General features: G+C 71.7%; 57 protein-coding genes and 3 tRNA genes (2 of these 60 running past the window's edge). 27 read left to right on the top strand and 33 right to left on the bottom strand.

Features of this window, described 5'->3' with window-relative positions:
• Both SRB5_RS19980 and SRB5_RS19975 read right to left on the bottom strand, forming a co-directional pair.
• On the bottom strand, window positions 1–1,271 hold the 5' portion of the coding sequence (locus tag SRB5_RS19980) for an FtsX-like permease family protein (RefSeq protein WP_153453899.1). It extends 37 nt beyond the left edge of the window; the window shows 1,271 of its 1,308 coding nt (coding positions 1–1,271); it begins with the start codon at window positions 1,269–1,271; its stop codon lies beyond the left edge, outside the window.
• Window positions 1,272–1,274: 3 nt separating this feature from the next.
• Complete coding sequence (locus tag SRB5_RS19975) at window positions 1,275–2,120, bottom strand: ABC transporter ATP-binding protein (protein ID WP_407703943.1); 846 nt, start codon at window positions 2,118–2,120, stop codon at window positions 1,275–1,277.
• A 171-nt stretch (window positions 2,121–2,291) separates the two neighbouring features.
• Between SRB5_RS19975 and SRB5_RS19970 the strand changes: the two genes are divergently transcribed.
• Entirely contained in the window at window positions 2,292–3,482 is a 1,191-nt protein-coding gene (locus tag SRB5_RS19970) for a calcium:proton antiporter (RefSeq protein WP_153453895.1), read from the top strand.
• On the opposite strand, the gene SRB5_RS19965 is transcribed toward SRB5_RS19970, so the two are convergent.
• Window positions 3,472–6,477, bottom strand: a complete 3,006-nt coding sequence (locus SRB5_RS19965) for an ATP-binding protein (RefSeq protein WP_153453893.1) — start codon at window positions 6,475–6,477, stop codon at window positions 3,472–3,474. The genes SRB5_RS19970 and SRB5_RS19965 overlap by 11 nt on opposite strands.
• Before the next feature lie 277 nt (window positions 6,478–6,754).
• Here SRB5_RS19965 and SRB5_RS19960 point away from each other — a divergent pair, with 277 nt between their 5' ends.
• On the top strand, window positions 6,755–8,059 hold the full coding sequence (locus tag SRB5_RS19960; RefSeq protein ID WP_194292969.1) for an MFS transporter: 1,305 nt from the start codon (window positions 6,755–6,757) through the stop codon (window positions 8,057–8,059).
• On the opposite strand, the gene SRB5_RS19955 is transcribed toward SRB5_RS19960, so the two are convergent.
• Both SRB5_RS19955 and SRB5_RS19950 read right to left on the bottom strand, forming a co-directional pair.
• Window positions 8,049–9,584, bottom strand: a complete 1,536-nt coding sequence (locus tag SRB5_RS19955; protein WP_153453888.1) for an aminopeptidase P family protein — start codon at window positions 9,582–9,584, stop codon at window positions 8,049–8,051. The two genes, SRB5_RS19960 and SRB5_RS19955, sit on opposite strands and share 11 nt — an antisense overlap.
• Before the next feature lie 45 nt (window positions 9,585–9,629).
• Complete coding sequence (locus tag SRB5_RS19950) at window positions 9,630–11,000, bottom strand: PP2C family protein-serine/threonine phosphatase (RefSeq protein WP_323378173.1); 1,371 nt, start codon at window positions 10,998–11,000, stop codon at window positions 9,630–9,632.
• Between the two features lie 553 nt (window positions 11,001–11,553).
• On the opposite strand from SRB5_RS19950, the gene SRB5_RS19945 reads away from it, so the two are divergent.
• On the top strand, window positions 11,554–12,282 hold the full coding sequence (locus SRB5_RS19945) for a bifunctional DNA primase/polymerase (RefSeq protein WP_153453884.1): 729 nt from the start codon (window positions 11,554–11,556) through the stop codon (window positions 12,280–12,282).
• Between the two features lie 178 nt (window positions 12,283–12,460).
• Here the strand turns inward: SRB5_RS19945 and SRB5_RS19940 are convergent, their stop codons facing one another.
• The 3 genes from SRB5_RS19940 to SRB5_RS19930 all read right to left on the bottom strand — a co-directional run bounded on the left by SRB5_RS19940 (window position 12,461) and on the right by SRB5_RS19930 (window position 15,006).
• Entirely contained in the window at window positions 12,461–13,435 is a 975-nt protein-coding gene (locus SRB5_RS19940; RefSeq protein ID WP_153453882.1) for a DUF5926 family protein, read from the bottom strand.
• 78 nt (window positions 13,436–13,513) lie between these two features.
• The gene (locus tag SRB5_RS19935) at window positions 13,514–14,065 is read right to left on the bottom strand and encodes an ATP-binding protein (protein ID WP_407703944.1); all 552 of its coding nucleotides are present in this window, start codon (window positions 14,063–14,065) and stop codon (window positions 13,514–13,516) included.
• Window positions 14,066–14,187: 122 nt separating this feature from the next.
• Window positions 14,188–15,006, bottom strand: a complete 819-nt coding sequence (locus SRB5_RS19930) for a glycerophosphodiester phosphodiesterase (RefSeq protein ID WP_153453880.1) — start codon at window positions 15,004–15,006, stop codon at window positions 14,188–14,190.
• Between the two features lie 213 nt (window positions 15,007–15,219).
• Between SRB5_RS19930 and SRB5_RS19925 the strand changes: the two genes are divergently transcribed.
• A complete protein-coding gene (locus SRB5_RS19925) occupies window positions 15,220–16,632 on the top strand; it encodes a S1C family serine protease (protein WP_323378171.1) in 1,413 nt (470 codons plus the stop codon).
• Window positions 16,633–16,691: 59 nt separating this feature from the next.
• The gene (locus SRB5_RS19920) at window positions 16,692–17,198 is read left to right on the top strand and encodes a pyridoxamine 5'-phosphate oxidase family protein (RefSeq protein ID WP_153453876.1); all 507 of its coding nucleotides are present in this window, start codon (window positions 16,692–16,694) and stop codon (window positions 17,196–17,198) included.
• 301 nt (window positions 17,199–17,499) lie between these two features.
• Here the strand turns inward: SRB5_RS19920 and SRB5_RS19915 are convergent, their stop codons facing one another.
• Window positions 17,500–17,748: a hypothetical protein gene (locus tag SRB5_RS19915; RefSeq protein WP_153453874.1), complete on the bottom strand. Its 249-nt coding sequence runs from the start codon at window positions 17,746–17,748 to the stop codon at window positions 17,500–17,502.
• A 217-nt stretch (window positions 17,749–17,965) separates the two neighbouring features.
• The gene (locus tag SRB5_RS19910) at window positions 17,966–18,703 is read right to left on the bottom strand and encodes a GntR family transcriptional regulator (protein WP_153453958.1); all 738 of its coding nucleotides are present in this window, start codon (window positions 18,701–18,703) and stop codon (window positions 17,966–17,968) included.
• A gap of 59 nt (window positions 18,704–18,762) precedes the next feature.
• On the opposite strand from SRB5_RS19910, the gene SRB5_RS19905 reads away from it, so the two are divergent.
• Window positions 18,763–19,230, top strand: coding sequence for an NUDIX hydrolase (locus SRB5_RS19905; RefSeq protein ID WP_153453872.1), 468 nt, complete (start codon window positions 18,763–18,765; stop codon window positions 19,228–19,230).
• A gap of 71 nt (window positions 19,231–19,301) precedes the next feature.
• On the opposite strand, the gene SRB5_RS19900 is transcribed toward SRB5_RS19905, so the two are convergent.
• Window positions 19,302–19,652: a hypothetical protein gene (locus SRB5_RS19900; RefSeq protein WP_153453870.1), complete on the bottom strand. Its 351-nt coding sequence runs from the start codon at window positions 19,650–19,652 to the stop codon at window positions 19,302–19,304.
• A gap of 367 nt (window positions 19,653–20,019) precedes the next feature.
• On the opposite strand from SRB5_RS19900, the gene SRB5_RS19895 reads away from it, so the two are divergent.
• The 3 genes from SRB5_RS19895 (at window position 20,020) to SRB5_RS36595 (ending at window position 20,780) form a co-directional block, all read left to right on the top strand.
• Window positions 20,020–20,106: transfer RNA gene (locus SRB5_RS19895), tRNA-Ser, on the top strand.
• 111 nt (window positions 20,107–20,217) lie between these two features.
• Window positions 20,218–20,574 carry a DUF4240 domain-containing protein gene (locus SRB5_RS36600; protein WP_228390223.1) on the top strand — a complete coding sequence of 119 codons (357 nt, stop codon included), beginning with the start codon at window positions 20,218–20,220 and terminating at the stop codon, window positions 20,572–20,574.
• Entirely contained in the window at window positions 20,571–20,780 is a 210-nt protein-coding gene (locus tag SRB5_RS36595; protein WP_228390221.1) for a hypothetical protein, read from the top strand. The genes SRB5_RS36600 and SRB5_RS36595 overlap by 4 nt, the downstream gene beginning before the upstream one ends.
• Here the strand turns inward: SRB5_RS36595 and SRB5_RS19885 are convergent.
• The 3 genes from SRB5_RS19885 to SRB5_RS19875 all read right to left on the bottom strand — a co-directional run bounded on the left by SRB5_RS19885 (window position 20,771) and on the right by SRB5_RS19875 (window position 22,371).
• On the bottom strand, window positions 20,771–21,076 hold the full coding sequence (locus SRB5_RS19885; RefSeq protein ID WP_153453868.1) for a hypothetical protein: 306 nt from the start codon (window positions 21,074–21,076) through the stop codon (window positions 20,771–20,773). The genes SRB5_RS36595 and SRB5_RS19885 overlap by 10 nt on opposite strands.
• A gap of 62 nt (window positions 21,077–21,138) precedes the next feature.
• The gene (locus SRB5_RS19880) at window positions 21,139–21,933 is read right to left on the bottom strand and encodes a hypothetical protein (protein ID WP_194292968.1); all 795 of its coding nucleotides are present in this window, start codon (window positions 21,931–21,933) and stop codon (window positions 21,139–21,141) included.
• Window positions 21,934–21,978: 45 nt separating this feature from the next.
• Window positions 21,979–22,371: a VOC family protein gene (locus tag SRB5_RS19875; RefSeq protein WP_323378170.1), complete on the bottom strand. Its 393-nt coding sequence runs from the start codon at window positions 22,369–22,371 to the stop codon at window positions 21,979–21,981.
• A gap of 93 nt (window positions 22,372–22,464) precedes the next feature.
• On the opposite strand from SRB5_RS19875, the gene SRB5_RS19870 reads away from it, so the two are divergent.
• Window positions 22,465–23,580, top strand: coding sequence for a PP2C family protein-serine/threonine phosphatase (locus tag SRB5_RS19870; protein WP_323378169.1), 1,116 nt, complete (start codon window positions 22,465–22,467; stop codon window positions 23,578–23,580).
• Window positions 23,581–23,629: 49 nt separating this feature from the next.
• On the opposite strand, the gene SRB5_RS19865 is transcribed toward SRB5_RS19870, so the two are convergent.
• Together SRB5_RS19865 and SRB5_RS19860 are read right to left on the bottom strand one after the other, a co-directional pair.
• Complete coding sequence (locus SRB5_RS19865; RefSeq protein WP_323378168.1) at window positions 23,630–24,439, bottom strand: SAM-dependent methyltransferase; 810 nt, start codon at window positions 24,437–24,439, stop codon at window positions 23,630–23,632.
• Window positions 24,440–24,525: 86 nt separating this feature from the next.
• Entirely contained in the window at window positions 24,526–25,386 is an 861-nt protein-coding gene (locus SRB5_RS19860; protein WP_153453862.1) for a bifunctional DNA primase/polymerase, read from the bottom strand.
• A 217-nt stretch (window positions 25,387–25,603) separates the two neighbouring features.
• Between SRB5_RS19860 and SRB5_RS19855 the strand changes: the two genes are divergently transcribed.
• The 3 genes from SRB5_RS19855 to SRB5_RS19845 all read left to right on the top strand — a co-directional run bounded on the left by SRB5_RS19855 (window position 25,604) and on the right by SRB5_RS19845 (window position 28,423).
• Window positions 25,604–25,897 (top strand): hypothetical protein, encoded by a 294-nt coding sequence (locus SRB5_RS19855; RefSeq protein WP_153453860.1) that lies wholly within the window; start codon window positions 25,604–25,606, stop codon window positions 25,895–25,897.
• Between the two features lie 211 nt (window positions 25,898–26,108).
• Window positions 26,109–26,651 (top strand): SigE family RNA polymerase sigma factor, encoded by a 543-nt coding sequence (locus SRB5_RS19850; RefSeq protein WP_153453858.1) that lies wholly within the window; start codon window positions 26,109–26,111, stop codon window positions 26,649–26,651.
• Window positions 26,652–26,773: 122 nt separating this feature from the next.
• Window positions 26,774–28,423, top strand: coding sequence for a long-chain fatty acid--CoA ligase (locus tag SRB5_RS19845; protein WP_323378167.1), 1,650 nt, complete (start codon window positions 26,774–26,776; stop codon window positions 28,421–28,423).
• Between the two features lie 7 nt (window positions 28,424–28,430).
• On the opposite strand, the gene SRB5_RS19840 is transcribed toward SRB5_RS19845, so the two are convergent.
• Complete coding sequence (locus SRB5_RS19840; protein ID WP_228390220.1) at window positions 28,431–29,405, bottom strand: GNAT family N-acetyltransferase; 975 nt, start codon at window positions 29,403–29,405, stop codon at window positions 28,431–28,433.
• A gap of 101 nt (window positions 29,406–29,506) precedes the next feature.
• On the opposite strand from SRB5_RS19840, the gene SRB5_RS19835 reads away from it, so the two are divergent.
• The gene (locus SRB5_RS19835) at window positions 29,507–30,442 is read left to right on the top strand and encodes a LysR family transcriptional regulator (protein WP_323378166.1); all 936 of its coding nucleotides are present in this window, start codon (window positions 29,507–29,509) and stop codon (window positions 30,440–30,442) included.
• Window positions 30,443–30,461: 19 nt separating this feature from the next.
• Here SRB5_RS19835 and SRB5_RS19830 read toward each other — a convergent pair whose 3' ends face one another.
• On the bottom strand, window positions 30,462–30,710 hold the full coding sequence (locus SRB5_RS19830) for a hypothetical protein (protein ID WP_153453856.1): 249 nt from the start codon (window positions 30,708–30,710) through the stop codon (window positions 30,462–30,464).
• A gap of 398 nt (window positions 30,711–31,108) precedes the next feature.
• Between SRB5_RS19830 and SRB5_RS35905 the strand changes: the two genes are divergently transcribed.
• The 3 genes from SRB5_RS35905 (at window position 31,109) to SRB5_RS19820 (ending at window position 33,361) form a co-directional block, all read left to right on the top strand.
• Window positions 31,109–31,270 (top strand): hypothetical protein, encoded by a 162-nt coding sequence (locus SRB5_RS35905; protein WP_194292967.1) that lies wholly within the window; start codon window positions 31,109–31,111, stop codon window positions 31,268–31,270.
• A 195-nt stretch (window positions 31,271–31,465) separates the two neighbouring features.
• Window positions 31,466–32,293 carry an RNA polymerase sigma factor SigF gene (locus tag SRB5_RS19825; RefSeq protein ID WP_323378165.1) on the top strand — a complete coding sequence of 276 codons (828 nt, stop codon included), beginning with the start codon at window positions 31,466–31,468 and terminating at the stop codon, window positions 32,291–32,293.
• 213 nt (window positions 32,294–32,506) lie between these two features.
• Window positions 32,507–33,361 carry an RNA polymerase sigma factor SigF gene (locus tag SRB5_RS19820; RefSeq protein ID WP_153453852.1) on the top strand — a complete coding sequence of 285 codons (855 nt, stop codon included), beginning with the start codon at window positions 32,507–32,509 and terminating at the stop codon, window positions 33,359–33,361.
• 57 nt (window positions 33,362–33,418) lie between these two features.
• Here the strand turns inward: SRB5_RS19820 and SRB5_RS19815 are convergent, their stop codons facing one another.
• Window positions 33,419–33,637 carry a hypothetical protein gene (locus SRB5_RS19815; protein WP_153453850.1) on the bottom strand — a complete coding sequence of 73 codons (219 nt, stop codon included), beginning with the start codon at window positions 33,635–33,637 and terminating at the stop codon, window positions 33,419–33,421.
• Between the two features lie 105 nt (window positions 33,638–33,742).
• On the opposite strand from SRB5_RS19815, the gene SRB5_RS19810 reads away from it, so the two are divergent.
• Complete coding sequence (locus SRB5_RS19810) at window positions 33,743–35,287, top strand: MDR family MFS transporter (RefSeq protein ID WP_153453848.1); 1,545 nt, start codon at window positions 33,743–33,745, stop codon at window positions 35,285–35,287.
• Between the two features lie 50 nt (window positions 35,288–35,337).
• Window positions 35,338–35,994: a response regulator transcription factor gene (locus SRB5_RS19805; protein WP_323378164.1), complete on the top strand. Its 657-nt coding sequence runs from the start codon at window positions 35,338–35,340 to the stop codon at window positions 35,992–35,994.
• On the opposite strand, the gene SRB5_RS19800 is transcribed toward SRB5_RS19805, so the two are convergent.
• Genes SRB5_RS19800 through SRB5_RS19790 form a run of 3 tightly spaced genes read right to left on the bottom strand, consistent with a single transcriptional unit; the run spans window position 35,977 to window position 38,923 of the window.
• Window positions 35,977–37,239, bottom strand: coding sequence for an LCP family protein (locus SRB5_RS19800; RefSeq protein ID WP_153453846.1), 1,263 nt, complete (start codon window positions 37,237–37,239; stop codon window positions 35,977–35,979). The genes SRB5_RS19805 and SRB5_RS19800 overlap by 18 nt on opposite strands.
• Before the next feature lie 56 nt (window positions 37,240–37,295).
• Window positions 37,296–38,042, bottom strand: a complete 747-nt coding sequence (locus SRB5_RS19795; protein ID WP_153453844.1) for an ABC transporter permease — start codon at window positions 38,040–38,042, stop codon at window positions 37,296–37,298.
• Window positions 38,039–38,923, bottom strand: a complete 885-nt coding sequence (locus SRB5_RS19790) for an ABC transporter ATP-binding protein (RefSeq protein WP_153453841.1) — start codon at window positions 38,921–38,923, stop codon at window positions 38,039–38,041. The genes SRB5_RS19795 and SRB5_RS19790 overlap by 4 nt, the downstream gene beginning before the upstream one ends.
• A 111-nt stretch (window positions 38,924–39,034) precedes the next feature.
• On the opposite strand from SRB5_RS19790, the gene SRB5_RS19785 reads away from it, so the two are divergent.
• Window positions 39,035–40,612, top strand: a complete 1,578-nt coding sequence (locus SRB5_RS19785) for a histidine kinase (RefSeq protein ID WP_153453839.1) — start codon at window positions 39,035–39,037, stop codon at window positions 40,610–40,612.
• On the opposite strand, the gene SRB5_RS19780 is transcribed toward SRB5_RS19785, so the two are convergent.
• Window positions 40,587–41,330, bottom strand: coding sequence for a TetR/AcrR family transcriptional regulator (locus tag SRB5_RS19780; protein WP_153453838.1), 744 nt, complete (start codon window positions 41,328–41,330; stop codon window positions 40,587–40,589). The two genes, SRB5_RS19785 and SRB5_RS19780, sit on opposite strands and share 26 nt — an antisense overlap.
• Window positions 41,331–41,552: 222 nt before the next feature.
• Here SRB5_RS19780 and SRB5_RS19775 point away from each other — a divergent pair, with 222 nt between their 5' ends.
• The gene (locus SRB5_RS19775) at window positions 41,553–42,440 is read left to right on the top strand and encodes an LLM class F420-dependent oxidoreductase (protein ID WP_153453836.1); all 888 of its coding nucleotides are present in this window, start codon (window positions 41,553–41,555) and stop codon (window positions 42,438–42,440) included.
• Window positions 42,441–42,560: 120 nt separating this feature from the next.
• Window positions 42,561–42,654, top strand: a tRNA-Ser gene (locus SRB5_RS19770).
• A gap of 90 nt (window positions 42,655–42,744) precedes the next feature.
• Here SRB5_RS19770 and SRB5_RS19765 read toward each other — a convergent pair.
• Window positions 42,745–43,323 carry a TetR/AcrR family transcriptional regulator gene (locus tag SRB5_RS19765; protein ID WP_153453833.1) on the bottom strand — a complete coding sequence of 193 codons (579 nt, stop codon included), beginning with the start codon at window positions 43,321–43,323 and terminating at the stop codon, window positions 42,745–42,747.
• 97 nt (window positions 43,324–43,420) lie between these two features.
• Between SRB5_RS19765 and SRB5_RS19760 the strand changes: the two genes are divergently transcribed.
• A complete protein-coding gene (locus SRB5_RS19760) occupies window positions 43,421–43,861 on the top strand; it encodes an anthrone oxygenase family protein (protein ID WP_153453831.1) in 441 nt (146 codons plus the stop codon).
• Here the strand turns inward: SRB5_RS19760 and SRB5_RS19755 are convergent.
• The 4 genes from SRB5_RS19755 to SRB5_RS19740 are packed head-to-tail and all read right to left on the bottom strand — an operon-like array spanning window position 43,824 to window position 46,613.
• A complete protein-coding gene (locus SRB5_RS19755; protein WP_153453829.1) occupies window positions 43,824–44,960 on the bottom strand; it encodes a methyltransferase domain-containing protein in 1,137 nt (378 codons plus the stop codon). The two genes, SRB5_RS19760 and SRB5_RS19755, sit on opposite strands and share 38 nt — an antisense overlap.
• Before the next feature lie 2 nt (window positions 44,961–44,962).
• Entirely contained in the window at window positions 44,963–45,934 is a 972-nt protein-coding gene (gene tgmB, locus SRB5_RS19750) for an ATP-grasp ribosomal peptide maturase (RefSeq protein ID WP_153453827.1), read from the bottom strand.
• On the bottom strand, window positions 45,931–46,158 hold the full coding sequence (tgmA, locus tag SRB5_RS19745; protein WP_153453825.1) for a putative ATP-grasp-modified RiPP: 228 nt from the start codon (window positions 46,156–46,158) through the stop codon (window positions 45,931–45,933). Before tgmA ends, tgmB begins: the two co-directional genes overlap by 4 nt.
• 41 nt (window positions 46,159–46,199) lie before the next feature.
• The gene (locus tag SRB5_RS19740) at window positions 46,200–46,613 is read right to left on the bottom strand and encodes an ATP-binding protein (protein WP_228390218.1); all 414 of its coding nucleotides are present in this window, start codon (window positions 46,611–46,613) and stop codon (window positions 46,200–46,202) included.
• A 160-nt stretch (window positions 46,614–46,773) separates the two neighbouring features.
• Between SRB5_RS19740 and SRB5_RS19735 the strand changes: the two genes are divergently transcribed.
• Window positions 46,774–48,072 (top strand): Tat pathway signal protein, encoded by a 1,299-nt coding sequence (locus SRB5_RS19735; protein ID WP_194292966.1) that lies wholly within the window; start codon window positions 46,774–46,776, stop codon window positions 48,070–48,072.
• Window positions 48,069–48,620, top strand: a complete 552-nt coding sequence (locus SRB5_RS19730; RefSeq protein WP_194292965.1) for an N-acetyltransferase — start codon at window positions 48,069–48,071, stop codon at window positions 48,618–48,620. The genes SRB5_RS19735 and SRB5_RS19730 overlap by 4 nt, the downstream gene beginning before the upstream one ends.
• Window positions 48,621–48,725: 105 nt before the next feature.
• Here the strand turns inward: SRB5_RS19730 and SRB5_RS19725 are convergent, their stop codons facing one another.
• From SRB5_RS19725 to SRB5_RS19715, 3 genes are all read right to left on the bottom strand, one after another.
• Window positions 48,726–48,863 (bottom strand): hypothetical protein, encoded by a 138-nt coding sequence (locus tag SRB5_RS19725; RefSeq protein WP_153453823.1) that lies wholly within the window; start codon window positions 48,861–48,863, stop codon window positions 48,726–48,728.
• Between the two features lie 183 nt (window positions 48,864–49,046).
• Complete coding sequence (locus tag SRB5_RS19720; protein WP_153453822.1) at window positions 49,047–50,162, bottom strand: hypothetical protein; 1,116 nt, start codon at window positions 50,160–50,162, stop codon at window positions 49,047–49,049.
• 13 nt (window positions 50,163–50,175) lie between these two features.
• Entirely contained in the window at window positions 50,176–50,454 is a 279-nt protein-coding gene (locus SRB5_RS19715; protein ID WP_153453821.1) for a hypothetical protein, read from the bottom strand.
• A gap of 730 nt (window positions 50,455–51,184) precedes the next feature.
• On the opposite strand from SRB5_RS19715, the gene SRB5_RS19710 reads away from it, so the two are divergent.
• Window positions 51,185–51,260: transfer RNA gene (locus SRB5_RS19710), tRNA-Arg, on the top strand.
• Window positions 51,261–51,379: 119 nt separating this feature from the next.
• On the opposite strand, the gene SRB5_RS19705 is transcribed toward SRB5_RS19710, so the two are convergent.
• Together SRB5_RS19705 and SRB5_RS19700 are read right to left on the bottom strand one after the other, a co-directional pair.
• Window positions 51,380–52,600: a site-specific integrase gene (locus SRB5_RS19705; RefSeq protein WP_153453820.1), complete on the bottom strand. Its 1,221-nt coding sequence runs from the start codon at window positions 52,598–52,600 to the stop codon at window positions 51,380–51,382.
• 19 nt (window positions 52,601–52,619) lie between these two features.
• Complete coding sequence (locus tag SRB5_RS19700; protein ID WP_153453819.1) at window positions 52,620–53,171, bottom strand: helix-turn-helix domain-containing protein; 552 nt, start codon at window positions 53,169–53,171, stop codon at window positions 52,620–52,622.
• Window positions 53,172–53,414: 243 nt separating this feature from the next.
• Between SRB5_RS19700 and SRB5_RS37535 the strand changes: the two genes are divergently transcribed.
• A protein-coding gene (locus tag SRB5_RS37535) for a helix-turn-helix transcriptional regulator (RefSeq protein ID WP_323378163.1) crosses the window boundary here: on the top strand, window positions 53,415–53,685 show its 5' portion. It continues 23 nt past the right edge of the window; the window shows 271 of its 294 coding nt (coding positions 1–271); it begins with the start codon at window positions 53,415–53,417; its stop codon lies off the right edge, out of view.

The raw sequence follows: 53,685 nt of genomic DNA, 5'->3' as shown, positions 1-53,685 counted from the left end.
CGCCGCGCCGTCCCGAGGGACGTCCCCAGCGTGGCCGCCGCCGCGACGCCGCACACCGCCAGCCAGACGCCGGGCCCCAGCGGCGGCAGCACGCCGTCACCGCGGGCGACGGTGAACGGTATGACCCCCGCCAGCGCGGCGAGCGACCCGAACAGCACCCCGGTGACCGTCAGCAGCGCCGACTCCAGCCCCACCGTCCGCAGCACCTGCCCCGGCGTCGCCCCCGCGAGCCGCTGTCCGCCGAACTCCCGCGCACGGTACGAGGTGGCCGCGTACAGGGTGTTGACCAGCATCACGCAGGCGAACACGGCGATGATCCCGACGACCACGAAGTTCAGCGTCTCCAGGTTCTTGTCGTCCACCGTCCGGGTGACCCCCGTCCGGTCGTTCTCCACCGCCTGCATGTACAGCGTGGCCGTCGAGATCCCCACGAACAGCACCAGCGGCATCAGCACCCCCGTCAGCTCACCCGCCCGCCGCCGCAGCCCCTGCACCGTCAGCCAGCCCGAGCCGGAGCCCGCCAGCGGCCGTTCGAGCACCCCCAGCACCCACCGCAGCAGCGCCGGTGAGAAGACGGCGAACCCCACGGACAGCAGGATCGCCCCGTACGCGGGCGGCGCCATCGCCTCCGGCCCGGCGTCCCCCATCGCGAACGTCGCGGCCGCCAGCACCGTCCCGAGCACGAGCGCCGCCCGCCCGCCCCACGTACGCCACCGCCGCCGGCCCCCGCCGCCCGGCGCGCGACCCGCCCGCCGTACCGCGAGCAGCGCGGCGCCCACGGAGGCCACCAGCGTGATGCAGACGCCCGTCGTCAGGGCGATCTCCCCGAACGCGTACTCCACGGACCCGGCGACCTGACCGCTGTCCTGGAACAGGCCGAGGAGCAGCCGCCCGCCGAGCATCGCCGGCCCGATCGCCGGCAGCGTCCCGGCGAGCGCGACGGCCGCCGCCTCACCGACGACCATCCGTCTGATCTGCGCCGGGGTGGCCCCCGTGGCGCGCAGCAGCTCCATCTCCGCGGACCGCTGGCGGACCGCGACGGTAAGCGTGGAGGCCACGGCGAAGAACACCACCAGCGAGCCGTAGCCGCCGACGACCGCCGCCGCCGTGGTCAGCGACTCGGCGCTGACGTCGTCCACCCCAGGGGCGGACGCCGTGTCGAGCAGGGAGTTGAACGTCATCACGATCGCCGCGCCCAGGAAGGACGCCAGCAGGGTGGCGGCGAAACGACCGGGCCGCCGCCGCACGGAACGCATGGCCAGAGCGAACATCCCTCACACCTCCTGGACGGTGCTCGAAACAGCGTCCCCCAGATGTGTCATCCGCTCCGCGACCCGGTCCGCCGTCGGAGCGTCCATCCGCCCGACGATCCGCCCGTCCGCCAGGAACAGCACCGCGTCCGCGTACGAGGCGGCCACCGGATCGTGCGTCACCATGACCACCGTCCGCCCCTCCCCCCGTACCGACTCCCGCAGCAGCACCAGCACCTCACGCGCGCTGCGGGTGTCCAGCGCCCCCGTCGGCTCGTCGGCGAAGACCACCGCCGGCCGGGTGACCAGCGCGCGGGCGATCGCGACGCGCTGGCGCTGGCCGCCGGACAGCTCGTCGGGGTGACGGTGCGACAGGTCGCCCAGGCCCACCCGCGTCAGCACCTCGTGCACGTGCGTCCGGTCGACGCGCCGGCGGGCGAGCTTCAGCGGCAGCACGGTGTTCTGCTCGACGGTGAGCGTCGGCAGCAGGTTGTACTGCTGGAACACGAATCCGACCCGCCGCCGCCGGAACTTCGTCAGCTCCGCCTCCGTCCCCCCGGTCAGCTCCGCGCCGTCCACCCGTACGATGCCGCCGTCCGCCCGCTCCAGCCCCGCGGCGACCTGCAGCAGCGTCGACTTCCCGGACCCCGACGGCCCCATCACGGCGGTGAACGTCCCGTGCCGCAGCCCGAGGCTCACCCCGTCCAGCGCGGTCACGGCACCGGCCCCGTGCCCGTACGACTTACTAACCCCGACCAGCCGCAGCGCCTCGTCCTCCGAAGATCCCGGAAACCCCGGAGACCCCACACCCCCCGGAACCCCGCGGACCCCTGGCCCCGCCCCCCGCTTCGAACCGAACATCGTCCTCAACTCCCTCGTCGACCGACGGCCTCGACCACGAAGCTACGGACGGCGACCCCCGCGGACACTGGGCGCACACACCCGGTCCACGGTGGTGCTACGTACACCCCCGCCCCCGCCTCACCCCCCATCGGCCCCGCCCCGCGCGCGCCCGGCGGCCACCGCTGGCAGGGTCGGGGCATGGACTCCGGTCGTACGCCCGCCGGTCTGCTGCGCCTCTGGCCGTTCGTGGTCCCGCCGGTGGCGCTGGCCGGGGCGGCGGCGGGGTGGGGCCGGGACCTGCCCGGCTGGGGGCTGGCGCTCGCCGGGCTGCTGCTGGCCGGCGCGGTGCTGGGCGCCGTGCACCACGCGGAGACCGTCGCGCACACCGTGGGGGAGCCGTTCGGCACGCTGGTGCTGGCGGTGTCGGTGACCCTGATCGAGGTCGGCCTGATCATCACGATGATGATCTCCGGCGGCAGCGAAGCCGACTCCCTCGCCCGCGACACGGTCTTCGCCGCCGTGATGATCACCTGCAACGGCGTGGTCGGCGCCGCGCTCCTGGTCGGCTCGCTGCGCCACGGCACCGCCGTGTTCAACGCCGAGGGCGCCGGCGGGCTGCTGGCGACGACGCTCACCCTGGCCACGCTGAGCCTGGTGCTGCCCTCGTACACCTCGAGCCGGCGCGGACCGGAGTTCACCGGCCCGCAGCTGGCCTTCGCCGCGGTCGCCTCACTGCTGCTGTACGTGGTGTTCGTGCTGGTCCAGACGGTGCGGCACCGCGAGCAGTTCGTGCCCGTACGGCGTTACGGCGGACCTCTGCCGGGCTTCTGGGAGCTGGCGGAGGAGGAGGGCGAGGGCCGTCCGCCGGCGAGGGTCGCGCACGACGCGATGCCCGGCGACTACGAGCCCGAGCACCACGGTCCGCGGCCCACCCCGCGGCAGGCGTGGGTGGGGCTGGGCCTGCTGCTGCTGTCGCTGCTGGCGGTGGTGGGCCTGGCCAAGCTGGTGTCCCCGTCGCTGAAGTCGGGGGTGCAGTCCCTGGGGCTGCCTTCGGCCGTCGTCGGCGTGGTCATCGCGCTGCTCGTGCTGGCGCCGGAGACGATCACGGCGGTGCGGGCGGCGCGGCGCGACGAGGTGCAGACGAGCCTGAACCTGGCGTACGGCTCGGCGGTGGCCAGCATCGGGCTGACGATCCCGGTGATCGCCGCGGCCTCGATCTGGCTGGACGGCAAGCTGCTGCTGGGGCTGAGCCCCACGCACACCGTGCTGCTGGCGCTGACGGCCGTGGTCGGGGTGCTCACGGTCTTCTCCGGCCGGGCGACGCTGCTGCAGGCCGGGGTGCATCTGGTGATCTTCGCCGGGTTCGTGTTCCTGGCGTTCAACCCGTGAGCCGCCGCTCGGCCTCTTTCGCCTCGGGCGCCTTGAGGCCGCGGAACAGGGTGAGCGCCTCCTGCCAGTGGGGGACCGCGCGGGCGGGCTCGCCGAGGGCGTCGTGGCAGCGGCCGAGGCCCGCGTGCGCCCGGGCCTGTTCGTACGCGGTGCCGCGGTCGACGGCGATGGCGAGCGCCTCCGTGTGACAGCGCAGGGCGTCGGCCGCCCCGCCGAGCGCGACATGGGTTGCCGCCAGGTCGTTCAGCACCGACATCTCGAGCCGGGCGTTGAAGCCGGCGCGGGCGATGGCCAGGGCCTCGCAGTACCGGCGGCGGGCGCTGTCGTGGTCACCGAGCCCCCGGTGGACGGCGCCGAGCCGGGTCAGCGCGAAGCCCTCGACGAACGGGAGGCCGCCCGTCCGGGCCGTCGCCACGGCCCGTTCGGCGTGGTCGAGGGCCTCGTCGTGGCGTCCGGTGTCCCGGTACAGCGTGGCCAGCCCGCACAGGGAGAGCACCTGGCCCGGCGGCTGGCGGCACTCCACGGCGATGTCCAGCGCCTCCCGCAGGGCTCTCTCGGCCTCCGCCGTACGGCCGAGGCGGCGCAGCAGCAGCCCCAGGTTCAGCATGGGCCGCTGCAGCAGCGCCCGCCGGACGCCGAGCCCGCGGTACAGCTCGGCCGAACGGCGCAGCTGGCGCACCGCCTCGCCGGACCGGCCCAGCAGACCGAGGACCACGCCGAGGACCCCGGCGGAGGCGGCCTCGAGCAGCGGGTCGCCCGCCTGGGTGTGCAGGTCGAGGGCCTGCTCCAGGCTCCGGGCCGCGTCCTGGAGGCGGTCCAGCCGGAAGTCGGCCAGCCCCAGCGCCCGCAGCGCGCTGCCCTCGGCCGCGAGGTCACCGTGCTCCCGGGCCGCCTCCAGGGCCCGGGTGTGGAGCTCGCGGGCCTCGTCGAGATGCAGGCCGAGGTCGAGATACCACAGCAGCGCGGTGGAGAAGTCGCCCGTACGGCCGGGCAGTTTGTGGTCGGCCGCGGCGGTCGCGGTGCGGATCAGATTGGCGCGTTCGGTGTCCAGCCAGGCCAGCGCCGCGTGGTAGCCGGCCAGGGGCGGCGGCTCGGGGACCTTCCGTACGGCCGGCGCCGGCCGCAGCTCGTGCGGGGCGAGTATGTCCGCCGCCAGGGCGGCGGTGCGCAGGTAGTAGTCGCACAGGCGGGACAGCGCGGCCGTGCGCTCGGCCCCGGTGTCCGCGGCGGCCGTCAGCTCCGCGGCGTAGCTGCGCAGCAGGTCGTGCAGCCGGTAGCGGCCGGCGGTGACCTCGTCGACGAGGCTGGCCCGCACCAGCCGGTCGAGTCCCCGCCGGGTCGCCCGGCGCCCCGGGTCCCCGGCGAGCGCGGCCAGCGCGTACTCGTCGGTGTCCTGGCCGGGATGCAGTCCCAGCAGCCGGAACAGCCGTGCGGTGTCCGGCTCCAGATTCCGGTACGAGGCGAAGAACGCGGCCCGGACGGAGGCGTGCGGATCCCCCGCGTCCAGCAGATCGAGCCGGTCCCGCTCGTCGGTGAGCTCCAGGACCAGGCCGCGAAGGGTCCGGTGCGGTGTCTCCCGGATCCGTTCGGCGGCGATCCGCAGCGCCAGCGGCAGCCGGGCGCAGCGTTCGACGAGCCGCGCGGTGGCCCCGGGATCCGCGCTGCAGCGCTCGCCCAGCAGTGACACCAGCAGCCGGTGGGCCTCGTCGTCGGTCATCCGGTCCAGGTCGATCCGGTGGGCGCCCTCCCGGGCGGCCAGCCCGGCGAGGGTGTTCCGGCTGGTGACCAGGACGAAGCAGGACGGCGAGCCGGTCAGCAGGGGGCGGACCTGCTCGGCGCTGCGGGCGTTGTCCAGCACCACCAGCAGCCGTCTGCGGGCGACGAGCGAGCGGAACAGCGCGGCCCGCTCCACCGTGTCACGGGGGACGACCGTGGCGTCGGCGCCGAGGGCGCGCAGGAACGCGGCGAGCACGTCGGCCGGTTCGGCGGGCCGGCCGGGCCCGAAGCCGCGCAGGTCCACATACAGCTGACCGTCGGGGAAGCGGTCCCGGACGCGGTGCGCCCACTGCACCGCCAGCGCTGTCTTTCCCACCCCGGCCGTCCCCGCCACGGCGGATATCACCGCCGTGCCGCCCTCCGCCGTCAGCCGGTCCAGCAGGGCGAGCTCGGCGTCGCGGCCGGTGAAGCCGGGCACGGGGTGGGGGAGCTGCCGGGGCACGACGGGGCCGGGGTCCGACCGCCCGCCCATACCCGTACGGTCGGGCTCGAGCGGCTCGCCCGCCAGGATCGCCTGCTCCAGGGCGCGCAGCTCCGGCCCCGGCTCGAGCCCGAGCTCCGTGACCACCTCCCGCCGGGCCCGGCGGTACGCGGCCAGCGCGTCGGCCTGCCTGCCGCTCCGGTACAGCGCGGTGACCAGCAGCGCCTGCAGCCGCTCACGCAGCGGATGGCGCTCGGTCAGCCGGGCCAGCTCGCCGGCCGCCCGCGCCTCGTGCCCGCACCGCAACTCCGCCTCGTACAGCTCCTCCAGCGCCAGCAGCCGCCGGTCGCCCAGCCGCTGCACCTCCCCGGCCAGCGCGGGCAGCTCCACCCCCGCGTAGGGCGTCTCGCCCTGCCACAGGGCCAGCGCCTCACGGATCAGCTCCACCCGGCGCGCCGGCCCGGCGGGCCCGGCCTCCGTCAGCAGCGCGCCGAACCGCCCCGCGTCCAGCTCCCCGGGCCGGACCCGCAGCCGGTAGCCCGAGGCGCCGAACTCCAGCCGCTCCGGCGCGTCGAGGAGCTGGCGCAGCCGGTGCACCTGTAACTGAAGCCGCCGTATCCGCCCGGGCTCGGGCCGCTCACCCCACAGCGCGTCGAGGAGGACCTCGGCGGGCACCGGCTCGTCCGCCCGCGCCAGCAGCAGGGACAACAGCCCCCGCCGCAGCGCCCCGGGCACCTCGCCGGCCGCCGCGTCCCCGCGACCGGTCATCCGCAGCGGTCCCAGAACCATGAACTGCATTGCTCATCACCCAAGTCCCCCGGCTCGGCCTGATCGGCGAATACGTTGTCCGCAGTCTAGGGCGAACCCATCTGCTCGGGGACGAATGGTGGACAAGTAGCCGACTGTGGACAACTCCCTCACCCGGTAGGGCGATCCGGCCCTCCGCGAAGCGCGGAGGAAAGCGCGGAGGAAAGCGCGGAGAAAGCGCCTCCCCGCATCATGACGCAGGGCAGCCGAGGGGAGCCGGCCCTCCCGCGTCATGCCGAATTCACCGATCAGCGGGAGGGGCTCCCCCATGTCTCAGGACAACGATGTCCGTACGGCGGGGGCGGATCCGTTACCCGGGAGCGGCGGGACGGATCCGCCGCCCCGGTTGCTGCGGCGGCCGGTCCCGGCGCTCTTCGTCGCCACGCATCTGGGCCGGCTGCCGTGCGGGATGGCGCCCCTGGCGCTGCTGCTGGCCGCCACCGCGGACGGGGGCGATCTGGCGCGCGGCGGTCAGCTGGCCACCGCGTACGGGCTGGCGGCGGCCGTCGGGCAGCCGCTGCTCGGGCGGCTCGCGGACCGGCGGGGGCAGTACGGGCCGCTCGTCGGCGGTTCGGTGGCCGCCGCGTGCGTGCTGACCGCGCTCGCCCTCGTCGGTACGGGGAGCTGGCCGGGGCTGCTGCTGGCCGCGGCGGCCGGCGCGGCCAGTCCGCCGCTGGAGGCCTGCCTGCGGGTGCTGCTGCGGGCCACGGTGCCGCCGTCCCGGCTGGAGGCCGCGTACGCCCTCGACGCCTCGCTGCAGGAGCTGGTGTACGCGCTCGGGCCGGGGCTGGTGCAGCTGACCGCCGCCCTGCTGTTTCCGCAGGCCGCGCTCTTGTCGACGGCGCTGTTCGGGCTGGTCGGCGCGGTGTGGCTGGCCAGTTCGTGGCCGTCGCGCCGGTGGCGTCCGGTGCCTCGGTCCGCGCAGGCGCGGGGGTGGCGGTACGGGCCGCTGGGGTCGCCGGGGATACGGCGGCTGCTGCTGGCGCTGCTGTGCATCGGCGGCGCGCTGGGCGCGCTGAACGTGGCCGCCCTCGCGGCGGCGGTACGGCACGACGCGGACTGGCTGGCGGCGGCGCTGCCGATGACGCTGTCCGGCGCCGGCATCGTCGGCGGGGCGGTGTACCACCGGCGCTCGCGGCCGGGCGGCAAGCACCGGCGGTGTCTGCCGGGCGGGGAGAACCACCGCCGGATGCTCTGGCTGACCGGGGCGTTCGCCGTGGCCTGGGTGCCGCTGCCGGTGCTGGACCCGGCGCCGGTGGCGGCGGTGGCCCTCGTGGCGTTGCCGGGGGTCTGCTTCATCCCGCTGCTCACGGTCGCGTACCGGCTGGTGGACGAGCTGGCCCCGCCGGGGCGGCGGACCGAGGCCAACACATGGCTGGTGGCCGCCTTCGGGGCGTCCGTGGCGCTCGGGCACCTGGCGGGGGAGGCGGGCGGCAGCTACGCCGTGCCCGCCTGCGCCTCGGCCGCCGCGGTGGCCGCGCTGGGGCTCCTGCCGGGCGGGGGACCGGCCGCCCCCGAGGCGTCGGGCGCCCCCCGCCGGAGAACGGGGGGCGCCCCGCGGATCAGCCCTTGAGCCCCGCCATCCACGCCTCGACCTCGTCCGCCTGCCGCGGCAGCCCGGCGGACAGGTTCTCGTTGCCGTCCTCGGTGACGAGGATGTCGTCCTCGATCCGCACGCCGATGCCCCGGTACTCCTCCGGCACCGTCAGATCGTCGGACTGGAAGTACAGCCCCGGCTCCACGGTCAGCACGACGCCCGGCTCGAGATCGCCGTTGACGTAGAACTCGGTGCGCGCGGCGGCGCAGTCGTGCACGTCCAGGCCCAGCATGTGGCCGGTGCCGTGGAGCGTCCAGCGGCGCTGCAGGCCGAGCTCCAGGACCTTCTCCACGTCCAGGTCGCCCAGCAGCCCCCAGGACACCAGCCGCTCGGTCAGCACCCGCTGCGCGGCGTCGTGGAACGCCCGGTACGGGGCGCCGGGCACGACGGCCGCGATGCCCGCCTCCTGCGCGTCGTACACCGCGTCGTACACCTTGCGCTGGACGGGCGTGAACCGGCCGCCGACCGGCAGGGTGCGGGTGACGTCGGCGGTGTAGAAGTGACGGGTCTCCACGCCGGCGTCGAGCAGGAGCAGGTCGCCGGAGCGGACGGCGCCGTCGTTGCGTACCCAGTGCAGGGTCGTGGCATGCGGGCCCGACGCGCAGATCGAGCCGTAGCCGACGTCGTTGCCCTCCACGCGGGCGCGCAGGAAGAACGTTCCTTCGATGAAGCGTTCGCTGGTCGCCTCGGCCTTGTCGAGCACCTTGACGACGTCCTCGAAGCCGCGGCCGGTGGCCTCGCAGGCGAAGCGCAGCTCGGCGATCTCCCAGTCGTCCTTCACCCGGCGCTGCTCGGAGAGGAAGACGCGGAACTCCTCGTCGCGCTCGGCGGTCACCTTGTCGGCCAGCGCCGCCTCGATGCCGGCGTCGTAGCCGCGCAGCAGCCGGACGGGGCCGGTGGCCTCCTTCAGCGCGCCGGCGAGCTCGCGGACGTCCTTCACGGCCAGGCCCAGCAGCCGCTCGTTCTCGGTGAGGCTGTTGCGCCGGCCGACCCACAGCTCGCCCTGGCCGGAGAGCCAGAACTCGCCGTTCTCCCGGTCGGAGCGCGGCAGCAGGTACGCGGTGGCGTCGTGGCCGTTCTCCGTGGGCTCCAGGACGAGTACGCCGTCCTCGGTGGCGTCGCCGGTGAGGTACGCGTAGTCGGAGGAGGGGCGGAACGGGTAGTCGGTGTCGTTGGCCCGGACCTTCAGATTGCCGGCCGGGATCACCAGGCGGTCGCCCGGGAAGGCGGCGGACAGGGCGGCGCGCCGGCGCGCGGCGTGCGCCGCCTGCGCGACGGGCTCGAGGTCGTGGCGCTCGGTGTCGGCCCAGCCCTGCTTCATGTTCTCGGCGAGCTCGTCGGACACGCCGGGATACAGCCCGTTCTTCCGCTGCTTTATCGCCTCGGTCTGCTCGCCCTCGGTTGTCTCCGGGGCCTCGAGCTCCGCGGCCTCGTGGGCCTGGTCCTCGGTCGTCCGCTCCGTCACGGGTGCCTCCTGGTTCGCATTACGGCCACCCTCCATCGTATGGGCGTACTCGTCCCGGCAGGAGCCCGGGGACCTCGGCGTTTATCCGTTGGTGAGCTGTACGGCGAGCAGAATCACGTCCTCCGGATGGTCCTGGTCGTCCGCGCGGCCGTCCGGGAGCATCGTCCGCAGGACGTGGTCGGCGAGCAGCTGGGGGTCCCGGCGCAGGGCCGGGGGGGTGCCCGAGGCGGCGCGGTGGAGGCGGGCCAGGGCGCGTTCCAGCGGTTCGCCGGTGCGGTGCAGGAGGCCGTCGGTGTACAGCAGGACCGTTTCGCCGGGCGCCGGTTCGATGTCGACGCTGGGCGCCTCCCAGCACGACAGCATCCCCAGCGGCGCGGAGAGCGTGGTCTCGGCGTACTCCGTCCGGTAGTCCCCCGTGATCAGCGGCGGGCAGTGCCCCGCGCCGGCCAGCACCAGGCGCCGGCCGCCGGGCTCGACGTGCGCGAAGAGCGCCGTGGCGGTGCGCCGGCCCTCGGTCTGGCGCAGCAGCAGCTCCAGGTCGGAGAGCACGGCCACCGGGTCCTCGCCCTCCATCACCGCGTACGCCCGCAGGGAGGCCCGCAGCCGTCCCATGGCGGCCACCGCCGTCGCGCCCTGCCCGGTCACGGAGCCGAGCGCCAGGCCCAGCGCCCCGTCGGGCAGCGGCATGACGTCGTACCAGTCGCCGCCGCCGCGCGGGCCGGTGCGGTGCCGTACCGCCAGCCGGGCGCCCGGGACCTGCGGCAGCCGGGACGGCAGCAGGCCCTCGCGCAGCAGGGCCAGCGCGTGCTGGGCGCGCGCCAGCTCGACGCGCCGAGCGACGCTCTCGCACGCCTGGCCGATATACAGCGCCATCAGCTGACGGCGGGCGTCCGAGGGGACGGCCGGTTCGTCGTACAGCCAGACGACGGCGCCCAGCAGCGCCCCGGCCCGGGTGAGCAGCGGTACGGCGTAGCTGGCGGCGCAGCCCAGGCGCGCGGCGACCTCGCGGTGGCGCGGGTCGAGGCCGGTCTCGTGCGCCAGATCGGGGTGCACGATCTCCGGCGCGGGCCGGCCGGGGGCGTCGATGAGGCGGCCGCAGGACGAGGAGTGGCGCGGGATCGTCTCGATGGCGCCCAGCTCGGAGCGGCTGAGGCCGAGTCCGACGTGCGCGATGGGGCCGAGCCCGTCGGCGGGGTGCAGGACGAGCAGCCCGCGCCGGGCGCCCGTCAGCAGCGCGCCGGCGCGCAGCACCTCGCGCAGCGCGTCGTCGAGGGAACCGGCCCGGAAGAGGTGCGAGGTGAGCTCGTGCAGCGTCGTCAGATCGGAGACCCAGGCGGTCAGATCGGCGCGTGTGACGCCGCCCTGGTCCGGGTCCACGGAGACGGACGGAGGGGCCGAGGCCGCTCGCGGCAGTTCAATTCCGGCCACATTCGGCAGGGGTGGGGTGCTCACGGAACGCGTCCTGGGACGCGGGGGGCGGATGTCTCCGCCGACCGGTGCTGTTCGCTGGACGGTGTCACGACGTACCCCCGTGCCTGGAGAAGAGTGCAGCAAGCTGCCCCGCTGGCAATGTGTCCACATTTACACGTTCTGGTGATGCGATGTCCAGTGTTGTCGACGTGCGTCAGAGCGAGTCTGGAGCGGTCGGGGGACACGTATGGGATTGGCTGAAAAGCGCCCCGCCGTCGGGTGGATTGCGGTCTGCTGGACATGAGGTTGAACGGTCCGTTCGGAACCCAATGGGCCTGCGGAGCGTCATACTCGTAGAACGGTGAGACCCCTGCACCGCTCCTCCGGGGGGAGGGCGGCAGGGAGTCCCGCGCGCTGTCCGCGCGCCACCCCCGCGCCATGCAGTACCTGCAGCATGCTCGTCAGTCAGCACGTACAGGTTCGTACACGCACGTTGACCACGCACGGAGCACGTCCAGGCCGGCAGTCCAGTCACGTACAAGGCGGCACCGCCTGTATCCAAGTTTCGCGGGATCGATCGAGGAGGCTGAGCGCCATGCGCGAAACCCCCGGAAAGCGAATGCGGCGCAGGCTCCGGCTCCCTCGGAGTGCGACACCCGCGCTGCCGGCAACGGCCCTCGGCTACGCCACGGTCTTCGGCTGGCCGATTCTGCCCGGTGCGGGGCTGGCCCCCGCCCGGGACCGCACTGTCGGCGCCCCGGTCCGACGCGCCGGGCGCGACGTCCGCTGCGGCTGCCCGGCGCCCGATTGCGCCCAGCCGGGCGCGCATCCGTTCGAGCCGCCGCTGCTCGCCTCGACGACCGACGCCCGGATGGTCGCCTGGTGGTGGGAGCGGCGGCCCGACGCCCCCGTCGTGCTGGCGACGGGCGGGCGCGGCCCGAGCGCCGTCAGCCTGCCGGCCGTGGCCGGGGTGCGCGCGCTGCGCCGGCTCGACGAACTCGGGGTGCGTACGGGGCCGGTGGTCGCCACGCCGGACCGGTGGGCGCTGCTGGTCGCCCCGTACAGCCTCGCCGAACTGGGCGAGTTGCTGAACGAGCTGGAGTGGGTGCCGCCCACCCTGCGCTTCCACGGCGAGGGCGGTTATCTCGCGCTGCCGGGGACGGTGGCGACGAACGGCGCGGGCGCGCGGCGCGTGCGCTGGGAGCGGCCGCCGGGCGCGGGCGCCGACGGCGGTGCGCCGTGGCTGCCGGGGATCGGTTCGGTGATCGGTGAACTCGTCGCGGCGGGGGCGGCCTTGCGGCCCTCGGAGCCGGGCGGACGCTGACGCAGGGCCTTCCCGTACCGGGCATGGAAGAACCCGGTCGCTGGCGACGGGGGATGCACCAGCGACCGGGCTACAAGCGAAGGTAACAAGGAATCGGCGTCATGCAAATTGGATCGCGCGATTCTGGACCGGAGTGACGAAGGCCATACCGACCGGTACGCCGGTCCGTGTCCGGCCGTCAGCTCAGAGTGACCTGCCGGTTCGTCAACCCGCCGCGCGCCCCGCGCTCTTCGGCGGTGAGGGGTCCGGTCTTCGCGAGCGCGTCCTGAAGACGCTCCGCGAAAGCGGCCGCCGGCTTCTCGCAGTCCTCGGCGCCCATCGACGACGGCAGGTCCCACACGGGCACCAGCAGACCGTGCGCGCGGAACGAACCGACCAGCCGGGTCCCCTCGCCCAGCGTCGACGTGCCCGCCGCGTGCAGCCGCGCCAGGGCGTCCAGCAGCCGGTCCTCGTCCTGCGGCATGACCCACCGCAGATGGTTCTTCTCCGGTGTCTCGCACCAGTACGCCGAGTCCACGCCCGTCAGCCGTACGGTCGGCAGCGCGGCGGCGTTCGCCCGCTCCAGGGACGCGGCGACCTCGCCGGTGGCGGACTCCGCCTCCTCGATCCAGAACTCGAACCCGCTGTGGACCACCGGCTCGAACGGCGCGCCGGTGTCGAGGAGATCCTGCAGCCGCGGCCCGTCCACCGCGCCCGCCACGCCCTCCACCGGAGTGCCCGGCTCGACCGTCAGCGCGCGGGAGAGGACCGCCGCCAGATCGCGGCTGATGTCCCCCGTCGCCGTGTCGTTCTGCAGGCCCAGCAGCACCGCCCCGTTGTCGCGGCGCAGCGCCGGCCACGCCATCGGCAGCACGGTGGCCAGGGTCACCGAGGGGACGCCCTCGGGCAGGCCGTCCTTCAGCGTCAGTTCGGCCGTACCGGCCGGGACCAGCTCGCGCAGGGCGACCCAGTCGCATTCGCCGGGCAGGCCCTCGAACGGGCGGCGCACCAGCTCGGTCGCGGCGCTCTGGGCGGCGCGGCCGTGACACGCCTTGTACCGGCGGCCGGAGCCGCACGGGCAGGGCTCACGGGCGCCGACGACGGGGATCTCCCCGTCGCTGAGCTGCGGCCGGCTGCTTGCTGCCGTGGTCTGCGGACGGCGCTTCTTGGCCATGGTGTCGTCGGTCTCCCGGATCGTCGGCTCCTGTGCGCGCGAGCCTAGCCGGTCGGGCCCCCTCGCCCCCTGCGGCCCCTAGGACGCGTCGCGTTCGGCCGTACCGACCACGTGCATCGCCGACGCCTGCCGCGGCAGCGTCGCCCATACCGTCACCTCGCCGCAGCGGTCCCTGACCCCCCAGTCCTTCGACAGCCGTCTGATGATCGCCAGCCCCCGGCCGCCGTGCGCGGTGACCGACGGAGTCGCCGGGAGCGGTCTGGTCGGACCACCCCCGTCCGTCACCGCCACCGTGATCAGCCCCCGTGAATCCAGCGCCCAGGACGCCCGTACCTCACTGGTCCCGCCCCCGGCCAGCGGCCGGGCGTGCCGACAGGAATTGCTCAGCAGCTCCGACAGGACGAGCACCGCGTCGTCGACCGCGGTCTCCCCCGCTCCGGCCTCCGCCAGCTCCCGTCGCATCCGCCGTCGCGCGTTCCCCACACCCGCGGGACCGTGGGGTACGGCCATCACCGAGGAAGCGGGCACATGCTGTGCCATCACGAACGTCACCACCCCCGAGACCTCCTCTGCCCCACGCCACGGGAGAGATGCCCTCACCGTCCGTGCCGGAAACCGGCCACAAGTGATCCCTTGATGTACTCGTTACGAACCATTACGCAGCGAATGCACCGGACCGCGTTACGTAGCGCTTACGACACCGCGCGTTCCGTTTGTGCGCCCCCGCGCCGCCCCGTACACCCGGCGTTCATTTATCGCCCCAGCTGGGCCAGGACCTGCCGCGGCCGGTTGGTGATAATCGCCTCCACCCCCAGCCGCGCGCACAGCTCGACGTCCGCCGGATCGTCGACCGTCCACACATGCACCGGATGCCCCGCCCGGCGCACCCGCTCCACGTACTCGGGGTGACCGCGGACGAAGCGCATGCTCGGGCCCGCGACGCCCACCCCGGCCGGCAGTGAGCCGTCCCGGTAGCGGGGGCGGACGAACTGCATGAGGAACACCGTCGGCACCCGCGGCAGCTCCGCCCGTACCCGGGCCAGGGAGCGCGCCGAGAAGCTCATCACCCGTACCGCGGAGTCGCCGGACGGCCGGTCCAGCTCGTACCGGCGCAGCAGCTCGACCAGCTTCTCCTCGACCTGCCCCGCCCAGCGGGTGGGGTGCTTGGTCTCGATGGCGAGCTCCACCCGCCGCGGTGACTCGGCGACCAGCCGCAGCAGCCGGTCCAGGGTGAGTACGGACGTACGTTCCCACTCGGGCGACTCGCCGTTCTGCGGCTGCTTCATCCAGGAGCCGAAGTCCAGCGCGTTGAGATCCGCCAGCTCCAGCTTCGACACGGCGCCGCGGCCGTTGGACGTCCGGTTCACCCGCCAGTCGTGGACGCAGACCAGATGACCGTCCGCCGTGAGCCGGATATCGCACTCGAGTGCGTCCGCGCCGGACTCGATGGCGGTACGGTACGCGGCCAGGGTGTGTTCCGGGGCCTCCTCGGAGGCGCCCCGGTGGGCGATGACGGCGGGGCCGGTGGATTCCACCGGGCAATGGTGCCACCCGGCGCCGGGGAGCGGCATGGACCGCTCGTTCGCACGTCAGCGGATGCGTCCGGAATGTCCGGAGTAAAGGATGGCCCTTCATGGGGTGTGTGCGCCTTACCGTCCTCTGACGTCCCGTGAGACACCCTTGAGTCAGGGGTACCCCTCACGCTGGGCGTGGGGAGGGTGCGCCGCCGGGCGGTGGCGCATCGCCGTGTCAGACGAGGGTCCGAGTCAAGGAGACGAGAAGACGTGAGCACCGAGAACGGCGGAACGCCCGTGCGCCCGGACCTCCCGCCCCCGGACGCCCCTCCCGCGGCCGACCCCGTACCGCCGGCCGTTCCCCCGGCGGAGCCGTCCTGGCGTACGGAGCCGCCGGCGACTCCTCCGACGGTTACGGAGCCGACCACCTCCCGGTGGAGCGCCGAGCCCCCGCCGCCCCCCGCGCAGCCCTCGTGGGGCAGCGGCGGGCCGGGCGACCCGGGATCCGGCTCGGGCGGCGGCTGGGGCTCGTCGCCGGGCGGGCAGCCCCCGGCGTCCGGGAAGCGCGGCATGGGCGGCGTCGTGGCGGCGGTGCTGGCCGCGGCGCTGCTGGCCGGCGGGATCGGCGGCGGCATCGGGTACTGGGCGGCGGAGCGGGGCGACGACTCGACCAGCTCGACGCCGATCACGACGTCCGGGGACAGCCAGAAGATCGAGAACCCGCCGGGTTCGGTGGCCGCCATCGCGGACAAGGCCCTGCAGTCGGTCGTCACGATCGAGGCCCGCGGCGCCTCCGACCAGGAGGGCGGTACGGGCACGGGCTTCGTGTACGACAAGGAGGGCCACATCCTCACGAACAACCACGTGGTGGCCTCCGCGGCGAACGGCGGCAAGCTGTCGGCGACGTTCTCCAACGGCCGCACGTACAACGCCGAGGTCGTCGGCCGCGCCCAGGGGTACGACGTGGCGGTCGTCAAGCTCACCGACGCGGGCGACGCCAAGCTCACGCCGCTGCCGCTCGGCGACTCCGCCGCGATCGACGTCGGCGACCAGACCATCGCGATCGGCGCCCCGTTCGGCCTCTCGGGGACGGTGACCACGGGCATCATCAGCGCCAAGAACCGCCCGGTGGCCTCCGGCGACGGCCAGGGCGACAGCAACTCGTACATGAGCGCGATCCAGACGGACGCGTCCATCAACCCCGGCAACTCGGGCGGTCCGCTGCTCGACTCGCAGGGCCGGGTCGTCGGCATCAACTCGGCGATCCAGACGACCGGTTCGGGCGAGTTCGGCGGCCAGGGCGGCTCCATCGGCCTGGGCTTCGCGATCCCGATCAACCAGGCCCGTTGGGTCGCCGACACGCTCATCAAGACGGGCGAGCCGGTGTACGCGGTGATCGGCGTCCAGGTCGACATGTCGTACCAGGGCCAGGGCGCCAGGGTCACGGACGCCGCCTCCGGCGCGGACGCGGCGGTCACCCCGGGCGGCCCGGCGGACAAGGCGGGCATCAAGCCCGGCGACGTGATCACAAAGGTCGACGACACGGTCATCGACAGCGGCCCGACCCTGATCGGCCAGCTGTGGACGCACCGCCCGGGCGACGAGGTGAAGGTCACGTATGAGCGCGGCGGCAAGGAGCACACGGTGACGGTGACGCTGGGGGAGTTCAAGGGCGACCGATGAGTTCCGCCCTTCCGTTCGGTCGGTACGGGTGACGGACCGACCGACCGGAAGGGCACGGCATGACCCACCACCCCGTACGCACGGACCTGGACGCCCGCTACAGCGACAAGAACGCGTCCGCGACCCCCTGGGAGGAGGCCGCGGACGCGTTCGCGCGCGCGGAGCTCTACTGGCTCTCGACGATCCGCCCGGGCGGCGGCGTGCATGTGACGCCGCTGCTGGCCGTCTGGCGGGATGGCACGCTGCACTTCTGCACGGGGGAGACGGAGCAGAAGTACAGGAATTTGGCGGCGAACGCCGAGGTCGCGCTGACGACCGGGACGAACGTGCTGGCCGAGGGCCTGGACCTGGTGCTGAACGGGACGGCGGTCCGGGTCCGCGACGAGTCCCGGCTGCGCGCACTGGCGGCGGACTGGGAGGCGAAATACGGGCCGGAGTGGCACTTCGACGTGACCGACGGGGCCTTCGAGGCGGGTCACGGGCCGACGCCGGTGTTCGAGGTCCGTCCGGTCACGGCGTACGCGTTCGCCAAGGGGCCGTTCGGGCATACGCGGTACAGCTTCTGAATGTCTTTCGTCCGTTTGGTCCTGTATGGCCCCATCCGCCCGACGGCGTCACGGTCGCGGCGGTCGGCGGCGGGTGCGGCCACTCGGTGGCGCTGACCCTACCTGGAGGAAACGGCGGTCCCGGAGGACTACGTGATGCCGAAGCACCCGGTCTCGGGCCCGTACGAGCTCACGTCCGACGTCCCGGACCTGACGGTGACGCGGACGAGCGTACGCCTGCACGGGAAGAAGTAACCCGGCCCTGGTCCGTCCCGTCCCCGCCGCCGATCGTGAGTACCCCGGCGGGGACGGGACCACGGGATCACTCCCCGCGCACGGCATCCCTCGCCGCGAGCAGCCGCGCGAACTGGGCGTAGGACTGCTCGAGCTGGGCGACGGTGAAGACCATCACGGTCTCGCTGGAGCCACCCCCGTCGTCGTGCACCACGACCTGCAGGGCGGCCTGCTCGGCCCGCCCGTCGAAGACGGCGTCGCGACGCAGCGGGGTCACGTGGGTGACGCGGGGAGGCGCGGATGGGGGTCGGGAGGCGGGGTTAGGGTGGTCGAGCATCGGTGAACTCCTTCGAGCAGGGGTTGGTGCGCGGGCTCGGTGAGGGTTCGGCAGGTGGGCCAACACCTGCTGCTCCAGGATCACCGGGCCCTTCGGCGTACTTCATGTCCCGGCTACTCATTCACTCATGTGTATGAGTAGCTGGATCAAGAGTGATGCAACTCATATGCATGAGTCAAGCTCGGTAACGCTCGGGGAAGTTGATGGATCGGCTGTACTAATCGACTGCGGGGATCCTGTAGTCGAGAACGAACTGATCACCGGCCATCACGGTGTCGCACACCTCGACCACTCGCCCGCCCTCGACCACCGCATCGCGTACCAAGTGGATCACCGGGGCTCCGGGGCTGAGCTTGAGCGCGGTGGTTTCCTGTTTGGTGGCCAGGCGGGCTCGTATCGTCTCGACGAACTCGACCAGCAGATGGCCGTGTTCCTCCAGGCGGGCGTAGATCCCGCCTCCTCCGGGGTTCTCGGCGAACAGCTCAGGGATGTCCTGCGCGACGTCCCACGGCAGGTACGACGTGGCTTCCTCGGTGGGAACCCCGTCGCTGAAGTACAGGCGCCGACGCGCCAGCACCTTCTCGCCGACGCCGACGCCCAGTCGCTGCGCGACGTCCGGCGGAGCGTCCGCGGCGCCGACGTACAGCACGCTCACGTGGACAGATGCCCCGGACCGGTCGGCTTCGGCCAGGTAGGCGGCCTTGCCCGCCTTGCGGTGCGCTCGCCGGAAGCGGTCGGAGGACTTCCGCTGGACGGGCGGACGGCCCTTCACGTACGAACCGCGTCCGTGATGGGTGACGACGAGATCGCGGATCCGCAGCTCGGCGATCGCCCGCCGGACCGTTCCCACAGCCACCCCGTAACGCTTCATGAGCTCGGTCTCGCTCGGAACCTTCGCGTCGGGGGCGAGGACCCGGGTGCGGATCTGCTCGGCCAGCTCATCCGCGATCTGCAGGTACCGGGGGTTCCCGGAGCCCTTTGCCGCTGCGCTCTCCACTGCCCCTCCCGCCACCTATGCTCCTGTGCATGAGTACCAGCGCCCAGTCTGGCAGGTCCACCCCGCTGCACTCGGTCTCGGTGGCCGGCGCGGTGATCCGGGACGACGGCCGCATCCTGGTGATCCGACGGGCCGACAACGGCAGATGGGAACTGCCCGGCGGGGTGCTCGAACTCGACGAGGCGCCCGAGGCGGGAGCCCGTCGCGAAGTACGTGAGGAGACCGGCGTCGATGTCGCCGTGGACGGCCTGACAGGCGTCTACAAGAACATGCACCGCGGCATCGTCGCCCTGGTGTTCCGATGCCGGCCGGTCGGTGGCGCGGAGACCACGTCCGCCGAGTCCACCCACGTCACCTGGATGACGCCGCAGGAGATCCGCGCGAGCATGACGGAGGCGTACGCGATCCGCCTCCTGGACGCCTTGAGCGACGCGGCTCCGCACGTACGGACCCACGACGGGACGCGGCTGCTGAGTGCGGTTTAGCCACATCGCCCGAAGGCGGGAGTGGCGCTGGGCCGGCCGGGCTGAGGTGCCTGCCGGCCCAGCGGGACCGGTCAGTACTCGCAGGGCCCCGGCTTGGCGGAGAAGACCGGCCGGTCGAACGGCTGCTCATCACCCGGGAGCAGCTGGGCCACCGGGTTCTCGAAGCCGGGGTGGCCGTAGAAGCACCAGGGCTGGTGGTCCTGGTTCCTGGCCTTCGCGAGCGGCGGGATGACGATCTCTTCCGGGCGGACCAGCTGGCGCGAGTTGCCCTCGACGTCCTCCGCGCAGACGGAGAGGACGGGCATCCAGCATTCCTCCTGCCCCGGAGCGGCCTGCGCCTGGGCGGTGGGCAGTGCGACCGCGCCGGCGAGAGCGGCGACCGCGGCGGCTGCGACCGCGAGCTTCCGGGTGAAGTGACTCATGTGTGTCGGTCCTTTCCCTGACCGGAGAATTACTCTCCGTGCTTGATCTATTACTTTCCGGAGTCATGCTGGCCGAGTCGGGGAATCGGTAAACGGCGACGCAGCACCTATGACAATCACTTCGTGCGTCGGCGGCCCCGCTATCACTGCCCTGACCTGCGCAGATACCTGACCGCGCGGAACGGGCCCGCGGTTGCGCGTGTCGCTCGGCCCCAGGTTCGTGCGCCCGTCCGACGAGTACGCGCCCCAGGCGTGCGCGGATCCCCGCCTTGCTCACCCCGCCCGCACAGACCCCTGGCCCGCGGATCCCGCGACACCCGGGCGGCCGGTACGCTGTACCCGCCCCGCGGCAGGCGGGCGGGGCGAGGGTGGGTTGCCCGAGCGGCCTAAGGGAACGGTCTTGAAAACCGTCGTGGCAGCGATGTCACCGTGGGTTCAAATCCCACACCCACCGCCGGCAGGTCAGACGACGCGCTGATCGGAAGGGGTGCTCCAGTCCGGGGCGCCCCTTTGGCATGAGTTCGGGTCGGCCCGGGTGTCATACCCGCATGGCAGGGTGCCTGTCATGGACGTTGATCGGTTCTGGCAGCTCATCGAGACCGCGCGTGCTTCCGCAGCCACGGTCGGCAAGCCTCTCGACGAGGTGATGGTGAGCCTGCTCGCCGAGCGCCCGTCCCAGGAGATCCTTGCGTACGCGGCGCGGTTCGACGCGGTGCATGACGGCCTGTACCGGTGGGATGTGTGGGCCGCCGCGTACCTCATGGGCGGCGGTTGCTCCGACGACAGCTTCATCGACTTCCGAGCAGGCGTGATCGCCCTGGGCCGCGAGTGGTACGAGCGCACCGCCGCTGATCCGGACAGCCTTGCCGGGCATCCTGCCGTGGTGGCTTACCGCGACGAGGCCTGTTCTACGAGGACATGAACTACGTGGCCGCCGGCGCCTTCGAACGTCTCACCGGGGACCCGGATGCCTTCTACGACGCCTGGGACGAGTACCGGTCCGACGATGAACACGTAGGCGAGGAAGCGGACATGGGCGAAGACTTCGACTTCGACGACGCCGAGGAGATGCATCGACGGCTTCCCCGCCTCGCGAGACTGTGTCTCGGACCGATTCCTTACCGGTGATCTGGATCGAGGGCCTGGTCCTCGGCGGCATCGGCCTCTTGCTCGAGTGCGTCGACGAAGGCGTTGTGGAACCGGCGCTCAGCGTCTCTGCACGGAGCGCCGAAGAACGCGAGCTGGACCTCGCCGGTGTCGCACCGCATGAGTTCCTTCGTCACGAGGAAGGCGTCCAGCCCGTGGCAGTCCAGCTCCACGAGGCGTTCCTGCAGGCGGTTCGGATCGTGGTCGGCTTCCCAGAACGGTCGGACTCGCTCGGTCGTCGCTGCGATACGCGCCATACGGTCGGCGTCGAGTCCCATCCGATCCCTCCCCAGGTGTAGTCGCAGCGTACTGGCGGGCAAGCGAGGGATCGCGTGGCGGGTCAGTGGCAGTCGTAGCGGTAGGCGTACGGGGTGTCGGGGCAGTGGCGGCAGAGGAAGACGTAGAAGCCGCCGCAGTCGCCCAGCTGGATGTCGCCGGTGATGGTGAGGAGGTGTTCCATCCGGCGGGCGCAGACGCAGGTGGGCCAGTTCGGGGGTTGGGTCCAGGCCGGGTAGCCGCCGGCTTTGGTCGCGATGGCGCAGCCGTCCTCGAAGGACCAGGTGCCGAGTCCGTTGACGCCGTGGAGGCGTTTCTCCCAGGTCTGTTGGAGGTCGTACGGGAGGTCGAAGCCCGGGTAGTCGATGTCCGGGGTCGGGGTCAGGGTGGAGGGCGTGGGCATCAGGTCTTCGGGGTGGGTGAAGTCCGTTGCCCGGGGGATGTCGGTGAGGGTCCCGGCGGCGATGACCTCCGCCTCGTTGCGCCAGTGCAGCTGCGGGATCATCGGGCCGTCTTCGTTGTCGTCGTGGTGGAGCGCGCACCACACCAGCTGCAGCACGTCCGTCCCCGTGGGGAAGGCCGGCTGCGGGACGTCCCGGGCGTAGAGCTGGAGGACCGGGACCATCGGTGTGCGGCCGGGGGTGATCTCCTCGAGGCTCCGCCCGTCGTCGGCATACGTCCAGTGGCCCTCCCGGGCGCAGTGCGGCCACGGTTCGGCCGCCGGCCAGAGGAGGGGCCCGCCCATCGAGCTGTCCCCGGGGCCCGGGTCGCCCGGCGCAGGGTTGAGGAGCGTCGTCTCCCGCGCCAGCGCGGTGTACTCGGGCAGCAGCCCGCTGAGGTCCATCGGTGGTCGCGGCATGTCATCCCCTCCGTGAACGACGCTATCCCGCCCTACTGACAGCGGCTACGACGGCTCCGTCGAGAGCTGGATCAAGTTCCCGCACGTGTCATCCAGCACCGCCGTAGTCACCGGCCCTGCCGCCACCGGCGGCTGCGTGAAGCGGACGCCCAGGGACACGAGGCGGGCGTGTTCCGCCTCTACGTCCGGGACCGCGAACTGGGCCAGCGGGATGCCCTCCGCCACCAGCGTGTCGCGGTATGTGCGGGCCGCGGGGTGGGTTGACGGCTCCAGGAGGAGCTGGGTGCCCTCGGGGTCCTCCGGGGAGACGACCGTCAGCCAGCGGTGGTCCGGGCCGAGGGGGACGTCGTACTTCTTCACGAAGCCCAGCACCTCCGTGTAGAAGCGCAGGGCGGCGGTCTGGTCGTCGACGAAGACGCTGGTCAGATGGATCTTCACGGGGTGCTCCTGACGGCGGTACGCAAAGGGCGCGACGACGCTACCGGAGGTAACGTCCGAAATCTGCGACCTCCGAGGGAGAAAGGCCGGTGCGTGGGTGCCGTCAAGCAGGTGGCGCGGGTGCTGCGGCGGGTGCCGTGGCTGGCGTCGGCGCTGCTGATCGCCGCCGGCCTGGTCATCAACCTGGCCACCCCCCGGGACGCGGTCGTGGGCGCCGCCTTCTCCGCCGCGCCGATGGCGGCCGCCGCCCTGTGGACGTTCCGGGGGACCGCCGTCGTGGCCGGAGGGGCCATCGTCTCGTTCGCGCTGGTGCTCCTCTACTGGGACCGCCTCGGGACCGCGGATTCCATCGCCCGCCTCGCGACGACCGCGACGGTGGGCCTGCTGTCGCTGGTCGTCAGCCAGGCGCTGCGGGTGGGCGAGGCGCGGTTGGCGTCCGCGAGCGAGGTGGCGGAGGCGCTGCAGGTCGCGCTGATGCCCGTACCCCCCGAGCGGATCGGGCGGTACTCCTTCGCGACCCGGTACGAGGCCGCCCACGCCGAGGCCAAGGTCGGCGGGGACCTGTACGGGGTGCGGCGGACGCCCTTCGGCGTGCGGCTGATGGTGGGGGACGTGCGGGGCAAGGGGCTGGAGGCGATCGCGGGGGTGTCGACGGTGCTCGGCGCCTTCCACGAGGCCGCCGACACCGAGCCGGATCTCGCGGTGGCGGCGGCGAAGGTCGAGCAGTCGCTGCTGCGGGACAACGAGCGGGTGACGGACGGCAGCCTCGACGAGCGGTTCGTCACCGCCGTACTGGTGGAGATCCCCGACGGGGAACCGTCCGTGCTGCGCGTCGTCAACCGGGGGCATCCGGCGCCCCTGCTGTTTCCCGGCGCCGGCAGGCCCGTACAGGTGCTGGAGCCCGATTCGTGCGCCCTGCCGCTGGGGCTGGGGGACCTGGGGGGCGGGCCGGCGGGAGAGGCGCGGGAGTGGGCCTTCCCGCCGGGGGCGCTGCTACTCCTCTACACGGACGGCGTGAGCGAGGCCCGCGACGCGCACGGCGTCTTCTACGACCCCCGCGCGCGCCTCACCCGCCGGAGCTTCCCGAATCCCGCCGGGTTGCTCGACACCGTGGTGAAGGACGTACGGCGGCACACCGGCGGGGAGACGGACGACGACATGGCGCTGCTGGCCGTCATGCACACCCCCGCCGAGGGCCGTCGGCGGTAGCCGGACAGCGGCGCCACCACCCGCGAACGACACGGCGGGAGGGGACGGACTACGGCTTGCGGCTCACCGCCCCGAACTCGTCCACCTCGGCCGGCAGCCCGAACGGGTTCTCCGCCGGACGCCACCGCGAGCACGACACCAGCCCCGGCTCCAGCAGCTCCTGGCCCTCGTGGAAGGTGGCGATGACCTCGGGTTTCCGCAGGTGATACGTGGGCCGGCCGACCTCGTTCCAGATGCCGATGGCCCGCTCGAACGCCTCGCCGGTGACGACGTTCGTACCGTCCGCCGTGACCAGATAGCTGCCCGACGGCAGGGCCCGCAGCAGCCGGCGGACGATCGACCTGGCCTCCTCGGTGTCCTCGATGTGGCCGAGGATGTTGAAGAGCATCAGGGCGATCGGCCGTTCGAAGTCCAGCAGCTTTCCGGCCTGTTCGATGATGCGGTCGGGGTCGCGCAGGTCCGAGTCGATGTAGTGCGTGGCGCCCTCGGGGCTCGAGGTGAGCAGGGCTCGGGCGTGGGCGAGGACGATCGGGTCGTTGTCGACGTACACGATGTGCGCGTCGGGGGCGGTGCGCTGGGCGACCTCGTGGGTGTTGTCGAGGGTGGGCAGGCCCGTGCCGATGTCGAGGAACTGGCGTACGCCCACTTCCCCCGCCAGATAGGTGACGGCGCGGGACATGAAGCCGCGGGAGTGCCGGGCGATCGGGACGATGTCCGGGTAGATCTCCTGGAACTGCCGGCCGACTATCCGGTCGACCTCGTAGTTGTCCTTGCCGCCCAGCCAGTAGTTCCAGATACGGGGCGAGTGCGGGACGGTGGTGTCGATCACGGGATCGGGTTGCTGCTCGAGCGAGGTCACAGGGGAGCTCCAGAGGTGAGGCCGGTTCTTCAACGCCCAAGTTAGCCGGGCGAATTCACGGCTCACCAGCGCTACGGGCGAGTAGCTCACCGCCCGTACCGCCCCGCCGAGTACACCGTCGCCGCCGCCTCGCGCCGCGGCAGCCCCGTGGCGGCGGCCGCCGCGATCAGCGCTCCGGCGGTGTCCTCGCCGTGGCCGGACTCGTACGCGCGGCAGGCCGCCCAGAACAGGCGGGCGTTGCGTTCGCCGGGGCGCGACGCCGCGACGAACCGCACCAGCGCCCGTGCCCGGGGGCTCCAGGCGGTGCCGATAGACGGCGCCGGGCGGCGTAACGGCTGCGTGAGCAGCGCCAGCAGCGCCCCCGGGACCGGCGCGGGGCGCTGGGGCGAGCCCGGGGCCAGGCGGTACGTCCCCCTGAGGGTGAGCGAGCCGGGGCCCGCCAGATAGCCGCCGGTGCCCCGGACGTCGATGCCGGGGGCCAGCCGGGACGCGGAGTTGGGGACGTGGATGCCCGGCGGGCCCGTGAGCCAGAGGTGGCTGCCACCGGAGGGGGTGCGGACGGTGACCGTGGCGGGGAGGGCGAAGCCGAGTCCGGCGGCGAGGGCGCGGAACGCGGCGAGGCCGGCGGTGCCCGTCTTCACGTCGAGGTCGATGCCGATGAGGTGGTGCGCCGGGCGCATACAGGCGATGCCGTACCCGGTGGCCCAGGGCGCGGCGGCGAACAGGGCGCGCACGGCGTCCGGGTCGAGCGTGGCGTCGTACACGCCGTGGCCGACGCGGCCGCATTCGCCGCGGCAGGGGATCCGGGGCCAGTCGGTGCGGTGGGGGGAGGGGACGGCGGGCTGTTTGGCGCGCGACAGCGGGAAGACGGGCAGGCCGCGGCGTACGGCGACGAGGGCGTTGGCGAGAGCGGCGGTGTGGGCAGAGGCGGATCCGGGACCGACCATACGTCCATGTTCGGACGAATGTTCGATGACCGGAAGTGGTGAGACGCGACCGGGTTTACGAACCTTCGCTCACGCCTGCGGGGGATTCGGGCCTTCTGGGCCGAATAGCCCGGGATCCGCGGGCAAGGATGTGTCCGCGACGTCGTTACAGCAGCCGGGACGGACGGCCAACCGCTCCGGCACTCAACGGCTTTCGAGCCACTGGGAGGGACCAGATATGGCAAGCATCCGCACCGCCCGCCTCATCGCCGCCGCGGCCGCCGTTCCGCTCGCGGCAGCGTTGTTCTCCGGCGTCGCCCAGGCGGACAACGGCGCCTTCGCCGAGGGATTCTCCAACGCCGCCAACGTCGGGCAGGCCGGGGTCGGCGGGAGCAACAGCGGCATCAGCTCGCAGACGCAGCAGGTGGCGCAGGGCGGCGGATCGAACGAGAGCAGCACCGCCACCGCCGTCGGCTGGGGCAACGTGATCGACCAGAGCGACACGGCGGTCGTCTTCACCAACCTCTGGTAGCACGCCGGGGTTGCTTCGGGTCATGCGCGGCCGCGTTCCCTGCGAAGGGGGCGCGGCCGTACCCCCTGTGGGGGACGCCCCTGGGGGACACCCTCATCCCGCGCTCCGACTCCAGAAGGTGTAGTCCACCTCCCGCCTAGTCCCTGAGGGGGACGAGGTATCACGACCTGCGGCGGATCCGCCGCAGCCCGCCCGCTCCTAGCGTGGTGCCATGACCGCGACCCTGCCCGTAAGCACCGCCACCGCCGACCTGCCGGCGTTCTCGACGTACGTGACCGAACGCGGACCGGTGCTGCTGCGGACCGCGCGCTCCATGACCCCCAACCCGGCGGACGCCGAGGACCTGCTGCAGACGGCGCTCACCAAGACGTACCTGGCCTGGGACCGGATCGAGGACCCGCGCGCCCTGGACGGCTACGTCCGCCGGGCGCTGCTGAACACCCGCACCTCGGAGTGGCGCCGGCGCCGGGTCGACGAGTACGCGGCCGGTGACGAACTGCCCGAGCCCGAGCCGGAGGCCGCCGTGGACCCGGCCGAGCGGCAGGCGATGCGCGACGCGATGTGGCGGGCGGTGCTGCGGCTGCCGGACCGGCAGCGGGCGATGGTGGTCCTGCGCTACTACGAGGACCTCAGCGAGGTGCAGACCGCCGAGGTCCTCGGGGTCTCGGTCGGTACGGTCAAGAGCGCCGTCTCGCGCGCCCTGGCGAAGCTGCGCGCCGACGCGGGCCTCGGGGAGCTGACCGAAGCCGCCTGAGCCCCCCGCCGCGCGAGGTAGTGACAGGCCCTCCCCGGGTCAGCACAATCAGCGCCATCGACCACTGGCGGCGACCCGTGGCTCGACCGCGTTCGTGACCCTCGCGCCCTTCGGGAGGCCCCGTGCTCAGCACGATGCAGGACGTACCTCTGACCGTCTCGCGGATCCTTGCCCACGGCTCGACCGTGCACGGCGGAGCCCGCGTGATCACCTGGACCGGGGAGGGCGACCCGCACACCCGTACCTACGCCGAGGTCGGCGTCCGGTCGGCCCGGCTGGCGCACGCCCTCCACGACGAGCTCGGCGTCCGCCCCCAGGAGCCGGTCGGCACCCTGATGTGGAACAACGACGTCCACCTCGAGGCGTATATGGCGATCCCGTCCATGGGCGCCATCCTGCACACGCTCAACCTCCGCCTCCCCGCGGACCAGCTGGCCTGGATCATCGATCACGCCGCCGACCGCGTGATCATCGTCAACGCCACCCTGCTCCCCCTCCTCGTCCCGCTGCTGCCCCGGCTGACGTCCGTCGAGCACGTCGTGGTCGCCGGCGCCGGCGACCGCTCCCCGCTCGAGGGCGCCGCGGTGAGCGTGCACGACTACGAGGAGCTGATCGACGGCCGCCCCGACACGTACGACTGGCCGTCCCTCGACGAACGCGACCCCGCCGCCCTGTGCTACACCTCCGGCACCACGGGCGACCCCAAGGGCGTGCTGTACAGCCACCGTTCGGTCTATCTGCACTGCCTGCAGCTGAACGCCGCCGAGTCCTTCGCCCTGCTGCCCCGCGACATCGCGCTGCCGGTGGTCCCGATGTTCCACGTGAACGGCTGGGGGATGCCGCATGCCGCGTTCATGGCGGGCGCCTCGCTGCTGATGCCCGACCGGTTCCTGCAGCCGGCGCCGCTGGCCGAGATGATCGAGACGGTACGGCCGACCATCAGCGGCGCCGTCCCGACGATCTGGCAGGGGCTGCTCGCCGAGCTCGACGCCAAGCCCCGCGACTGCTCCTCCCTCACCCGCGTCATCATCGGCGGCTCCGCCTGTCCGCCGGCGCTGATGAAGGCGTTCGACGAGCGGCACGGCATCCGCCTCGTGCACGCCTGGGGGATGACGGAGATCTCGCCGCTGGGCTCCGTCGCCCACCCGCCGCCGCATCTGGGCGCCGAGGAGGAGATGGCGTACCGGCTCACCCAGGGCCGGTTCCCCGCTTCCGTCGAGGCGCGGCTGGCGGGGCCGGACGGCGGCTTCCAGCCGTGGGACGGGGTGTCCGCCGGGGAGCTGGAGGTGCGCGGGCCGTGGGTGGCGGCGGCGTACTACGGGGGCGCGAAGGGGGAGGCGTTCCGGCCGGAGGACAAGTTCAGCCCGGACGGGTGGCTGCGTACGGGGGACGTCGGGACCATCACCCCGGACGGCTTCCTGACGCTCACCGACCGGTCGAAGGACGTCATCAAGTCCGGCGGGGAGTGGATCTCGTCGGTGGCGCTGGAGAACGAGCTGATGGCCCACCCCCACGTGGCGGAGGCGGCGGTGGTCGCCGTACCGGACGAGAAGTGGGGCGAGCGTCCGCTGGCCGCGGTCGTGGCGGCGCCCGGGACGGAGCTGGACTTCGCGGAGTTGGGGGAGTTCCTCGGCGGGCGGATCGCGAAGTGGCAGCTGCCGGAGCGGTGGGCGGCGATCGCGGAGGTGCCCAAGACGAGCGTGGGGAAGTTCGACAAGAAGCGGCTGCGGGCGCAGTACGCGGAGGGAGAGCTGGACGTCACGACGCTCTGACGGGTCCTCACAGCTCCAGCTGGTACTCGTGCGTGTCCCGCTCCCACCGCAGCCCCAGCTGCTCGTTCACCGCGAGCATCGGGCCGTTGTCCGCCGCGTTGTCCGCCTCCACCTCGCTCACCCCGGGGTAGGCGTCGTGCAGCCAGCGGAGCATCTCGGCCTTGACCCACATCCCGAGCCCGTGCCCGCGGTACGCCGGCACCACCGCCGTGTCGTACTGCAGGGCGCGGGCCGCGGTCCCCTCCGGGACGACGACCTCCGTGAACCCGGCGATCTCCCCGCCCGTCAGCGCGGCGACCGTCAGCAGCACGTCCCCCCGGTCGGCGACCACCGAGGCCATCGCCCGCAGCCGCTCGGCGGACCAGCCCACCGGGCCGAGGTCCAGCTCACCCACCGGCATGTCGTTCATCGCGCACTTGGCCCGCGCGAAGGCCTCCGCGTACCGGTCGGGCACCGTCCCCCGCCACCGGGCCAGCGCGTACCCCTCCCGCTCCCCCACCAGCTCCTCCAGCCACGCCCGGTGCACCCCGTCCAGCTCCAGCACCAGATGGCGCACGGTAAGAACCTGCCGGAACCCGTGCCGCAGAAAGAAGGCCTCCCCGGCGGTCCCCGCCGGCACCCCGCAGAACAGCGTCCGCCGCCCCTCGGCGCGGCACGCCTCCACCGCCGCCCGCAGCAGCCCGCCGCCCAGCCCCCGGTCGCGGTCAGCCGGCCGTACGTGCAGCGCCAGCTCCGCCAGATGGTCCTGCCCCGGGGAGGTGAAAAGCCGCACCCCCGCGACGGCCGCCACCTCCCCGTCCGTCCCCGGCGCCTGCCAGCAGCGCAGCCGGCTGTCCGCGCCGGGGTGAGCGAGCCGGCCGCGGATCTGCCCCACCGTGGGCGCGGGCAGCCCCGGCAGATCGTGCGCCAGGGACTCCGCGATCACCGCGTGCCAGACCTCGGGCCCGGCGCCGGAGGCAGGGACCTCGGCCAGCATGCTCATGACCCACAGCGTGTTCGCGTTCCCGGGGTTGATCAAGGACGTATCCCGGATGATTGAATAACCGTCCGGTTATGGAACACCCACAAGGTGCGTGAACGGCAGTGGAGCTGCGCGACATCGAGATCTTCCTCACACTCGCCGAGGAGCTGCACTTCGGCCGCACCGCCGAGCGGCTGCACGTCTCCCAGGCGCGGGTCAGCCAGTCGATCGCCAAGCAGGAACGCCGGATCGGCGCCGCCCTGTTCGAACGTACGTCCCGTAAGGTCGCGCTGACGCCGATAGGCAGCCGGCTGCGGGACGACCTGGACGCCGGCTACCGGCTGATCACGGCCGGACTGCAGCGGGCCACGGACGCCGCGCGCGGCGCCTCGGGGACGCTGAACCTGGGCATCATGGGGCCGCTGGCGCACGACATCGCGCATCTGACGGCGCTCTTCCGCGCCCGCCATCCGGGGTGCGAGCTGCGCTTCCGCGAGGCCCACTTCTCCGACCCCTTCGGCCCGCTGCGGGCCGGCGACGTCGACGTCCAGCTCACCTGGCTGCCGGTGCGCGAGGCCGATCTCACCGTCGGGCCCGAGCTGCTGGTCGAGCCAGTGGCCCTCGCCGTATCGCCGGACCATCCCCTCGCCGGGCGGGAGTACGTGGAGCTGGAGGATCTGGCGGACTGCGAGATGATGCGGCCGGCGTATCCGGTCCCCGACTACTGGCTGCGCACCCTCGCCCCCGATACGACCCCGTCCGGCCGCCCGATCCGGGGCGGCGTACGGGCGGCGACCATCCAGGAGGCGTTCGCGATGGTGGCGGCGGGCCTCTGCGTGACGACGGTCTTCGCCCCCGTGACCCGCTACTATCCCCGGGCGGACATCGACTTCGTCCCCCTGCGCGACGCGACGCCCTCCCGCTGGGCCCTGGTGTGGCGGACGGCGCATGAGACGGCGCTGGTCAGGGCGCTGGCCGAGACGGCGGAGGATGCCCGGGAGGAGCCGCTGACCCCGGGCGCATTCGGCCCGCGGGCGGTGCCGCCGCCGGGCGCGTAAGCCCCCCTCGTCAAAGAACTCAGGCCGCCGTCCCCAGCCACAGCACCAGCTCCCGCTCCCGGGCCCGCAGCCGCTCCATCTCCGCCTGCTGCTCCGGCGTCCACGCGGGGCTGGCGACCAGCTCGATCCGCAGCCAGCCGATGTCGTCCGTACGTCCGGGGGAGGGGTCCACCGACCAGGGCAGCGTCCGCCACAGGGCCGCCAAATCGGCGCGCACCCAGGCGAGTTCCGCCTCGGCGGGCTGAGGTTCCCGCATCGCTTCGACCACGCGCCAATGCTACTGCTGTTCGAATTTCGAGCGCAGGAGATTTACGGTACGTGTGCCGTGGATCACGGGGAGTCCCGGAGGGGGAAGGCCGGGGGGAGGTGACATCGGGGGGACAAGCCACCTCCCCCCGATGGGGACGGCCCTCAGGCCCGCTGCGCCACTGGGGGGAAGCGCGGCGCGCGCCGGCCACGCAGTGGGGCCGTCCCTGAGCCGCCGGGTTCCGTCCGGCCCGCGGCGGGCTCACATCTCAATAGTGGCCCCCCGGGGCGGCGTCCACAGGCGGCGAAAGACCTTCCCCGGGAGGACTTTGGTCCATAATTCCTGGTCGCTGGATAGACTCACGCGACCGGCGCATGGGGGCGGCGCACGGACGGCCGCCGGGGAGGGTGTGGACGCACATGGACGTGAAGAAGCTGACGATATCTATCCTCGTCGTCTTTGTTCTCTACTCCATCATCAACTCACCCGAACGCTCCGCCGACCTCGTCGGTGTGGGCTTCCAGGGGGTGGCGGACGCCGCGGAGGGGATCGGCGACTTCATGACCGAACTGGTCAACTGACCGCCGTCCCCCTGACGGGGAGTCATCCCATACCCCCGGATCGCGGCCTCAACTAGCCGTCAACACGGTGATTTACGGTGCTTGCACGAGCGCACATCTCTTGTGATGCTATGACCGCTTTTCCCGTTTTGTCCGAGCCGTCTGCCGCCAGGGCAGCCGGCCGGGACGAGGTTGCGCGAAGGGGTGGTCCGGTCCGTGTCGACCAGCGCCGCACCGCCGGCCCCCGGGCCCCGTACACCCGAGCAGGGCCCGCCGCGGCAGCGGCCCACGGACACCAGGGCGCTGACCCAGGTCCTCTTCCGGGAGCTCTTCGCCGCCCGGCCGGGCACCCCGGAGCACACCCGGGTGCGGGCCGCGCTGATCGAGGCCAATCTGCCGATGGTGCGGTACGCCGCCGCCCGCTTCCGCAGCCGTAACGAGCCGATGGAGGACGTCGTCCAGGTCGGCACGATCGGCCTGATCAACGCCATCGACCGGTTCGACCCGGACCGCGGCGTGCAGTTCCCCACCTTCGCCATGCCGACGGTCGTCGGCGAGATCAAGCGCTACTTCCGCGACAACGTCCGCACCGTCCACGTCCCGCGCCGGCTGCACGAGCTGTGGGTGCAGGTCAACGGCGCCACCGAGGACCTCACCACGCAGTACGGCCGCAACCCCACCGCCGCCGAGATCGCCGACCGGCTCGGCGTCCCGGAGGAGGAGGTGCTCGCCTGCCGGGAGGCCGGCCGCGCGTACCACGCCGCCTCCCTGGAGGCCGCGCAGGAGGGTGACGGGTCGCCCGGGCTGCTCGACCGCCTCGGCTACGAGGACCCGGCCCTCGCGGGCGTCGAGCACCGCGATCTCGTACGCCATCTGCTGGTCCAGTTACCGGAACGCGAACAGCGGATCCTGGTCCTGCGCTACTACAGCAACCTCACCCAGTCGCAGATCAGCGCCGAACTCGGCGTCTCCCAGATGCACGTCTCCCGGCTGCTGTCGCGCAGCTTCGCCAGGCTGAGGTCCGCAAACAGGATCGACCTGTAACCGGAACAGGTCACGCCGCTCCCGGCGGGAAGCTCGCGAACTGCGCAAATATGTCGACTTGACGCTACAGCGTGTTGCCGACTTGTGACATTCTGCTGGAACCGTGTTTGCCGCGCCCCAGCCTCCGGTATTCAGGATGAGGCTGGACTGACTGGGCCGGTGCCCCGGCGCCGTCGGACGGCCGCGAACCGACCGCGACCTCGAGGGGGTGGCATGTCCGTAGAACTGGGCAGCTCCAAGGTGCTCACCGATGCCGAGCCGGCGACCGCGCAGACCCCGGCGGCTCCGCTGCCGGCGCCCACCGGCGCCATCGACACCCGTACGCTCTCGCGCTCCCTGTTCCTGCGGCTCGCCGAGCTCGACCAGGACAGCCCCGAGCGCACCTACGTCCGCGACACCCTCATCGAGCTCAATCTGCCGCTGGTGCGGTACGCGGCGGCGCGTTTCCGCAGCCGCAACGAGCCGATGGAGGACATCGTCCAGGTCGGCACGATCGGCCTGATCAAGGCGATCGACCGGTTCGACTGCGGCCGCGGGACGGAGTTCCCGACGTTCGCGATGCCGACGGTCATCGGCGAGATCAAGCGCTACTTCCGCGACACCAGCTGGTCCGTGCGTGTCCCCCGCCGGCTGCAGGAGCTGCGCCTGGCGCTCACCAAGGCCAGCGACGAGCTGTCCCAGCGCCTGGACCGCTCCCCGACCGTCCCCGAACTCGCCCGCTATCTCGGCGTGTCGGACGAGGACGTGGTGGACGGCCTCGCCGTCGGGAACGCGTACACCGCCAGCTCCCTGGACTCCCCCTCGCCGGAGGACGACGGCGGCGAGGGCTCCCTCGCGGACCGGCTGGGGTACGAGGACACGGCGCTGGAGGGCGTGGAGTACCGGGAGTCGCTCAAGCCCCTGCTGGCGCAGCTGCCGGCCCGGGAGCGGCAGATCATCATGCTCCGGTTCTTCGCCAACATGACGCAGTCGCAGATCGGGGAGGCGGTGGGCATCTCGCAGATGCACGTGTCCCGGCTGCTCACCCGCACGCTGGCGCAGCTGCGCGAGGGTCTGATCTCCGACTGAGGCACGGCCGGGCCGCCGGGCAGTGGTACGAGCTCCCGGCGGCCGGATGAGAGTGGATCAGCCGAGTGCGAACCAGGCCGCGGCGGCCACGACGACCACGGCGACGAGCACGCCGACGATCAGTCCGACGCGCGAGTTTCCGCCGCTCTGCGGCTGGGCCGCCCGGGGGCCGGCCTGCGGTACGCCGCCCTCGTCGACGAACGCGCGGAACATCTGGGTGTTGCCCGCCGGGTCGTAGTTGGGGTCCGGCGCCTGACCTTGGGGATTGTGAGCCATGGTGCCGCACCCTAGCGAACGTGCCGTGGGTTGACCAGAAGAGTATTTGCCTGAGGCAACGACCTGGGATATCGTTGCTTAGTGCAACAAACAAACTCCTCCTCCATGAGCCACCGGCAGATCATGGAGGCCCTCTCCGGCCTCCTCCTCGGCATGTTCGTCGCGATGCTGTCGTCCACCATCGTCTCCAACGCGCTCCCCCGCATCATCGCCGACCTGCACGGCACCCAGAGCGCGTACACCTGGGTGGTCACCGCGGCCCTGCTGTCGATGACGGCCACCACCCCCCTGTGGGGCAAGCTGGCCGACCTGTTCAGCAAGAAGCTGCTGGTCCAGATATCCCTGGTGATCTTCGTCACCGGTTCCGTCGTGGCCGGACTCAGCCAGAACACCAGCATGCTCATCGTCTGCCGGGTGATCCAGGGCATCGGCGTCGGTGGACTCACCGCCCTCGTCCAGGTCATCCTCGCCGCGATGATCTCCCCGCGTGAGCGCGGCCGCTACAGCGGCTACCTCGGCGCCGTCTTCGCCGTCGCCACCGTCGGCGGCCCCCTGCTCGGCGGTGTGATCACCGACACCGAGTGGCTGGGCTGGCGCTGGTGCTTCTACGTCGGTGTGCCGTTCGCGCTGATCGCCCTGGTCGTGCTGCAGAAGACCCTGAAGCTGCCCGTCGTACGGCGCGAGAACGTCCGTATCGACTGGCTCGGCGCCACCGTGATGAGCGCCGCCGTCTCGCTGCTGCTGATCTGGGTGACGCTGGCCGGCGACTCGTACGAGTGGCTGTCCTGGCAGACCTATGTGATGGTCGCCGGTTCGATCCTGCTCGGCCTGCTCTTCGTGTTCATCGAGTCCCGCGCCGCCGAGCCGATCATCCCGCTGCGGCTGTTCCGCAACCGCACCATCACCCTGGCCTCCACCGCGAGCCTCTTCGTCGGTATCGCGATGTTCGGCGCCACGGTCTTCCTCAGCCAGTACTTCCAGCTGGCCCGGGGCGAGTCGCCCACCATGTCCGGTGTGCTGACCATCCCGATGATCGCGGGCCTGTTCATCTCCTCGACGGTCTCCGGCCAGATCATCACCCGTACCGGCCGCTGGAAGGGCTGGCTGGTCACCGGTGGCGTGCTGCTCAGCGGCGCGCTCGGGCTGCTCGGCACCATGCGCTACGACACCCCGTACTGGCACCTGGCGATCTTCATGGGCCTGCTGGGTCTCGGCGTCGGCATGATGATGCAGAACCTCGTCCTGGCCACCCAGAACCAGGTCGCCCCGGAGGACCTCGGCTCGGCCAGCTCCACCGTCGCGTTCTTCCGTTCGCTCGGCGGCGCGGTCGGTGTCTCGGTGCTCGGCGCGGTGCTCAGCACCCACATCAGCACCTATCTGACCGAGGGCCTGACCAGGCTCGGCATCAAGCCGCCCGGCGGCGACGGGTCGCAGATCCCGAACCTGTCCGAGCTGCCCGAGCCGGTCCGGGTCGTCGTGGAGAGCGCGTACGGGCACGGTGTGGCCGACATCTTCGCCTACGCCGCCCCGATCGCCGCGGTGGCGCTGATCCTGGTGATCTTCATCAAGGAGGTCGCCCTCGGAAAGCACAGCGGTCTCCAGCAGGCCGCCGAGCAGGCCTCGGCGACCACGGTCGGCAAGGCAAGCTGATTCTGCTCCGAGCCACCCCTCCGGCCGTCCTGAGGAGTACGGTCGGAGGGGTGATCAAGGTCCTGCTCATCGACGACGAGGCTCTGGTACGGGCAGGCATCCGGGCGATCCTCGGCGCCGCCGAGGACATCGAGGTGGTCGCGGAGGCCGGCGACGGGCGTGAGGCCCTCGCCCTGGCCCGCGCCCACCGGCCCGACGTGACACTCCTCGACATCCGGATGCCGCTGCTGGACGGCCTCGGCGCGGCCGCGGAGCTGCGCCGGACGGTGCCGGACACGGCGGTGGTGATGCTCACCACGTTCTCCGAGGACGAGTACATCACCGGCGCCCTGGACAGCGGCGCGAGCGGCTTCCTCCTCAAGTCCGGTGACCCGTACGAGCTGATGGCGGCCGTCCGTGCCGTGCACGGCGGCGCCTCGTTCCTCTCCCCGCGCATCGCGCACCGCGTGATCCAGCAGCTGAGCGGCGGCCGGATGAGCCGCCGGACGGCCGCCCGCGAGCGGATCGACAAGCTCACCCCCCGCGAGCGGGACGTGCTGGCGCTGGTCGGCGCGGGTTTGTCCAACGCGGAGATCGGGGAGCGGCTGTTTCTGGTGGAGGGCACCGTCAAGGCGTACGTGAGCGCCGTCCTCGGCCGCCTGGACGTGCGGAACCGGGTCCAGGCGGCGGTCGTCGCTTACGAGGCTGGGCTAGTCGCAGAGCAGTGATTTGCCGGAGACCGGCGCGCCCTCGACGGACGTCCGGTCGAACACCACCGGCAGCACCTTCTGCCCGTCCGTCCCCAGCGCGATGTCGAACGTCTTCCCGTGCCCCGCGACGGGCTCCAGCCGGGCGCCCGGCAGCGCGGCGGCCAGGGTGGGGGCGTAACGGATCCACTCGGGGTCGTACGTGACGACCGTCTGCCCCGTCGCCCCTGCGGCGACCGGCTCCACCACGGCGTCGAAACCGCTGGCCTTCAGCCGCTTCGCCACGTCCGCGTCGGACGTCCGCACCCGGATGAACTCCGTCGGCATGTCGACCGCCGTCCGCCCGGCCGGCGTGATCCGCTCGTCGCCCGTCAGCGGCCGGTCCTCCCGCAGCGCCTCCCACATCGCCCCGGCCCGCTTCCGGTCCCACACCACCGTCGAGCCCCACGTGGGCACCCGGTGGTCCCAGTCGGACACCGGCACGGTCGCGAACTCCGTGTCCCGCACCTTCCCCAGCGCCATCCCCAGCCGCGCCAGGTCCACCAGACTCGTCCCGCCGCCGGCGTGGACGGACGTCAGCAGGGCGCTCGCGGTGAAGGTGGCGGCCTCCAGATCGGTGAACGCCCCCGCCTCCCGCAGCCGGTCGAGCATCCCGGCGACCAGCTTCTGCTGCCGCCGCACCCGTCCCCCGTCCCCCGGCGGCGGGATGTGCCGCGCGCGGGCGTACCGCAGCGCGACCCGGCCGTCGACGTGATGGGTGCCGGGGGCCAGCGCGAGGCCGGAGTTGACGTCCTCCACGGGCTCGGCGGTGCACACCGTGGCGCCGCCGAGACGGTCCACCGTCTGCGCGAAGTCCTCGAAGCCGGCGCGCAGATAGTGGTCGACCTTCAGCCCCGTCGCCTGCTCCACCGTCCTGACGGCGAACTCGTCGCCGCCCTCCTTGAACGCCGCGTTGATCTTCCCGGAGTGCGCCTTGTGCTGCCCGTGCGGGGGGAACGCCACGTACGAGTCCCGCAGCAGCGACACCACGCTCGCCCGGTGGCCGTCCGCCGAGAGGTGGACGAGCATCAGCACGTCCGTGCAGTCGCAGCCCTCCCCGCCGACGTGCAGCCGGTCGATGGTCTCGCGTGGCAGTCCGGCGCGGCGGTCGATCCCGGCGACGAGGATGTTCGTACCCGACGGGCCGGCGGGGGCGTCCACGGCGCGGACGGCCCCGCCGGTGGCGAGCGCGGCGAGCAGGAGGGCGGTCACGACTAAGCGGCGCATGGGCTGGAGCGTACGCGCCGAATCGCCGCGAACCGGTTGTTTCCGGTCTCCGTGTGTCAGACGTCCCGGGTCCGCAGCGCCCGGATCCCGGCCGCCAGCGCGGCGGCCGCCCAGGCGGCGACGACCAGCCCGTACTCCGCGTCCCCGGTCATGAACCGCTGCCCGGCGAGCGTGGGCGTGAACTCGGCGACCGTCGCGAAGACCTCCGAGTCGAACGCCGCCGCCAGCAGCTGCAGCACGAACGGCACGACCAGCAGCAGCCCGAACAGCACCGTGATCGTCCCCGCCGACCGCCGCACCAGCGTCCCGACCCCCAGCGCCAGCACGGCGACCAGCGCCAGATGCACGCCCATCGCCCCGACCTGCGCCACCGTCCTCGCCGCGTCGAAGCGCCCGTACTCGTCCAGCAGCGGCGCGCTCACCGCCGTCCCGACCGCCGCCAGCGGCACCCCCACGGCGAACACCACCACCGCCACGACCCCCGCCTTCGCCAGCATCAGCCGCGCCCGCACCGGCGTGCAGGCCAGCGTCACCGTGATGCTCCGGCCGGCGAACTCCGAGGTCATCGCCAGCATGCCGAGCGCCCCCAGCACGAACTGCACGGCGAACGCGACCGTTCCCACGGCCGCCGACGCCGCGTCCACCGAACCGGGGTCGCCGCCGTGCATCTCCAGGTTGTTGCTCGTGGTCAGCGCGGTCCCCGGCGCGACGACCAGCATCGTCACCGCCGCGCCGGCCACGAACCACCAGGTGGAGCGGACCGACCGGAGCTTCAGCCACTCGGCTGCCGCGGTGTTCGTCATCGTTCGGCTCCGTATTCGACACTCTGTGCGGTCAGATTCATGTACGAGTCCTCCAGGGACGACTCCACGGCGCGCAGTTCGTACACCGGCAGCCCCAGGTCGTACGCGAGCTTCCCCACCTCCCGCGGGCTCGGCCCGGCGACCGTCAGCTCGTCGGAGCCCGTCCAGCGGGCGGCCGGCAGGGCGTCGGCGAGGGGCTGCAGCCGCGGTCCGCGGACGCGCACCTCCGTGCCCGCGACCAGCTTCGACATCGGCTCGTCGGCGATCAGCCGGCCCCGGCCCAGGACGATCAGCCGGTCGGCCGTGCGCTCCATCTCGCTCATCAGGTGCGACGAGACGAACACCGTCCGCCCCTCGGCGGCGAGGGACCGCAGCAGCGTGCGGATCCAGCGCACGCCGTCCGGATCGAGCCCGTTGACCGGCTCGTCCAGCATCAGCACCCGCGGATCGCCGAGCAGCGCCCCCGCGATGCCCAGACGCTGGCTCATGCCCAGCGAGTACGTGCCCGCGCGCCGCCCCGCCGCCCCGGTCATCCCCGTCAGGCCGAGCACTTCCTCGACCCTGCTGTACGGGATGCCCTGGCTCAGCGCCATCGCCCGCAGATGGTCGCGGCCGGAGCGGGCGGGGTGGACGGCGCGGGCGTCGAGCAGCGCGCCGATGGTGCGCAGGGGGTGTTCGAGGTCGGCGTAGGGGCGGCCGCCGATCAGGGCGGTGCCGGAGGTGGGGGCGTCCAGGCCGAGGACCATGCGCATGGTGGTGGACTTTCCGGCGCCGTTGGGGCCGAGGAAGCCGGTGACCGTGCCGGGGGTGAGTTCGAGGGTGAGGCCGTCTACGGCGGTCTTGTCGCCGTAGCGTTTGGTGAGCGCTCTCAGGGTGATCATGGGCTCCGACGGTAGGAAACCGGGGGCGCTCGCGGCCGTGCACGATCGGCAGCGGGTCGTACTTACTTTCGTCAGGTGTTGTGGTCCGCTGTCCGGGCTAGCGTGACGGGCATGCGTTCGATGTTGCGGCGGTTGCTGTCGTCGCCGGTGACGGCCGACGTGCTGCTGTGGTGCGCGATCCTCGCGCCCCTCTTCGCCGACGACCTGCCGGGGCGGGGGCAGCCCGCCGGCCTGCCGCTCGTGTGGGTGCAGTGGGCCGCCGTGCCCCTGCTCGCGCTGGCCGTCGCCGTGAGCAGGCGGCTGCCGGTGCTGGCCGCCGCGGTGCCGGCGGGGCTGGGGCTGGCGGCGACGCCGGAGCTGTTCACCAACAACTTCGCGATCGCCCAGATTGTGCTGGCGTTCCTCCTCGGCCGCCGTGCCGCCGCCCGCGGTACCGGGCTGCTGTTCTTCGGCGGGGTGTGTCTGGCGGGGCTGGTGCTGGTCGGGATCGTCCCCGCGGCTACGGTGTCGGGCTGGTTCACCGTGGTCGCCACCGCGCTGGTGACGATCCTGCTGCCGTGGCTGGCGGGGCGGTACGTACGGCAGCACGACGAGCTGGTCCGTACGGGATGGGAGCTCGCCGAGCGGCTGGAGCGGGAGCAGGAGCTGATCGGGGACCGGGAGCGGCTCAAGGAACGGTCACGGATCGCGGGGGACATGCATGACTCCCTCGGCCACGAGCTCAGCCTGATCGCGCTGCGGGCGGGGGCGCTGCAGGTGGACGCGGGGCTGTCCGTTCCGGCCCGGGAGGCCGCCGGGGAGCTGCGGTCGTCGGCCGCCGCCGCGACCGAGCGGCTGCGGGAGATCATCGGGGTGCTGCGGGAGGACAGCGAGGGCCCGCCGGTGCTGCCGGCGGGGGACACCCCGGCCGACGTGGTGGAGCGGGCGCGGGCCTCCGGGATGGCGGTGACCCTGACCGGGGCGTTCGGTGAGCCGCTGCCGCCGATGGCCGACCGGGCGGTGTACCGCGTGGTCCAGGAGGGGCTGACCAACGCGACGAAGTACGCGCCGGGGGCGGCGGTACGGGTGACGCTGGGCCTCGCGGAGGGAGAGGCGGTGGTCACCGTGGCCAACGACGCTCCCCCGGCCGGTCCGCTGCCCGGGTCGGGGTCCGGTCACGGCCTCGTCGGGCTCGACGAACGGGTCCGGCTCGCGGGCGGGCGGCTCCACGCACACCCTGTGGACGGCGGCTTCGCGGTCACCGCCCGGCTGCCGCTCGCGGCGGGGGCGGCGGCGACACCGCCGGGGGAGCGGCGGTCGCGGGAGGCCCTGGAGCGGGCGCGGCGGAAGGTGCGGCGGAGCATGCTCGACGCCATTTGGGTGCCGGTGGTGGCGGCAGGGGTGCTGGGGGTGACGATGTTCGGCTTCAACACGTACACCTCGTACCGCTCGGTCCTCGACGCCCAGGTGTACGGGGAGCTGCGGGTGGGCCAGAGCGAGACGTCCGTGGCCGGGAGGCTGCCCGCGTACCAGGCCGACGACGACGAACGCCCCGCCGGCGCCCCCGCGGACCCGCCCGGCACCGACGAGTGCCGCTTCTACCGGATCGGCGCCTGGTCCCTGGACCGCGCGTACCGCCTCTGCTTCACGGACGGTCTGCTGACGGCGAAGGACCGGGTGGACATCACACCGCCTCCCGCATCGCCGTGATCCCCGCGATCACGCAGTCCAGCGCGAACTCGAAGTCCCGCTCCCGCATCGCCGCCACCGTCCGCTCCCCCCGCGCCCGCACCGTGGCCAGCGACTCCGCGTACTCCGGCCGCCGCGCCAGCCGCCCCATCACCTCGCCGTAGAACGCGTCCTCGCTCACCCCCGACGTCCGGCACCGCTCCCGCCACCGGCCCTCGACCGTCCCGAACCCGTACGTGAACTGGAACACCAGCGCCAGCGCCCCCATCCACGACCCGTCCGGCAGCCCCGACCCGCGGATCGCCCGCTGCGCCCGGTCGGCGAACGCCAGCGCCCGCGGCCCCACGTTCAGAAACTCGCCCGCCAGCGGCGACACCCACGGATGCCGGACCAGCATCCCCCGGTGCTCGCACGCCAGCTCCCGCAGCGCCGCCCGCCAGTCCGCCGCCTCGTCCGGCAGCCCGATCTCCTCGTGCACCTGGTCCAGGGCCATCTCGAGCAGATCGTCCTTGGTGTCCACGTACCAGTACACGGACATCGCCGTCACGCCGAGCTCCGCCGCCAGCCGCCGCATCGACACCTTCGCCAGACCCTCGGAGTCCAGCAGCCGCACCGTGGCGTCCACGATCTTGTCCAGCCGCAGACCGTGCGGCTGCTCCTTCCCGGCGGCGGGCGCGGGCCGGTCGCTGAGCCAGACGCTCGAACGGGCGTCGCGGGCCGAACGGCGGTCGGACGCCATGGTGCGCCTCCTCGGGGTGGAGCTCGGGATGGAGCCAAGTCCTCGGCCGGGTACGCCCGATGCGGCGACCCGTCCCCCGTACCTGATGCTATGCCCGCCCTGCGGTCGATAACCCCTGTTGGGGGCGGGGATCGGGAACCCTGCCCGAACGGCTGACGGGTTCTGGGCCGCTTGACCGCGTGCCGCTGGAACAACGACCCCCTCTCGATCGGTTGTACGTACATGAACCATCAGCGTTTCGGCCGCATCGGCCTCTGGAGCAGTGCCCTCCGCCAGGACGACCCCGCCCGCCGCGGCGAGATCGCCGAGACCGCCGCCGAGCTGGAGGAACTCGGCTACGGCACCCTCTGGCTGGGCGGCAGCCCCGGCGTCGAGCACGCCGCGCGGATCCTCGCGGCGACCGGCCGGATCCGGGTGGCGACGGGCATCCTCAGCATCTGGCAGCACGAGGCACCGGCGGTGGCCGCCCAGTACGACGCGGTGAACGCCGAACACGCCGGCCGCTTCACCCTGGGCCTGGGCGTCAGCCACGCCCCCCTGGCCTCCGCGTACAACCGCCCGTACGCGGCGATGACGGCGTACCTGACGGCGCTCGACGACGCCGCCCTGCCGGTCCCGCCCGAGGGCAGGGTGCTGGCGGCGCTCGGCCCGCGCATGCTGCGCCTGGCGCGCGAGCGGGCGGCGGGGGCGCATCCGTATCTGGTCACGCCGGAGTACGTGGCGGACGCCCGCAAGCAGCTGGGCGAGGGCCCGCTGCTGGCGCCGGAGCTGAAGGTCGTCATGTCCTCCGACCTCACCGAGGCCCGGGCGACGGCCCGCGCGTACCTCCGCTACTACCTGAGCCTGCCGAACTACACCGACAACCTGCGCCGCCTGGGCTTCACGGACGACGACTTCGCGGCGCACGGCAGCAACCGCCTGATCGACTCCGTCTTCGCCCTGGGGACCCCGGAGTCGATCCGCGCCCGCGCCCAGACGTTCTTCCAGGCGGGCGCGGACCACCTCGCCCTGCAGGTGGTCACGGCGACGCCGGCCAGGGACCTGCCGCGCGAGGAGTGGCGGCGGCTGGCGTCGGTGCTGGAGCTGACGGGCGGCGGCTCGGAGGGTTAAGGGCTTTGCCCCGGCGGCCTCCCGCCGGGTACGGTAGGGGCGATTGGTGACAGCCCCTCGGGCTGTGCCATCATCTGCTCACACCACCTGATCGCCTGCGGGCGGGCACGGTGGCGTGCTGGAGGCGTCGCCTAGTCCGGTCTATGGCGCCGCACTGCTAATGCGGTTTGGGCTTTACCGTCCATCGAGGGTTCAAATCCCTCCGCCTCCGCCACCTTGACCAGGGAGTTCAGCCGTCGCGGCCGGACTCCCTTTGTCATGTACGGGGGCGGGTTTGACGTCTGTGTACGGGCTGATGTGACCCTCACAGCACCGCGAGCCGCTCCACCACCACCTCCACCCGCCGCTCGTCGTCCTCCGCCGGCAGCCGCCCGGCCCGCCCCAGCGTCGCCAGCCCGTGCAGGGCCGCCCAGAAGACCTCCGTGAAGAGCGCCGGATGGACACCCTCCCCCGCGACCCCGCCGAGGGTCTCCATCAGCGCCGCGAAGGCGTCCTTCAACGGCTCCGGGGTGTCCTCCCGGGCGTACGGCAGACCGTTGTCCATCTGGAACAGCGCGTCGTACACGGCGGGATTCGCCCGCGCGAAGTCGAGGTAGGCCCGGGCAAGGGCGGTGACCTTCTCCCGCCTCCCGTCCACACCGGCGGTGGCCGCCCGCATCGCCACGGCCATCTCACCGGCGCCCTGAAGCGCGACCGCGCCGACGATCTCCCGCTTACCCCGGAAGTGGCTGTAGAGGACGGGCTGGCTGTACTCGATCCGCTCGGCGAGCTTCCGCGTGGTCACGGCGTCCCAGCCCTGCTGCTCGGCGATCTCGCGCGCCGTCGCCACGATGAGGCGCTCGCGTCCGGCGCGCTCCCGCTCCTTGCGTTCCTGAACCGACATGCTGCAAATCCTAGCACCGCTAGACAATCAAGCATCAGTAGGTCTAGCGTTGCCTCATCACCTAGCAGCGCTAGATTCCCTTCAGGAGGGATCCCCCATGCTCACCGCACTCCAGGTCTCCACCACCGTGATCGTCGGCGTCATGGTCGGCGTGGAGTTCTCGGTCGCCTTCGTCATGAACCGCATCTTCAACGCCCTCCCCGAGGACAGCGACCAGATGGCCCGCTCCCACGGCGGCCGGATGCTGGGCGCGCTGATGCCGTTCTGGTACATCGGCTCACTCGTCCTGGTGACGATCTGGGCCATCGCCACCGACGAGTCCACCCCCCTGGTCATCACCTCGGGCGCCCTGCTCCTGCTCAGCGTGATCATGTCGATCGCACTCCTGGTCCCGATCAACAACCGCGGCAAGACCTGGACCCCGGAGACCCGCCCGGCGGACTGGAAGGAACAGTCGAACCGCTGGGACCGCTACCACTACGTCCGCGTCGCGGTCATAGTCACGGCGTTCGCCTTCCTGGCGGCGGCGCTGGCGTGATGCGGCCGGCGCCGGGCACCGGACGGTCGGGTGAGTCGAGCCAGACGCTCTGCTCCCCGGCCGTCACGGTGACCCCGAAGCGCTCGCGACCGGGGCGGCCGTGGGCTTCGTACCACCGATGTGCGGCCTCCACCGCGTCCCACAGGGCCTGGGGCCCTGCCTGCCGAGCCCTGTCGCCCTCAGCCCGCGCCCAGGCCCCGCCGGCGCCCCACAGCTCCACGGCCGTCACCCGGTCGTCACCGTCGCTCTCCGAAGCGAAAACGGTGTCCGGCACGACCAGCGAGAGTACGAAGCGGAACGTCTCGTCCTCGGCGACGACGGTCAGATCCAGGTCGGTGGACCTGTCGCTGATCGCCGCCGGCCTGCCCGGGTGGGCCGGGGTGCCGGTGGTGTCGGTGTCGCGGACGGCCATGAAGTACGAGGGGTCTGGAAGGAACCGCCCCTCGGCATGGCTGTTACTGGTGACGACGAGTCGTACCGTCCCCCACCCGAGGGGGCACACGATGACCCCGCCGGCCCGCACCTGCTCCAGCCAGGCCTTCGGGACCGTGTGGAACCCGCAGGTGGCGATGAGCCGGTCGTACGGCGCCGAATCCACGTACCCCTCCCGGCCGTCTCCGGCGTGGACAAGAGCGTCGTATCCGCAGTGCCGCAGCCGAGTTCTGGCCAGCCCCGCCAGCATGGGGTCCACCTCGACGGTGACGACCCGCGGACTCCCCAGCCGCTCCACCAGCAGTGCCGCGTTGTAGCCGGTCCCGGTCGCGATCTCCAGCACGCGGTGGCCGTCAGCGACATCGAGTGCCTGAAGCATGGCGAGCATCAAGCTCGGAGCGGTCGACGACGAGGTGGCCACACCATCCGTGAACTGGGTGGCCAGGGCGTCGTCCGAGTAAACGAGCTCAAGCCAGTCCGAATCGGCGGCCGTCACTCGCCTGGGTCCGTCGTCGGTCAGGGTCCAGAACTCCGGTACGAACAGGTGGCGCGGAACGGCCTCGAACGCCTTGCGCCAGGCCGGGTCGCTCAGCCGCCCGCCGGCCTCGAGGACGTCGGCCAGTGCCGTGCGCAACCGGGTGGCGCGTTCTTCGTCGTACGTCGTCATGGTCATCCCTCGGCGAGTAGGTCGGCGATGTGCGCGGCGATGGGCAGGCCTGTCTTGTTCTGGATCCAGGACCACTCCCCGGACGGGTTGCACTCGAACATCACCCAGTCCCCGGCAGGGGTGACGGCGAAGTCGAAGGCCCCGAAGCTGAGCCGGAAGTGCTTCATCCAGCCCAGCACGCCTGCCCGTACGCCGTCCGGCACTTCGCCCACGTCGTAGCCGAGGGCGTCGTAGTCGCTGCGCCAGTCCACGCGGGCCGCATCGCTGCCCGCGTGGATCTCGGCCGCGAACATCTCCGTGCCCACGACGGTCAGTCGCACCTCGTGGCTCTTGGCGATCCACTCCTGAAACAGATGTGCCGTGAGTGCCACGGAGTCGTCGATGGCGTCGGGGTCGACCACATGGGTCGGAACCCCGGTGCGGCGGCCGTCCGGATACTCCAGCGGGCCGCCCATGAGCGGCTTGCAGATCACCGGGCCACCCACCTCACGACAGAACGCCCGGGCCGCCTCCGGAGCCGTGGTGATCAGGGAGCGCGGAGTACGCAGCCCGTACGCGGCGGCCACCGGAAGCTGTCCCGGTTTGTGCGAGGCCATGCCGTCCACGTCCGGACGGTTCACCCAGGTCACGGGCAGTGCGTACAGCGTGCCGAGGAGGCCGGCCAGTGCCTGCTCGTTGGCCCACGTGCGGTGGGGCTCGGACAACTCCGGGCGGACGGCGGGCAGGCGGGGCCGCCTGTAGTAGACGGCCCTCACCTCCTCCAGCCGTACGGACCGGTACTCGTCGGCCAGGACCCCCGCCCAGGGTGCCGCGGCGTGCTCGGCGGACAGGCTGATGGACCGGGGGAAGTCGCCCATGTCGAACCGCATCACGGGCACATGCCGGATCGTCAGTTCGTCTACCACCAGGTCCGCCGAGGGGTCCAGTTCCTTGGTGACGACCAGCACCGGGTCGCCGCACGGCTGCTGGGTCATCGCATCAGGTACGGGTCGGACGTGTCGTCGTTCTTGCTGTCCCAGTTCGTGTTCGTGCAGCTGCCCGCGAGGCTCGCGGACCGGCTCCACAGGGCGCCGGAGCCGTCGGTAAGCGTGTTGACCTGCCGGGACGGGTCGTACACGAACGAGCCCGCCGCCAGGGTCACGGTGTAAGGGGTGCGCTCGGCGCGGGCGCCGAAGGGGATGAGGGTGGTGGTGGTCATGTCTGATTCCTTGTTCTCGTTGTTCTCGATGCCGGGTGTTCTCACTGCTCGCCGTCCGCACGAAGCTCGGCCCACACCCGCTTCCCGCCGTGCACCGGCTCGCTGCCCCAGTCGTGGGCCAGCGCGGCGACGAGCATCAGGCCACGCCCGTGTTCGTCCTCGGCACGCGGATCGCAGGGGGCGGGTCCGGTGCGGGACGTGTCCGTGACGACGATCCGTGCGGATACCTCGCCGGTGCGGACGACGGACGCTCCGACGGTGTTCGTGTCGGTGTGCTCCACCGCGTTGGCCACCAGCTCCGTGATGATCTGCGCGGCGGCGTCCATCAGCTGGGGCATCCCCCAGGACTTCAGGGCCAGCGATATGTCCCGCCGCGCCCGCGTGGCAGCCTTCGGCGTTGCCGGATAGCGCTCCTGATAGCGCTGTGGCCCTACGTGTGCAGCGGTCGTGCTCATCGTCTTGCCCCTCGGGGGTGTTGCGTGTGCTCACGACCAACTAACCGGCTGCCGGGGGTCCAGGTGCATGACGAAGCCCGAGGTCGTACTAGCCCCAACCCTGACGAATTGACCACTCCTTTACTCACGCGGACGAGCGCCGCGCGCCTACGGTGATCCCATGGCACGGAGCAGGAACCAGACCCTCGCGGACTGGATGAACCGGCATCAGGTCACGGCCGTCGAACTGGCGGAACTCGTCAACGACGCCATGGCCCGGCTCACGGGGCGACGCGGCGTGGTCTGCGAACGCACGGTGTTCCGCTGGTTATCGGGGGAGAACCGCTGGCCACAGTCCCGTCAGCGGCTGGCTCTGGAGAACGTCACCGGACAGCCGGCGACCCGCCTCGGGTTCGTACCACGAGCCCGCGGGATGGCGTCGACTCGAGCAGCACAGGAGGACCCCGTGCGCCGACGCGCCTTCATAACAGCGAGCACTGGCACCGTTCTGGCGGTCACCACCACGACTGCCGGCGCCGCTGCGCGCCCAACGGTGGGCATCACCGACGTACAGCGCCTGCGGGAACGGCTTGCCGAACTGGGCGAAGAGGACGACAGGCAGGGCGGCGGTCCCAGCCTGGAGGAAAGGGCCAACAGGGGAGCGCGGTACGCGCTCGCCCTCCAGCAGAGCGGGAACGCCACCAGCCGCGTACGCAGCCGTCTCTACTCCCTCGCCGCCGCCTTCACTGCCGCAGCCATGTGGGCGTGCGTGGACTCCGGCCGCCTGGGCGCGGCCCAGCGCTACATGGAGCAGGCCCTGCCTCTCGCCGGACTCTCCGGTGACGGCCAGGTCCAGCACCAGACATGGCAGTTCGCCGCGATGCTTGCCCGCCAGCGTGACCATCACGCGGATGGGATCGCCGCCGCCGAGGCGGCCATCCTCACTTCGATCCACCGCCGGGACCCCCTGTACGCCTCCCTGGGGCATGCTCGTCTGGCCCTCGCCACCGCCGATGCCGGTCATCACACCCGCGCCCTCCGAGCCCTCGACAGGGCGGCCTCCGCGTACGATCGCGCGGACCTCGACCTGCCGCGTCCCGCCTCCATGGGCTTCTTCACGCTCGGTGAACTCCACGGCCTGACCGGCATCACCCACTACCGGCTGGGGCGAGCCGACGAGGCCGAATTCCACGCCCACCGCTGCCTCGCCGCGCTCAGCCCCGACCAGCACCGCAACCGCGCCTACTACACCGCGCAGTTGGCCCTCGCGCAGCTCGACCAGGGGGACCTGGAACAGGCGACCGTCACGGCCGCCGGGGTGATTCCCCCACCCGGCACCGAGCCCACGGGCCGCGTCCCCCGCCTCCTCGGCACCTTCGCCTCGGCCCTGAACGCGAAGGCGCCGGACGCCGCGATCACCCGCGAGTGGAACGAACGCACCCGAGACCTGCCCCGCCCCACCCCAGGAGCCGCCACGTGACCCCCGCCACTCCCGAACTCGTCCGCTACGGCCAGGACCGCTTCCCCGAGATCCGCCCGACCCTCGTCACCGTCTATGCCGAGGTGTACGCCGAAGAGCTCAGGACGCCGTTCCACTCCGTCGAGCGCTTCGAGGAGCGCCTGGAGGGCTACGCGTCCCGCCCCGGCTGGGAGGCCGTGTTGGCGTACGAGGGGAGCGAGGTCACCGGATACGCCTTCGCCTCCACGCTTCCCGCAGGGTCCCGCTGGTGGTCCGGAATGCTGAAGCCGATGCCGGAGGAGTACACCGCCGAGGACGGCACGCGCACCCTGGCCCTGTTCGAACTGATGGTGCGCCGCCCCTGGCGTGGCACGGGCCTCGCCCACCGTATCCACGAGGAGCTGCTGACCGGCCGCCCGGAGCAGCGCGTAACGCTCCTGGTGGACCCGACACACCCGAAAGTCAAACAGCTGTACGAAAGCTGGTCGTACACGAACGCTGGCGACCAGCGCCCGTTCCCGGACGCCCCGCTCTACGCCACGATGGTGCGGACGCTCGGGGGCTCCTGAGCGGCGGTCGACGAGGGTACATCCGCATGGCCTTCGCCGCCTGACCCACCGGCCACCCACGCTACCGCCACTGACCGGCGGCGATTCATTCACCCAAAACGGCCCTCATTTTGCCGGTGGCGGAGTGTCAACCCCCACGTAGGCCAGCACGGTGATCAGGGCGATCAGGAGAGCGACGGCGATCGCGACGCCGAAGGCGATTTTCTCCCATGGGCGAATCCCGTTGCCCTCTCGGCGTTTCATCCGACTTTCGTTTCCAGGGGCTTGAGCACGCCGACCCAACCGCCCGATTCCTCGGGGTTGTCCAGTGAATCTCCGAGTGCGAAGAACCAGACCACGACCAGTACGATGAGCACCACGACGATGGTGAAACAACCCCAGAGTAGTATTCTTGCGGGCCTCAATTATGTTCCTCCGTCCGGGGGCTCAGTTGCGTACCGTGATGGGCCCGGAACGGCCCGAGACGTCGAAATCCCTGGCCAGTCCCGTACGGTTGAGATGGGCGATGTCTGCCTGCTCCAGGTTGATTCCGGCCCCTTCGGGGTTACGCCTGTGTTCGCTCGGAATTCCCCAGTCGTAGCGCTTTCTGACCTCGACCTGGTATTCGATCTCGTCGCCGTTCTTGGTACCCACCAGTCGATACTCGAAGTTGTTGAACGCGTAGTACCAGTCCAGGCTCTTCGGTCCTTCCGTCAGGTTCGGTGCGGAATCACCCCATTCTGTGGTGAAGACTCCGTTCGGACCCTTGCGGACGTCCTTGAGCGTGGTGTCGACGTCCCTGCGGAACGCCGGCATGTCAGCCAGCATCTGGTTGACGTCGGCGTTGCGAGGCTTTCCCTCGCCGTCGAGGTAGGCCTTGAGGTAGCCGGCCGCGTTGGATTTACCCGAGTTGTCCAGCCACAGGACCACGGCCATGAGCTGCATCTTTACCCACCGGTCGTGCCAGTCCGGCGACTCCACGCCATGCTTGCGGTCTTCGGTGTCGAAGTTGTCGACCGTGCCGAAGATCACCTTGAGGGAATATGTGAGCGTTTTATCCACCTCTGTGGCTTTCGACAGGACTTTCTTAACTTCTTCACTCAGGCGCTGCGCCATTTTCGAGCGTTCCTCCGCGATGCGGAATTGGGCCGGCGACGGGTCGTTCGACACCTGAGTGTTTGTCCATGTCACGTCACCGTTATCGGCGAGGTGCAAGTCGTTCTCGAGGATTTCCTGCGTCAGCAGGCCCAGGTCTCGTTGTAGTCCTACCAGGCCCTTCATGCCTCCGCGGCCCTCGCCGCCGTCTGCTGTTTCGTCCAGGAAGCGGCGTACGCTCTTGATCTCCGTGTCCAGCGCGTCTATCTCGGCGACCATCTTCTGCGCGTATTCCTCGGCCGCCTTTCCGCCTTCTCCGCGCCACTTGTCGCGCCGTAACTCGTCCAGCACATCCTCAGTGAAGTCCGTACGTAAGGACTGGACGTTGCGGTCTATCCGGGACCAGGCCTCGGCGAAGCTTTCGAAGGCGTACACGTTCAGCTGACGTAACTGCGTCACCGTAATCATGTGCCATCCCCGATCAATTTCCGCCGGATGTACGGGCAATTCCTAGCGCGGCTTTGATGTCGATCCCGTGGTACTCCCCCGCGCTCAGCCGAAATGATTCGGCGCCCTGCGTCAGCTGACTGCGCAGGTACTTGTTCAACGCCTCCCAGCGCTGCTGCATCTGCGGAACGCTGCCCGTGAACGACCAGCCGGGGGCCGCCTGCTTGAGTTCCGCGAACGCGTCCGACGCTTCCGGCAGCGTGCGGCGCAGTGCATCGCCGGCGTTGTCGCAGCAGTCCGCCCGGGTCTTCAACCAGGCCTCCGAGACCTCGATGTCCGGCGGAAATCCCCACGGCGGGCGCGGGAACGGAGGGGCTTGCGGGCTCGGAGACGGGGTGGGGGCCGGTGTCGGATCCGGGGAGTTCTTCGGCGGTGAGGGTGTGAGGCCCGGCGTCGGGGTGGGGCCGGGGGTCGGGGTTGTCATCGCCGTGTCCCTTCGGGTGGAAGGTGCTGCGGAAGTCAACTGATCTGAGGTGATACTAGAACATCCGTCCCAACAAAGGGGTTTGGTCTTCTTCGCCGTATGCCGGCCGACCCCGAGGCGTGAGCGTGCACGGGAGGGGTGCACCGGAGGCGTCGTACGCACGGTGGGCGCGTTCGACCTCGGGGAGGGCGGGCTGGGATCGCTGCGCGAGTGGCGAGGGGGCCGAGGCTGCTGGCGAGGGAGCTGATCTCGTGCTTGGCGCGGGGTGGGACATCCGGGCTCGCGAGGCGATGCTCGTGTTCGTGCCGCCGGACGTGGTCGTGGAGGCCGACACCCGCCCTTTCGTGAGCCGCAGCCGCTCCACACCCGACCGCGATCCAGCCACTCGGCCCGGCCGCCCCGAAGCCCCGGCTCACCCGGCCCGCGCCGTCGTCCCCGGACCCCGCCCGGGGACGTTTTCCCAGCTCAGGCGGCCTGTACTAATCGGATTTCGCCTCCGGCCGCAGGTCATGTAATGTTGTTCCCGCAACACCGACCGGCTACGAAGCCGGGACGTGAAGCGCTCGTAGCTTAACGGATAGAGCACTTGACTACGGATCAAGAGGTTGCAGGTTCGAATCCTGCCGAGCGCGCCAGACCGAAACGGGCTTAAGCCCAGGTCAGAGGCCCTGAATTCACTACGGTGGGTCGGGGCCTTTCTCATGCCCCGAGGGCCTGCGTCTCACAATTTCTCACAATCGCCTGTTGATCACGCCTATCCGAGCAGCTCGGCAAGCTTGTCCGAACCCGCCTTCAACGACTGCGGATCGGGGTGCACGTAGATCCGCTTCGTGAAGCCGAGATCCGCGTGACCCGCCCAAGCCGACACCACCGTGTCCGGAACGCCGTTGTTCGCCATCCAGCTGAGGCACGCGTGCCGCGCGTCGTACAACCGCACCTTGCGTACGCCGGCCGACTGCATCCGCTCGTACGCCCGACGGCGCAGCCAATCCGTCTTCACCTCCCGCCCGAGCTCGTCGACCACCACGCGGCCCGACAGCTCGTAGCCCTCACCGGCCCGCAGCCTCTCCGCGGCCTGCCTCTTGCGGAACGCCTTCAACGCGGCCAGGACCACCGCCGGCAGAGGCAGCGTGCGCTCCCCGGCGGCGCTCTTGGCGTCCTTCTCGATGACGACGCCCTCGACGAGCGTGCGCGTCGTCTCCACCGAGATCGTGCCCGCGTCCAGGTCGACGTCATCCCACCGCAGCCCGCAGACCTCGGCTGGCCGCAGGCCGATCAGGGACAGCAGCATCACGGCGTACAGCCGATCGTTCGCCACGTGGGTGAGGAACACCTTCACCTCGTCCTCGCCCCACGGGGTCCGGGCCTTGGCGGTCGCCTTGGCGGCGTCCCGGGCCTGGCGCGGGATAGTGACGTGCTCGGCGACGTTCCGCACGACGAGGTGCCGGCGGATCGCCAGGTTGAGAGCGGCCCGCAGACGGCCGAGGGTGAGCTGTACGGAGCGCAGCCCGACCCCGGTGCCGGGCTTGCCGCCGCGGCGCCTGGCCGAGGTGAGCATCCAGTCAATGAGCGATTCGATGTCTTCCTCGGTGAGCTGCTGCAGCTGCTTGTCGCCCAGGTGCACGCGTACGTACTCCATGGCGTGCCGGTAGCTGGCCGCGGTCGACGCCTCGACGTCCCGGGTGGCCGTCTTCAGCCACACCTCGATCCACTCGGCGACGGTCGTCTTCACGGGGAGGATGAACGTGCCCATGTCCTTCTGGTGCTGGATCCGGGCGTACTCGGCGCGGGCCTCCTTCTTGGTGTCCTTGGTGACGGTGAGCTGCTTGCGCTGCATCACCGGCTTACCTGTCTCCGGGTCGGTGATCACGTCGCCGGTCGTCTTGTCCTTCTTCGGGACGTAGCCGACGTCAACGACGAACCGATACCGGACCTGACCACCCCGCAGGGTGACCTTCTTGATCGGATCGGCCATCCGACACCTCCTCTCTTGATCAACCTTCGCGCTTCGCGTGGCGAACGAGTTGGGCGGCGTAGCTCTCGCCATCTCCGCTCGCCGACAGTTCCCATGGACCATCGATTCGAGTTCGCAGCATCTCGCCCACCTCTCTGGCGGGGTCTGGGTCCTCGTAGGGACGGTTCTCCGCCCTGAACTCGCGAACCTCCCGTGCGCTTACGTCCTCCGGTGGATACTCGCCGTGCATCCACCGCCAAGCGGTCTCCCAGGGCACCTCTACCGTCTCGGTAAGAGGCATCCAGTGCTGACGCCCGTCTTGACGGTCTTCCTGCGGCTCACCGGGGGGGAGCAGTAGACGTCCAGGACTTGCATTGAGGGCCAACGACAATGCGATCAGGTCGTCAACGTCGACACGTCGCTCACCTCGTTCGATGCGGCGCAATCCCAGCACAGGGATTGGCCGGCCGAGGTCGGCCAGCCGCGTCGATAGCTCCGCGAAGGTGATCCGTTTCCCTTCTCGGAAGTTCTTGATGTTCTGCCGAAGTACTTCGCCGGCAGGGCCAGTGGTCATCTTCTGCTTCTCCGCCACACACGGCAGCATCGCATCATCTTGATGCATGCACAAGGTGCACCTGATGCACTTGACGCTCAATCCTGCGCCAGTCATTCTTGATGTCGTGACGAATCATTCTGATCGAACGATCGATGCAAAGGGTCTGCATGGGCGGAGGCTCCCAGACCCGGACGAGTTCCCAACGATCACCGTGCCCGACGCGGCTCGCATCGCGGGGGTAGCAAGGCGGACCGGGTATGCGGCAGCGCAGCGCGGTGAGTGGCCCGTGGTTCGCACCGGCCGTGCTGTACGCGTCCGCACCCGTCAGTTCCTCGCCCAGTGCGGGTTCTCGGTGGGTACCGCGTGAAGGCCAGCCTGTCTCCGACTCTGGCCGAGGTCCGAAAGTGGCCAGCCACGATCTCCGTGCCCGAGGCCGCGACCGCGCTCGGGTGCAGCAAGTCCCAGCTGTACGAGTTGATCAAACGAGGCGATGCGCCCGTACGAACGCTCTCGTTCGGCCGCCGCTACGTCGTCATCACCGCATCACTCG

The sequence above is a fragment of the Streptomyces smaragdinus genome (assembly GCF_009604385.1).
Lineage (GTDB): Bacteria > Actinomycetota > Actinomycetes > Streptomycetales > Streptomycetaceae > Streptomyces > Streptomyces smaragdinus.
The sequence above is the reverse complement of the archived record's forward strand: the minus strand, read 5'-3'. Positions and strand labels throughout refer to the sequence as shown.

What these genes read in the sequence shown, in the direction of transcription:
- SRB5_RS19970 (WP_153453895.1), top strand. Translation starts at nt 2,292, where the DNA reads ATGGACTCCGGTCGTACGCCCGCCGGTCTGCTGCGCCTCTGGCCGTTC.
- SRB5_RS19965 (WP_153453893.1), bottom strand. Translation starts at nt 6,477, where the DNA reads ATGCAGTTCATGGTTCTGGGACCGCTGCGGATGACCGGTCGCGGGGAC.
- SRB5_RS19960 (WP_194292969.1), top strand. Translation starts at nt 6,755, where the DNA reads ATGTCTCAGGACAACGATGTCCGTACGGCGGGGGCGGATCCGTTACCC.
- SRB5_RS19955 (WP_153453888.1), bottom strand. Translation starts at nt 9,584, where the DNA reads ATGGAGGGTGGCCGTAATGCGAACCAGGAGGCACCCGTGACGGAGCGG.
- SRB5_RS19945 (WP_153453884.1), top strand. Translation starts at nt 11,554, where the DNA reads ATGCGCGAAACCCCCGGAAAGCGAATGCGGCGCAGGCTCCGGCTCCCT.
- SRB5_RS19940 (WP_153453882.1), bottom strand. Translation starts at nt 13,435, where the DNA reads ATGGCCAAGAAGCGCCGTCCGCAGACCACGGCAGCAAGCAGCCGGCCG.
- SRB5_RS19930 (WP_153453880.1), bottom strand. Translation starts at nt 15,006, where the DNA reads ATGCCGCTCCCCGGCGCCGGGTGGCACCATTGCCCGGTGGAATCCACC.
- SRB5_RS19920 (WP_153453876.1), top strand. Translation starts at nt 16,692, where the DNA reads ATGACCCACCACCCCGTACGCACGGACCTGGACGCCCGCTACAGCGAC.
- SRB5_RS19915 (WP_153453874.1), bottom strand. Translation starts at nt 17,748, where the DNA reads ATGCTCGACCACCCTAACCCCGCCTCCCGACCCCCATCCGCGCCTCCC.
- SRB5_RS19905 (WP_153453872.1), top strand. Translation starts at nt 18,763, where the DNA reads ATGCTCCTGTGCATGAGTACCAGCGCCCAGTCTGGCAGGTCCACCCCG.
- SRB5_RS19900 (WP_153453870.1), bottom strand. Translation starts at nt 19,652, where the DNA reads ATGAGTCACTTCACCCGGAAGCTCGCGGTCGCAGCCGCCGCGGTCGCC.
- SRB5_RS36600 (WP_228390223.1), top strand. Translation starts at nt 20,218, where the DNA reads ATGGACGTTGATCGGTTCTGGCAGCTCATCGAGACCGCGCGTGCTTCC.
- SRB5_RS36595 (WP_228390221.1), top strand. Translation starts at nt 20,571, where the DNA reads ATGAACTACGTGGCCGCCGGCGCCTTCGAACGTCTCACCGGGGACCCG.
- SRB5_RS19885 (WP_153453868.1), bottom strand. Translation starts at nt 21,076, where the DNA reads ATGGGACTCGACGCCGACCGTATGGCGCGTATCGCAGCGACGACCGAG.
- SRB5_RS19880 (WP_194292968.1), bottom strand. Translation starts at nt 21,933, where the DNA reads ATGCCGCGACCACCGATGGACCTCAGCGGGCTGCTGCCCGAGTACACC.
- SRB5_RS19860 (WP_153453862.1), bottom strand. Translation starts at nt 25,386, where the DNA reads ATGGTCGGTCCCGGATCCGCCTCTGCCCACACCGCCGCTCTCGCCAAC.
- SRB5_RS19855 (WP_153453860.1), top strand. Translation starts at nt 25,604, where the DNA reads ATGGCAAGCATCCGCACCGCCCGCCTCATCGCCGCCGCGGCCGCCGTT.
- SRB5_RS19850 (WP_153453858.1), top strand. Translation starts at nt 26,109, where the DNA reads ATGACCGCGACCCTGCCCGTAAGCACCGCCACCGCCGACCTGCCGGCG.
- SRB5_RS19840 (WP_228390220.1), bottom strand. Translation starts at nt 29,405, where the DNA reads ATGAGCATGCTGGCCGAGGTCCCTGCCTCCGGCGCCGGGCCCGAGGTC.
- SRB5_RS35905 (WP_194292967.1), top strand. Translation starts at nt 31,109, where the DNA reads ATGGACGTGAAGAAGCTGACGATATCTATCCTCGTCGTCTTTGTTCTC.
- SRB5_RS19820 (WP_153453852.1), top strand. Translation starts at nt 32,507, where the DNA reads ATGTCCGTAGAACTGGGCAGCTCCAAGGTGCTCACCGATGCCGAGCCG.
- SRB5_RS19815 (WP_153453850.1), bottom strand. Translation starts at nt 33,637, where the DNA reads ATGGCTCACAATCCCCAAGGTCAGGCGCCGGACCCCAACTACGACCCG.
- SRB5_RS19810 (WP_153453848.1), top strand. Translation starts at nt 33,743, where the DNA reads ATGAGCCACCGGCAGATCATGGAGGCCCTCTCCGGCCTCCTCCTCGGC.
- SRB5_RS19800 (WP_153453846.1), bottom strand. Translation starts at nt 37,239, where the DNA reads ATGCGCCGCTTAGTCGTGACCGCCCTCCTGCTCGCCGCGCTCGCCACC.
- SRB5_RS19795 (WP_153453844.1), bottom strand. Translation starts at nt 38,042, where the DNA reads ATGACGAACACCGCGGCAGCCGAGTGGCTGAAGCTCCGGTCGGTCCGC.
- SRB5_RS19790 (WP_153453841.1), bottom strand. Translation starts at nt 38,923, where the DNA reads ATGATCACCCTGAGAGCGCTCACCAAACGCTACGGCGACAAGACCGCC.
- SRB5_RS19785 (WP_153453839.1), top strand. Translation starts at nt 39,035, where the DNA reads ATGCGTTCGATGTTGCGGCGGTTGCTGTCGTCGCCGGTGACGGCCGAC.
- SRB5_RS19780 (WP_153453838.1), bottom strand. Translation starts at nt 41,330, where the DNA reads ATGGCGTCCGACCGCCGTTCGGCCCGCGACGCCCGTTCGAGCGTCTGG.
- SRB5_RS19775 (WP_153453836.1), top strand. Translation starts at nt 41,553, where the DNA reads ATGAACCATCAGCGTTTCGGCCGCATCGGCCTCTGGAGCAGTGCCCTC.
- SRB5_RS19765 (WP_153453833.1), bottom strand. Translation starts at nt 43,323, where the DNA reads ATGTCGGTTCAGGAACGCAAGGAGCGGGAGCGCGCCGGACGCGAGCGC.
- SRB5_RS19760 (WP_153453831.1), top strand. Translation starts at nt 43,421, where the DNA reads ATGCTCACCGCACTCCAGGTCTCCACCACCGTGATCGTCGGCGTCATG.
- SRB5_RS19755 (WP_153453829.1), bottom strand. Translation starts at nt 44,960, where the DNA reads ATGACGACGTACGACGAAGAACGCGCCACCCGGTTGCGCACGGCACTG.
- tgmB (WP_153453827.1), bottom strand. Translation starts at nt 45,934, where the DNA reads ATGACCCAGCAGCCGTGCGGCGACCCGGTGCTGGTCGTCACCAAGGAA.
- tgmA (WP_153453825.1), bottom strand. Translation starts at nt 46,158, where the DNA reads ATGACCACCACCACCCTCATCCCCTTCGGCGCCCGCGCCGAGCGCACC.
- SRB5_RS19740 (WP_228390218.1), bottom strand. Translation starts at nt 46,613, where the DNA reads ATGAGCACGACCGCTGCACACGTAGGGCCACAGCGCTATCAGGAGCGC.
- SRB5_RS19735 (WP_194292966.1), top strand. Translation starts at nt 46,774, where the DNA reads ATGGCACGGAGCAGGAACCAGACCCTCGCGGACTGGATGAACCGGCAT.
- SRB5_RS19725 (WP_153453823.1), bottom strand. Translation starts at nt 48,863, where the DNA reads ATGAAACGCCGAGAGGGCAACGGGATTCGCCCATGGGAGAAAATCGCC.
- SRB5_RS19720 (WP_153453822.1), bottom strand. Translation starts at nt 50,162, where the DNA reads ATGATTACGGTGACGCAGTTACGTCAGCTGAACGTGTACGCCTTCGAA.
- SRB5_RS19705 (WP_153453820.1), bottom strand. Translation starts at nt 52,600, where the DNA reads ATGGCCGATCCGATCAAGAAGGTCACCCTGCGGGGTGGTCAGGTCCGG.